Source organism: Streptomyces sp. NPDC058001 (genome assembly GCF_042886315.1).
Taxonomy (GTDB): Bacteria; Actinomycetota; Actinomycetes; order Streptomycetales; family Streptomycetaceae; genus Streptomyces.
Map to the genome: position 1 here is coordinate 201195 of NZ_JBHVQT010000014.1, position 56023 is coordinate 257217.

The following is a 56023-nucleotide window of genomic DNA, read 5'->3' on the forward strand; positions in this document are numbered from 1 at the left end:
GGGCCGGGGACATCCCCGCGTCCTTATCGTGGGGGGCGCTGCCCCCCCGACATTTTTGTGGTTCCGGGGCGGGTGGTGGTGGGGGTGGGGGGGCGGGGGGCGGGGGGCGGGGGCGGCCCCCGGCCGGTGGTGGTCCGGTGCGGTCAGCAGCAGCGGGACTGCGGGTGCCGCTCGTGGTGCTGGGCCCGTATCCGCTGGTACTCCCGGGGTGTCGGTACCGGGGCGAGCGGGTGGTGGCGGCGGTGCCGCTCGCAGTACCGGTCGTACTCCGCCTCCCCGGTCAACTCCCGCAGATACCAACGCAGTCCGCGCAGCGCGCGCACCATGAGCGCCCGGACTCGGTCACCCTCGGCCCGGAGCCGGAGCTGTACGCGTCCGCCCCGGGACCAGGCCGGCACGCGCTCCGCTCGCGCCCGGACGGGCACGGGCTCCGCCGTCGCCGGGCGGCTCGTGTCCGCGCTCACTCGCGTGCCCCCGCGAGTGCCGGGGCCGCCTCGGGGGCCGGTACGTCGAGCGCCGATGCGACATACGGCGTCTCCGTGCTCGCGGGGGGCCGGCCCGCGCGCTGGGCGCGGATCGTCCGTACGCACACCAGGGCCGCGTTCCCGATGACCAGCGCGACCAGGACCAGGAACAGGGCGATCAGGACGCCGTCCACCGTGGAGTTGGTGACCACGGTGTGCATGTCGTCCAGGTTCTTGGCGGGCGGCAGGACCGTGCCGGCGTCGATGGCGTCCGCGAACTTCTCCCGCTGGGCGAAGAAGCCGACCCGGGGGTCCGCGGAGAAGATCTTCTGCCAGCCCGCGGTGAAGGTGATCACCGTGATGAAGGCGAGCGGGATGCCGGTGACCCATGCGTGGCGCAGCTTGCCGGACTTGATCAGGGCGGTCGTGGCGACGGTCAGCGCGACGGCGGCGAGCAACTGGTTGGCGATACCGAACAGCGGGAAGAGTTGGTTGATGCCGCCGAGCGGGTCCGTGGCACCGGAGTACAGGAAGTAGCCCCACGCCCCGACGACCACCGCGCTCGCGGCCCAGATGCCGGGCTTCCAGTTGACCCGGCCCATCGGCTTCCACACATTGCCGAGCATGTCCTGGAGCATGAAGCGCCCGACCCTGGTCCCGGCGTCGACGGTCGTCAGAATGAACAACGCCTCGAACATGATGGCGAAGTGGTACCAGAACGCCTTCATGCCCGCGCCACCGAACACCTCGGAGAAGATCTGCGACATCCCGACGGCGAGCGTCGGCGCGCCCCCGGTACGGGCGACGAGGCTGCTCTCCTCGACGGCCTTGGCCGCCGCCGCCAACTGCTCGGGGCTGATGGTGAATCCGAGTCCAGCCACGGCCTGCGACGCGGAGTCGACGGTCGTACCGAGCAGCCCGGCGGGCGCGTTCATCGCGTAGTACAGGCCCGGGTCGAGGACCGACGCGGCGATCAGTGCCATGACGGCGACGAACGCCTCCATCAGCATCGCCCCGTACCCGATCATCCGGACCTGCGACTCCTTGCGGATCAGCTTCGGGGTGGTGCCGGAGGCCACCAGTGCGTGGAAGCCGGAGAGGGCGCCGCAGGCGATCGTGATGAACAGGAAGGGGAACAGCGACCCCGCGAACACCGGGCCGCTGCCCGACGAGGCGAAGGGGCTGACGGCGTGCGCGCTCAGCTTCGGCGCGGCGAACACCAGGCCGAGCGCCAGCAGGACGATGGTGCCGATCTTCATAAAGGTCGACAGATAGTCACGCGGGGCGAGCAGCATCCACACCGGCAGCACGGACGCGACGAAGCCGTAGCCGACCAGACAGAACACCAGCGTGGTGGGGCTGAGTGTGAATGTGTCGGCGAGCGCGGAGTGTTCGATCCAGCCGCCGCCCACGATGGCGAGCAGCAGCAGCGCGACCCCGATGACACTGGTCTCCACGACCCGGCCCGGCCGCAGGACATGCAGATAGAAGCCCATGAACAGGGCGATCGGGATGGTCATCGCGACGGAGAAGGTGCCCCAGGGCGAGTGCGCCAGGGCGTTGACGACGACGAGGGCCAGCACACCGAGCAGGATGATCATGATGGCGAAGACGGCGATGAGCGCGGCGGCCCCGCCCACCTTGCCGATCTCGTCCCGGGCCATCTGGCCGAGGCTCCTGCCGTCCCGGCGCATCGACAGGAACAGCACCACCATGTCCTGCACCGCCCCGGCGAAGATGACGCCCGCGACGATCCAGATGGTGCCCGGCAGATAGCCCATCTGCACGGCGAGTACGGGTCCGACCAGCGGGCCCGCTCCGGCGATGGCGGCGAAGTGGTGACCGAGCAGGACGCGTTTGTCGGTCGGCTGGTAGTCGACCCCGTCCTCAAGGCGTTCCGCCGGAGTGGCCCGCGTGTCGTCGAGCCGCAGCACACGGTCCGCGAGGTACTTCGAGTAGAAGCGGTAGGCGATGGCGAAGGAGCCCAGCGCGGCGGCCACCAGCCAGATCGCGGAGATCTCCTCACCGCGGGAGAGCGCGAGGACCCCCCAGGCGACCGCGCCGACCAGGGCGACCAGGGACCACACGAGGATCGATTTGGGTTGCAGCCGGGTCACCGGCAGAACGGATCTGGGCACGCTGAATCCTTCTGTTCGCAGGGGAGTTCACGACCATGGGTCGCGGGATGGCGCACACGGCGGCGGGAACCGCGGCCTGAGCGGACGGGCGCCGGTGGGGGACGGGCCCGGTGTCGGAGCGGCCCGAGGCCGGCTGTCGGGGCGGCCCGGGGTCAGGTGTCCCGTGCGCCGCGCGTCAGCAGATACGCGGCGAGCAGTCCGATGCTGCACCCCGGTACCCACACCAACTGGTACCAGTAGAAGAACGGCACCCCGGCCAGCTCGGGCCGCTCCCCCGCGTACCAGGGCACCCAGGTCAGACCGACTACGGGCGCGAGAAGACAGATTCCGGCCATCACACGGCGGGCCTTGGTGCGGCCCTCGCGCTGCGCCTCTTGTTCCTGTGCCACGGGATCCTCCGCGGTCCTGTGCTCCCGTACCCGACCGGTCTGTGGAAGAGTTGCCGGCACCCCCCGTTCGGTTGACAGCGGATTTCAGATGGATTTCCGGCGTTTTTCTGTCATCGGAACGGGGCGTTCACGCAACTGGTCAGACGACAGGCGCGTTGCGGGGCGCGCACCGGCCCGCGCCACGGACGGTGGACGATGATCGAAGGCGGCACGCTCGCGGCGTTTCTCGCGGTCGTCGGTGCTGCCTCGCTGCTGGCGTTGACCGCCCGGCGGTTCCACGCCACCGACGCGCTGCCGAGTCTCGACGGCTGGGCGCTCGCGGACCGCAGCCTGGGCACCGGCTGGTCCTGGCTGCTGCTCGGCGGCACGATCTTCACCGCGTACACCTTCACCGCGATCCCGGGGCTCGCCTACGGCAGTGGCGCACCCGCCTTCTTCGCCGTGCCCTACACGGTGATCGTCTGCCCGCTCGGCTTCCTTCTGCTGCCCCGGCTGTGGACCGTGGCCCACCGCAACGGATATGTCACCGCCGCCGACTTCGTCCGGGGCCGCTACGGTTCCCCGCCGCTCGCCCTCGCCGTGGCGCTCACCGGCATCCTCGCGACGATGCCGTATCTGGCACTGCAACTCCTCGGCATCCGGGCCGTGTTGGCCGCCGGTGGGGTCGACACCCGGCATGTGCTGGTGGCCGACCTCGCCATGGTCGCGCTGTTCGCCGGGCTCGCCGTGGCGACCTACCGCTACGGATTGCGGGCCCCGACCGTCATCGCGGGCTTCAAGGGTGTCGCGGTGTTCGGCTCGGTCGCGGCGGCCGTGTGGCTGGTCCTCGACCGGCTCGGCGGCCCCGGCGCGATGTTCGACAAGGCCGCGCTCAACCTGGCCGGCACGGGCGCGGGCGGTGGTTCCCTCGTACTGGCCCCGAACCAGCAGCCCGCGTTCGCGACCCTGGCCCTGGGCTCCGCGTTGGCGCTGCTGATGTACCCGCATGTGCTGACGGCCGGATTCGCCGCGTCGGGACCCGCCGTGCTGCGCCGCGTCTTTGTCGCGCTGCCCGCCTGGACACTGCTGCTCGCCCTGTTCGGGCTGCTGGGCATCGCCGCCGTCGCGGCCGGGGTACGTACCTCGGCGGGCGGCGCCGAGGCCGCCGTACCGATGCTCATGGACCGGCTGATGCCCGCGCCGCTGGCCGGACTGGTCTTCGGCGCCCTCACCGTGGGCGCCCTGGTCCCGGCCGCCGTGATGTCGGTCGCGGCGGGCACCTCCTTCGTACGGAATGTGTACGTGGAGTACGTCCAGCCCGGCGCGACGCCCAAGCGGCAGGTGCGGATCGCCAGGGCGGTCTCGCTGATCGCGAAGCTCGGTGCCGTCGCCTTCGTCTTCGGGCTGCGCGACCAGGCCGCGATCAACCTCCAACTCCTGGGCGGCGTCTGGATTCTCCAGATCTTCCCGGCGGTCGCCGTCGGGCTGTACACCCGCTGGCTGCACCATCGCGCCCTGCTCGCGGGCTGGGCCGTCGGGATGGCCGCCGGGACGGTCATGGTCGTCCGGCAGGGTTTCTCGCCGGTCGTCCCGCTCGGACCGGGCGCGCACACCCCGGAGATCTACGCGGGGCTCGCGGCCCTGCTGCTGAATCTGACGGTCGCCGTCGTGACCACCGTGGTCCTCCAGCGCACGGCGGTCGCCCGTGGCCCGGACACCACCGCACTTCCGCCCCGCCTGGTCCTCAGGCGCCGCCCAGACACGGGAGCGAGCAGCACATGAGACGGATGAGCCATCGCACGAGTCCGGTGCACCTCACCGCGTACGGTCCCGTGCCGAGCCCCGCCGACGCGGGCGCGGTGGCCGCGGTACCCCCGGCCGGTGGTGTGCCCCGGACCGTGACGGAACCGTTCGACCGGGAGCGGGACCTCGCCCTGGCGAACCTGTTCGAGGCCCACTACACGTCGATGCTGCGCCTCGCCACCCTGCTCGGCGCCGACGACCCGGAGAACATCGTCGCCGAGGCGTACTACCAGCTCTACCGGAAGTGGCGCAGACTCCGGGACGAGGACCGCGCCGAGTCCTATCTGCGCTCCGTGGTCTGCAATCTGACCCGGATGCGGATCCGCCATCTCCAGACCGTGCGCAAACACGCCGAGTCCCCCGTGACCGAGCCCGTCGCGTCGGCGGAGCACGCCGCGCTGCTCCACGACGACCAGCAGGCGCTGGTGGCCGCGTTGCGCGAACTGCCGACGCGGCAGCGCGAGGCGCTGGTGCTGCGGCACTGGATGGGCCTGAAGGAGACGGAGATAGCCGACGCCATGGCCATCTCCCCCGGATCCGTCAAAACGCACACCTCGCGCGGTATCGCCGCCCTGACCAAGGCGATGGAGGCCCGTCGATGAGCGCTCCCGACACCGAACGGCGCCTGCGCGAGGCGCTGGAGGCCCTCGCGGAGGAGGTGCGTCCCGCCCCTGACGCCTATCGCACCGCCCGTGGCGAGTGGCTGCGCCGCGAACGCAGACGGCGCCTGGTGCTCGCCGTCCTGGTGACCGTCGTCTTCGCGCTGGCCACCCTGGCCGGACTGTGGGTCCTCAACCACGCCCCGTCCGAGCCCGGCGTCATCTTCGACAACGACCGCACCCCCGCACCGAGCGCCCCGGCGGCACCGGGAAGTTGAGGTCCACGGCAAAGGGCCGGTTTCGCTTGCGGCCAGCGGCCGGCAGCGTTGTCGAGCATCGCGGTCTGGGCCAGGGCGATGGCGAGTCGAGCGCGCTCGCAGCGGCGCCGCAAGTGCGGTACCCGGCGGCGCAGTGCATCCCCCATCGGCTTTTCGATCCCCCAGGCCAGCCCGAGGGGTGTCGGTGGCAGCAACGGCAGGATAGTCGTCCGGGCCCGCGCGACGGCACCGCCGGCTTCGGACGTGTCTGCCGGCGCCGCTTCGGCAGACACGTCGTCGCTCCACCAGGCCAGCGGGCCGGGCAATCCGATCCGGCCCTCGACATCGCGTTCGAGCAGCAGCTCGAGCGCTCTGTCCCGCAGGTCGCCGCGTCCGACGGACCAGGCTGCGCGCATGGCCAGCGTGCCCAGTTCCAGCACTGTGCCCGGTTCCGAGATTCGCTTCATGTCGGTGGTCAAGTAGTGATGCGCCACTTCGGGCATGCCTCGGGCGAACTCGATGATCCCCCGCAGACCCCGGCTCCGCCGGGCGACGTGAGCACCAGGGGCCAGCCGTTCCGCGTCATCGAGCAAGCGCTCCGCCGTGGCCGCCCACCCAGCGTCCCAGGAAGCCCTGGCCGCCTCGGCAAGGCGTTGTGACGCGTCGATCGGTGCGGCCGAGAGTTCGGCGGCCCGCCATAACGCCCGTGCCGCCGTCTCCGTGGCACCGCGGAGCCGTGAGCGAACCGCGGTTCGTTCGAGGAGCCGCGCGACGCTCTCATCACGGTCATGGGCCATGGCGGCAAGGTGCCACGCGCGCTCCTCCGCCTCATCCGGCATCGTGGCGGCCAAGGCGCGGTGAGCCCGTCGCCTCGTCGCGGCACCACAGCCCTCGTAGACGGCTCTGCTCACGACGGGGTGCCGAAAACCGACACGGTTGCCCACTACGTGGAGCAGGCCCGCGTTGGCCACTTCCTCCCAGGCGGCGTCGTCGGCCCCCCACGCACAGCCGGCACGCTGCACCGTGAGCCGGTCGCCGTGCTCTTCGGCCGCCGCGAGTACGACCAGCAGCTGCGCCGGAGGGCTCAGGGCCTCAATCCCGGCACGGAAGGCCCGCTGCAGGCGCGGCCCGACGGGCGGTCGTCCTCTCTTCCGGCGATGCTCGGCGTCGTCGAGGTCACCCCCGAGCGCGGCCAATTCGTGCAGCGCCAAGGGGTTTCCTCCAGCCTCCCGGACCAGGTTCCGCGTCGTCGCCCGGTCGGTGAGCGGGACCACGGTCGCCAGAAGCTGCCACGCGCTCTCGTCGGTGAGGCTCTCGACCCGCACGTCGGCCAAACCTTCCCACGCTCGGGCGCCCGGACCGCTGTGATCGGCGAGCACGACCACCACGGGATGCGACCGTACGCGTCGAGCAACGATTCCCAGACACAGCGCGGTGGCCTCGTCGAGCCACTGCCCGTCATCCACCACGACCAGCACAGGCTGCCGCTCGGCGAGCCCGCAGAGCAGCGACAGCACGGCTGATCCGACCAACAGTCGGTCCGCCGGCTCACCGCTCAACCCGAACGCGGCACGCAAAGCAGCGGCCTGGGCCGTCGCCAGCGACTCGACACGACCGGCCAGCGGCCCTAGCAGCCCGTGCAGCCCCGCGAACGCGAGATCCGACTCGGGCCGAGCCGCGTAGTAGCTCAGTCGGACGAAGTCCGCCGCCTGGTCGTGTACGTAGCGAAGCAGAGCTGACTTGCCGATACCCGGCTCGCCCCACAGCACGAGCGCGCCACCGGTCCCGTCGCGGGCCTGCGAGAGAAGCTCGTCGAGAACCGCAGTCTCCTCGTGGCGTCCGAACAACTTCGCCCGCGCTGCGACTGTCGGGGCTCCGAAACCGTGCTGACCACGGGCAACCCGCGTCACGCCGCGCGTTCGGACTGGACGAGTGCGCGGGCGCGCGGCGCGACCTCGTGACCGAAGAGGTTGAGATCAGCAGGCTCGTCCGAGGCGAGGATGAAACCGGACACGCCGTACTGCAGGGCGAGGTCGGCGATCTGTTCAGCCCAGTCGCCGGGAGTCCCCTCGAACAGCCCTCCACTGCCGCCGGTCGTGAATCGGCCGCTCAGGTTGAGCAAGCGGCTGACCGCTGCGGGCTCGCGACCGGCGGCGGAGGCAGCCTCGTCGATTTGCTCGTTCATCGCGGCGAGCGACGCGGGACCGTCGGGCAGGTATCCGAGGGAGGGCAGCCAACCATCGGCGATCCGGCCGGTCAGGCGGAGCATGCGCGGCTTGTAGGCACCGATGCGGATCGGAATGCGATGGGCGGGTGCCGGCCCTCGCTTCGCGCCGGTCACGGTGTAGAACTCGCCCTTGATCCGGAGGGGGCCGGTCTCGTCGGTGGCCCACAGCCCCCGGATCACGTCCACGGCTTCCTCCACCGCCCGCACGGCCTGGGCCGGCTCAAGCCGGCGGCCTCCCATCGCGACGATGCCGTCCCAGAACGCACCCGCGCCGATACCCAGTTCGACCCGACCGCCGGTGAGCCGGTCCAGGCTCGCGGCGGCGCGGGCCAGCACGGCCGGGGGACGCAGCGGAAGACTCAGCACATTGCCGCTGATCCGGATCTTTTCGGTGCGTGCCGCGACGTACGACATCAGGGTCCAGGTGTCCTGGAACGCCGCCTGATAGGGGTGGTCCTGGAAGCTGACCAGGTCGAGTCCGGCCTGCTCGGACGTCAGGGCCAGCTCGACCGGCGCCTGAGGCGGGCGGGCGGTGGGGGTGACGAAGCTGCCGAACCACAGTTCGTGGCCGTAGTCGGTCATGGGTTGCTTCCTCCGGGGTCGTTCGTGGAGGGCGTGAGTGCGAAGTTGTCGCCGAACACACCCTCCGGGTCGTAGACGGTTTTCAGTTCACGCAGACGGGAGAGGGTCTGTGGAGGCCATGCCTCGGCGATACGCTCGGGTCGGAGGCTGGACTCGAAGCTGATGTAGAGGCCATCGAAAAAGGGGCTCAGCTGGGCCCATGCCTTGTCGACCACCTCGTCGGCAGCGCCCATCACCACGAGTGAGAAGTTCGCGTCGCGGTGGGCGTAGGCCGTGGCGTCCGAGGGAACATCGGCGACGGCGCCGCCGACCGAGCGGAGCTGGAACCATCCGATCGCACCGCCGCGGATCACGCGAGCGGCCGCCGCGGCGAACTGCGGGGTCACATGCCGGAGCAGACCGCTGCGTGAGACCGGTTCACCGAGGGAGACCGGTGCGTCGTCGCTCGCGTTGTCCATCACGGCGGCGTAGGACGTGATGACGATGTCCTGGGCGTACATCGGAGAGATCGCGGCCAGTGGCTCCAGCATGGCGCGCACGGTCTCCGGGTCCGAGGAGTCGACCATGGTGCGACTCACCGCCAGCGCCGGCCGCCCGCCCCGCGGGGGCGGCACGATGACGAAGCTGGTGAGGTCCCGCGGTGAGTCCTCCACCACCCGGCCCCACTCGACGAGGTAGCGCTCGAGGTCGCTCGCGTCCTGGGTGAGCTGAGCGAATGCCACTGCACCTACGTCGTCGACTTCGAACTCGAAGGCAGTGACGATCCCGAAGTTCGCGCCCGCCCCCCGAACTGCCCAGAAGAGAGCAGGGTTCTCCGAATCGCCGGCCCGGACGACGGAGCCGTCCGCGAGCACCATCTCCACGGCCCGCAAGCGGTCGATGGTCAGTCCGTGCCCGCGCGCAAGGTACCCGATGCCCCCCGCCGTGGCGAGGCCGCCCACTCCAACGCCCCCGTAGTCGCCCGAGCTCAACGCCCAGCCGTAGGGCTCCAGTGCGGCCGCCACCTCGGCCCAGCGCGCACCCGGTCCGATGCGCACCCGGCGTGTCCTCTTGTCGAGCAGCTCGATCGCGTTCATCAGTGATACGTCGATGACGATCCCGCCGTCGTTGGTGGAGCGTCCGGAGACCCCGTGCCCGGCGCTTCGGCGAGACAGGGCCACGCCGTGATGTCGGCGGGCGAACGCGAGCGCCTGTGTCACCTGCTCGTTCGTCGCCGCCCGCAAGATGATCCCGGGGGCGCCGCCACGCAGGTATCCGGACCGCAGGCGCGCGTAGGCCAGATCACCGGGCTCAACGACCTCGGCCATCCCCGACGGAGCGCCCTCGTAGTCAATCCCCGGCCGGCGCCTGGCGAGCACGGCGGACCGCCGGACCCGTGCGCTCGACCAGCCGCGAGGAAGCGCCGCGTCCACGGCCACCCGCAGGGCCGGTGCGACCTCGCTCGCGAAGCCTGCCGCGACGTCTCGCTCGTCCGTGTTGAGCACGATGGTGCCCACCCCGTGATTGACGACAAGTGGCAACAGGTCGTTCACCCAGTCCACGGCGGTCCCGGTGAACCTGCCTGTCCGCTCGCCCAAGCCCCCGTGGATCGTGACCCGCCTGCGGATCTCGCGGGGATCGCGGCCTGCCCCTCGCGCCGCCTCGTCTACTGCGCGGTTGCCCTGTGTCAGGGCGGCGGCGCAGCAGCCCGTCGACCATTCGTCAGCCTGCTGGCCGACCAGCCGGAGCAGGTCTGGGCTCTGGCCGTCCACGGCGATCGGCACGTCGTGCGCGGGCGCGGCCTTCTGCGCTCCCGCGAGACGGTAGAAGCGGCCGGTGAACCGTCCGAGGCCACGGTCGAGGACATTCCACAGCTCGCGAACCACTGCGATCACTTCGCCAAGTGCCGCGATCGAATCGGCTGCCCCGGATCCGGCGGCGGCCGGGCCCGCTTGGAGAGCCAGTTCGACCCTGCCTTCGGTGAGCTGATCCAGACTTGCTACGGCTCGCGCGAGCATCGCCGGATGGAGGTTGGTGGAATGCACCTCCGCCACCAGTCCGAGCGAGACCGTCGCCCCGGCGATCCAGGACGAAACAGTCGACGGTTCGAGGTCGTCGCCAGCGGTTCCGGCCGGGATGACCAGCAAGTCCAGTCCCCACTGCTCGGCCAGACCCGCCACTTCGACCAACTGGCGGGGTCCACAGTCGGCGTCAACAGGTAGGCGCAGCCCGAACCTCAGCGCATGCCCGTAGTTCATCGCGCGTCGTGACGGGTCGAGTGTGAGTTCATGGCCCAAGGCTGCACGGCGGTGATCACAGGCAACAAATGAGACATGACCAGGTCATCAAAAGTGACTCGCTCAACTATAGTGACCACATGACCGGCCCTCGACAGCCCGATGAGTCCTCCGCCACCGCAGGCCAGAACCGCCCGGAAGTCGGCTACGAGCACATCGACGACGATGTGTGCCGCAGCTTCCAGCGCTCGGTCGAGATCGTGGGCAAAAAGTGGAGCGCTGCGGTGCTCCTGGCGGCGATGCGGGGCGCCCGCCGATTCGTCGAGTACCGAGCGCGGATCCCCGGAATCTCGAACCACCTGCTGTCCCAGCGCTTGCGCGAGCTCGAAGGCCACCAACTGATCGAGCGGATCGTGCTACCGACGACGCCGGTCCAGATCACGTACCGGCCCACCGAACAAGGCGCCAGCCTGATGCATGTTCTGCACCCGCTCGTCGAATGGAGCGTCAAGAACGAGGAATAAGAGTGCTGGGGCGGCACGGCTGAACAGCCCGACCGGACCATCGACTTCTCCCGCCACCTCCCGGCCGCCGTGCTCCAGGACCTCACCTACGAACTCGCCCTCACCCACTCCGCACCCACGACGCAGGCACCGAACCCGCGCCACGGGCACGAAACCATCCGCACCGCGACACCCGCCGCAGCACCAACCCCGCCGGCGCCCGGCCACCTCGCCCGGAGCATGTACACCCAGCCCGGACGACAGCCCACCGCCGCACCCGAGGGCCTGCGATGCACGGTGGGCAGCACTGAGCCTTCGCCAACTTGAAGTCGCAGGTCAAAGGGCTGGTGTGACCGGCTCTGGGGGTGCTCACGCTGGTCGTGGGCGGCAGTCCGCAGAGTAGATCGTTCGTCAGGAGCCGCTCTCGTAAGAGGAGGCACGGACGGCGGAGTAAAGGATAGCAGGCGGCGTACGCCGGCGTCGTTCCCCAGACGTGTTTGGATGCCATGACGGTGGAAGGTGATGCCAGGCAACGGCGGCAGTGGTTGTCTCAACCCGGACGAAAGTCACGAGATCTTGTGGCGCTCGGTGACCGTGGCCCGGTGGGGTGGATCTGCTTCGGGCCGTGTCGAAGTGAGGTGCCCGGTCTAAGACGGGTCGGTGAGGTCTACGCCCTGTACATCTCGCCGGATCTGATTGGCCAGGGCATCGGCCGGATCCTCCTGAGTGAGGCTCATGCTCAGATGAAGGGCCAGGGCTTCGAGGCGTCAGCTTTGTGGGTTCTGTGTGACAACCAACGAGCCCAGCGCTTCTACGAACGGGCCGGCTATCAGGCTGACGGTGCGGCTCAGGACGACGTCTACGACGGGATCACCCTCACGGAGCTCCGCTACCAGCGCGTGCTTTGAGTCGAGCGACGCTGGGCGCATCTTTGTCGGTTTGAGTGGGCGTTAAGTCCGATCTTTCTCGGTTCGCGATCGCTCGATCGTGTGACTGATCGCCGTGGGGATCGGGTGCTGGGCATGGACATGCCGAGGTGTCGGGCATGGGCAGAGAGCCGTATCCGAGCGACTTATCGGACGAGCAATGGGCCTTGACCGAGCCGATGATCACGGGCTGGAAGCAGGACCGGGTGGCACGGTCGGCGACCGGGGACCCGGGGGTCCTGCGAGCTCCAGGAGGTCGTGAACGCGATCTTCTACCAGAACCGGACGGGCTGTCATCGCGCCAGGCGGCAAGCTGACCAGCGACGCAACACACCTGACACCCCATCAGAACGAGCGTCAAATGAGCGTCACGAGCGTCATTTCAGCGTCAAGATATCGCCTGTAACGCCCACACCGCACATAATGCGCACGGGAAAATCCGCAGGTCAGGAGCTCTTCCCGGCCGGTTCGAGGATCGCCACGCACTCCACATGATGCGTCGACCACGGACCGGGCGGCACGGGTGAACCGGTCGCGGCCCTGCTCAGGCCGCGGCCGACCACATCACCGCCGCCGGCACGGGGCCCCGTTGTTGCCGTCGTTCGCTGCTCGTCCGCAGGGCGGCGGGACGGCTCCTTGTGATGAGCGGGCCGTGTTCACGGCTGTGGTGTACGTGCTGACCAGCGGTTGCGCCTGGCGGCATCTGCCGCCGGCGTTCGGTACGTCTCCCGCGACGGCGCATCGCCGGTTCACGGTCTGGACCGAGGCGGGCCTGTGGCGCCGGCTGCACCGGGCGGTGCTGGACGAACTCGGCGCCAGGGGCGAGGTTGACTGGACCTCGGCGATCGTTGACGCGGCCTCTGTCCGGGCGAAAAGGGGGGCACCCTGACCGGGCCGAACCCGGTTGATCGCGGCAAGAAGGGCAGCAAACTGCATGTCCTGTCCGATGCCCAGGGCATCCCGCTGGCCGTTGCGGTGTCCGGGGCGAACCTGCATGACAGCCAGGCGTTCAAGCCGCTGATCCTGGCGATACCTGCCGTCCGCTCCAGGCGGGGACCGCGCCGGCGTCGACCGGGTGGATGGGTGCTGGTCGGGCGTGACCGGTACGACGTTTCCGCCGTTCGTGAGGTGTGGGGAATCGGCCGTGGATCGTGGAGGATGAACTGTGGGAGCTGATCGAGCCGTTGCTGCCGCCGTGGACGCTGCACGGCATCCTGCTCGCCGAGTTGCACGCGGCCGACGCCCTGGACTGGACCCGGGCCTGCGTGGATGCCTCCCACATCCGCGCGAAAAAGGGGGCGAGGCCACCGGCCCGTCACCGGTCGACCGCAGGAAGACGGGCAGTAAACACCATCTGATCTGCGACGGGAAGGGCACCCCGTTCAAGGTCATCACCACCGCGGCCAACGGACCGCCTTCCGGCCTCGCGTAAAAGAAGAGCTGCTCGCCCGGCGGCATCTTGAAGCGGTCGGGAGATCCGTTCAGCCGATGGTGAAGCGCTGGTTCTGGGCGCCTCGGTCGCAGCGGGCAGTGCGGTAGTAGCCGTTGTCCTGCTGGTAGAGGCAGCGGCCCGTGCCGACGCTTTGGAGCATGATGGCGCTGCGGGCGGCGGGCTGGACGGTGCGCCACTTCTGGTATGAGCCGCCGTTACAGCGCAGGGGGTAGACGTCGCCCCGGTCATTGCTGTCGAGGCAGCGGCCCCAGAAGTTGTTCTTAAGAGTGGTGCTGGTGTTGAGGCGGCCGTTCCACTGCCACAGGAGGCTGCCGCGTCCGGTGGCGCAGCGGTCGCCCTTGAGGCCGGTTTCGGAGGTCTCGCGCAGGCAGTCACCGTAGCGGTAGTTCGCGAAGCGGCTGGTGGCGGTGGCAGCCGAGGCGGGTGTGGGGGTGAGGAGGGGGAGGGCGAGGCCGGCTGCGGCGATGAGGGCGGCGAAGGCTTTCCGGGTCGGGCGGCGCACTGGGGTCTCCTTACAGTGGTTTTCAGAGGTACCTCAACAGGATCCCCGAACACCACCGCCTACGCCTGAAAAATGAGGAAAACCCGCTGACGACTCCTGAAGGTCCGAGAGGAGGCGGTTTCCGGCGGGACGGAGGACCTTCCGTGACGCGGAGGCCGACGGGGAGCGTAGCAGTGCCACTGACACTGCCTCTGACCTGGTGATACTGCCCTGCACAGGGGGCACGCGTGCGTTCACGGGGCCAGGCAGGACTTTCTGAGCGAAACGGACATTAAGAACTCGTAACGCGATCTTGTGGATGGGTGCTGGTCGGGCGTGACCGGTACGACGATTCCGCCGTTCGTGAGGTGTGGGGAATCGGCCGTGGATCGTGGAGGATGAACTGTGGGAGCTGATCGAGCCGTTGCTGCCGCCGTGGACGCGGAAGGCTCCCGTCCCGAGGCCGGTGGATGACCGGCGGTGCCTGCAGGGCATCCTGTACGTGCTCTACAACGACGTCAGTTGGCAACTGCTGCCGCTGGAGCTGGGGTTCGGCTCCGGACAGACGTGCTGGCGTCGGCTAGGTCGGTGGCATGAGGCCGGCGTCTTCGAGACGCTGCACGGCATCCTGCTCGCCGAGTTGCACGCGGCCGACGCCCTGGACTGGACCCGGGCCTGCGTGGATGCCTCCCACATCCGCGCGAAAAAGGGGGCGAGGCCACCGGCCCGTCACCGGTCGACCGCAGGAAGACGGGCAGTAAACACCATCTGATCTGCGACGGGAAGGGCACCCCGTTCAAGGTCATCACCACCGCGGCCAACGTCAACGACGTCACTCAGACCCTGGCGCTGGTCGACGGCATCCCGCCCGTGGCCGGAAAGCCCGGCTGGCCGCGTAGGCGCCCCGACGCGCTTCTGGGCGACAAGGGCTACGACAGCAACCCCAACCGGCGCGAGCTGCGCAAGCGCCGGATCCTGCCGGTGATCTCCTGCAAGGGCGCCCCCAACATCAAGGGCCTGGGCAAGCTCCGCTACGTCGTCGAGCAGACCTTCTCGCTCCTGCACCACTTCAAGCGCCTGGCTGTCCGCTGGGAACGGCGCCTCGACCTGCGCGACGCACCCGTCTCCCTCGCCTGCGGCCTCATCTGCTGGAGACGCCTCAAGAAGGTCCGCAGCAGATCAGAAGGGCAGCGGCTCGGAGCTGAGTGACTCGGTATATCCCAGGGACCACCGCCGCAAGGCCGACACCGACTACGCCTCCCTGGTCAATATCGTCCGACACCTCGCCCACGACTTCTGGGCCGGCATCGAAGAGATCAACCCCGAGCAAGCCGATCTGAGCATCCCGGCTGACCTATACAGCGCCTGGCGCAAGAAGATCGGTATTCGCAAGGACGGCAAGCCCCGCATCGGCGTCGACGCCATCGTCATCGCCGTCCGCAGTTTCTACTACGACCTGCACACCTGGGCCGCCGATGAACCTGAACGCTGGGCCCCCTGGGTCGTCTCGTGTCGGGTCTCGCCCAGCGAACTGCGCGGACTGGCAATGCGCCGCCGCCGGATCAACGAGCGGTCCGCCGACCGAACCCGACAGCGCCAGCCGCTCCTGCCACTTCTCGTCCGACACGTCGAGGAGCGCTACGACCACACCCGCACTCTCCTGGAACAGGCATCAGCATCAGCCAGCAACGCGCCCTTCACCCACGTCGGCCGCACCTACCGCCGTGTCCTGACCGAGCAAGATCTCACGCTCGCCCGCGGCGGCCACCGCACGCCCGTCCGCGTCCGGGACGACGCCGGGCAGCTAATCGTGATCGAAGCGGAGGAGGAGACAGCCTTCTGGGACTGGGCCGCAGTCGAAACCTCGCGCCACTCGGGCGTCCGCATCGAGGAGATGTGCGAGGTCAGTCACCTCAGCATCCGTCACTACCAGCGCAATAGCGGCGAGATGGTCGCCCTCCTGGTCGTCAGCCCGTCCAAGACCGACCGTGAGCGTGTCATCCCCATGTCCGCCGAGCTGTTCCACGTCATCGCCTCCGTCATCCGACGACACACTCGCGACGGAAACCCCGTCCCACTCCTGCGGCGCTTCGACCCGCACGACAAGGTCTGGAGCCCTCCGATGCCGTTCCTGTTCCAACGAAAGATCGGCGCCACCCGCAGCGTGATCAGCCCCGTAACCGTCCTGAGCATGCTCGAACGACGCGGCAAGGACCTCGCTGAACACCATCCCGCGTTCCGTTCAGTCAAGTTCACCCCGCATGACTTCCGCCGCACCTTCACCACCGAGCTCGTCAACAGCGGACTCCCCGTCCACATCGGCGCCGCCCTGCTCGGCCACCTCAACATCCAGACAACACGTGGCTACGTCGCCGTCTTCGATGAAGACGTCGTCCGCCACTACCTCACCCACCTCAACGAACGTCGTCAGCTCCGCTCTGACGACGAATACCGCGACGTCACCAGCGACGAGTGGGACGAGTTCGAGGAGCACTTCGACAAGCGCAAGGTCGAACTCGGCGCATGCGGACGCCCTTATGGCACCCCCTGCCAGCACGAACACGCCTGTATCCGATGTCCCATGCTCCAGGTCAGCCCGAAGATGATCAACCGACTTGACGACCTCATCACCCGCCGAGCCCGCGCCAAAACCGAGGGCTGGGCCGGTGAGATCGAAGGGCTCGACCTCACTCTCCAACTTCTCCGCGCCAAACGTGACGACACCCATCGTCGCACCCAACGCCCCGCCGTCGACCTCGGCATCCCCACCCCACGAACAACAGGAGCCCCATGACAGCACCGATACACGCTCATCCCACGGCGGCGCCGGTGAGCGCGGGCCGCGCGCATAGCGCAGCGCCGACCACACCCGCCGTCAACCGCTGCTGCCCGCGCTAGTCGAGCACGCCGAGTCCCGATACGACCACACACGCCAACTGCTGGGGCGCCGAGCAGGCGGTCGAGGGCGAGACGCTGGCTATGCGGACACGGACGTAACTCACCTCAGACACTTTCCGCTTATGCGATCATCCGCCGGGCAGTCGCCCGCATGAAGGCGCAAGGTCGGATAGATGCCGCACCCCACCCTGAGCGAAGTATTCGCTTGTCATATGCATTTTGGGAGGTTTGACGAATCCTGTAGTCAGGAAGCTCAGAATGATGGCAAGCTGAACTGCTATGCAGCGCCTTGACCCGCGGATCATGACGTGCGCCATGCATCAGGCATGGTTTGAGATCGCTTCTAATATGAAGTTTCCATGGAGCCGCAAAGAGCAGGCATACCCATGGCATGGCACGAATCGGCAAATCCGTGTCGAAGATGGATCCTTCTATCCGGAGTCTGTCCCCTTGGGTGCACTAGTCGCTGCAGTCGATGGGCAAGGGCAAGTTCAATTGCCAGGCCCGAAAGGGAGGTCACTCACCCCCCGGATGCCAATACTGATCGCTGCATTTCGGAATTTTGAGGCTTCCCACCTTACCTGCGAACTCGCGTTGAGTAACGGGGAATCCTGCCTCGCTAAACCCACCTCCTCCGTCGAGACATGGGGAGTTCCGCAATTCTCGGCGCCATGTGGACACGATTGCGGAACTGCCCAGATAGCGGCCAATCTCGTCAGCATTCTCATGGATATTCGTAGCGGGCAGGATGCTCGAATTCCCCCAGGTGCCTTTGAAATTACTGGGCCTGGAGAGCTAAATTTCTGGGCCAATCGCAACGACGGTGCTCCCGTCGATGCGTACTCGCAGGCTTGGAACGTTGCAGCCTCATGGCGACTGATCGCATTCTCACATACGAGAGGGGATCTCGGGCTGAGTCGCGCAGGAACCGTATGGCTGAATGCAGAATTTCGGTACGCCAGGTCAGAAGAGCTCGACCCACGGACAGCAAGACAGAGGAGCAAGGTGACGAACAACAACGCCTCGGGCGGGAGTCTGATCAACACCGGAAGTATGAACGGCGTCGCGTTTGGGACAAACGCAAGCGCCAAAGGCGGATCGGGTTCCAACTCCAGCCCTGTCTCGGAAATGACGGATACGGAAGTTCTCCAGATGGTCCGTGACATTATCCTGCAACATCTGTATGAGATTCCGGAGCAATACACCAACACTCTAAATTCTGCACAAGCGGAACTAGGCGAAGCCATCGACAACGATGAACCTCGTTCACCGGGCGCACAGCGCGCCCTCGGCGCTCTCGCGAATATCGCCGGAGGAATCATCACGACAGTCGGCGGCTCTGTGCTGCTAGAACGAATTCAAGAGATCACTGGGGCGGGTTAACCTTCATTATCTGGAAGGTGGCTCCTTCTCCCTGCAAGCCCTTAGTACTCCAGCTTTAGATCGTGATCTTCATGCCTGGGAGGCGGCTTGTTGCTGGTAATGGCTGGTGCGGGACCGGGCTTGATGGCGGCGTCGCCAGTCGGACCAGCCGAGCCGGTGGGCTGCGTCGTGGACCGGATGGACGACGAGCGTGATGAACAGACGCTGGATCTCGTTGCACGACAGCGGGACCAGGTCGGTTGGTCCGGGACGGCGGGCGTGTTCGTCGGCACGGACGATCGCGAGGAAGGCGTGGGCGAGCATGGCGAGGGTGACCCAACGGGCCCAGGAGGGGTAGCGGCGGACCTGGTGCTCATCGAGTCCGGCCAGCCCCTTCTCGGTCTGGAAGGTCTCTTCCACCCGCCACCTGGATCCGGCGACCCGCACCAGCTCGGTCAGCGGCACCGGCTGGGGTGAGAAGCAGCGGTAGTAGGCGAGTTCGCCGGTGGTGCGGCCACGACGGGTCAGCAGCTGGTGGTGACCCGGGCCGGGGTGGGCCAGTTCGACGACCGCCCAGTCGTAGAAGCGGTGCCCCTTGGCTCCCGCCCCAGCGGACACCTTCTGCCAGGCCCGCTTCGACAGCCGCTTGACCAGGCGGTCAGCGCGGAACTTGCCACCTCGGGTGGAGGCTTCGGCCGAGCAGGCCACCGCGAGGACGTAGCCGATGCCGCGCTCTTCCAGAGCCGTGCGCAGTGTCGGGTTGCCGCCGTAGACCTCATCCCCGGTGACCCAGCCCACGTGGTGTCCGGCGTCCAGGAACCGTTCGATCATCGTGCGGGCCAGTTCCGGCTTGGTTGCGAAGACGGTGTCCCCGCTGAGCCCTGCTGCCCGGCAGCGATCCGGGTCGCACGTCCAGGACCGCGGGATGTACAGCTCCCGGTCCACCGCCGCGTGTCCCCGCTCGCCCGCGTAGACGAGGTAGACCGCGACCTGGGAGTTCTCGATCCTGCCGGCGGTACCGGTGTACTGGCGCTGGACGGCGACGGTGTGAATGCCCTTTTTCACGTCGCCGGTCTCGTCGACGACCAGCACCGCGGCCTCGTCGTGGAGGTGCTCGACGACGTATTCGCGCACGTCATCACTGACGGCGTCGGCGTCCCAGGCGGCCCGGGACAGCAGATGCTGCATGCCGTGCGGGCTGGTCTCCCCGGCCCACTCGGCGATGGTCCAGCAGTTCTTGCGCGGCAGGTCCGACAGCAGACCCAGTACCAACCGCCCGGCCCGCAGGCGGGGTTCGTACCAGGCGAACCGGCCCGCGATCCGGCCCATGGCCACCTCGAACGCCTGCCGCCACCGCCCATCGTCGAGGAGATCCGCCCCCTCATCGCTCAGCGCATCCTGTCCGCAGGCCCCAATCCCGACGCCCGCCTGTTCACCGGCCCGCGCGGCGGACGCATCTCCACCGCCGTCCTGCGCGACGCCACACACTGGGACGACGTGGTCACCAAGCTCGGCTACGAGCACCTGCGCCGCCACGACCTCCGGCACACCGGACTGACCTGGTTCGCCGACGCCGGAGTCCAAGTGCACGTCCTACGCAGGATCGCCGGCCACGGATCGCTAACCACCACCCAGCGCTACCTGCACCCGGACGTACGCAAGGTCACGGCCGCTGGGGCCGCGCTCTCCGCACACTTCAGCGCGCTGCGCGCACCGCGCTCGCTGCCGAGTCCGATCGTCGTGACCCGCTGACGCCGGTCAAGGACGACGGTCCCCAACTGGTCCCCAAGAATGATCAAGGGCCGGTTTCGGATATCCCCGAAACCGGCCCTGATCTGCGACTCTTTCAAGTCGGGACGACAGGATTTGAACCTGCGACCCCTTGACCCCCAGTCAAGTGCGCTACCAAGCTGCGCCACGTCCCGTCGTGATCGGTGCGGTGTTCCGCGTGATCACGCGAGCAGAACTTTACCGCACCCGAGCGGATGCCCGAGCCGGTGCGGGACAATCACCGTATGAAGGACACAGCAGGCGCGGCCCGGGACCGTGACGGCGAGGGGCGGGCGCGGAACGCACGCCCACGCGACGGCCTCGGCCGCCCCCTGCCCTACGGCACCGAGGGCGTGGCCCGGCAGCCCGAAGGCGTGACCCGCACACCGGAGGCGACGCTCACCGAGGCACAGCGGCTGCTCGACGAGGGCAAGCCGTTCCACGCGCACGAGGTCTTCGAGGACGCCTGGAAGAGCGGCCCCGCCGACGAGCGGCAACTGTGGAAGGGCCTGGCCCAACTCGCGGTCGGCCTCACCCACGCGGCACGCGGCAACGCGAGGGGCGGCGCGAGACTGCTACGACGCGGCGCGAGTGCGGTGGAGGAGTGGTGCGGAGGGCCGGGGACGGCACGTCCGTACGGGATCGACGACGCCGGACTCGCCTTCTGGGCACGGGAGTTGGCCGAAGCAGTGGACCGAGACGGATCACCGGTGGACCCCATCGCAGCGGCGCCCCAACTGCGCTCTGCCGGAACGCCCCGGTAGGAGGTGCCCCGTCAGGGGCGCGGGGCTGTGACATTGTGCTGCTCCGCCGCGCGGGCGCAACCAGCCACAACCAACCCGCACCCGACCACCACCCCCAACCCCCCATACGGAAAGCTCACCCCGTGCGAAAGATCCAAGTAATCGGCATCGGCGCAGGCGACCCGGACCACCTCACCCTGCAAGCCCTAAAAGCCCTGCGCAGCAGCACCGTGTTCTTCCTGCTCGACAAGGGCGAGGAAAAATCCGACCTGGTCCGACTGCGCCGCGACATCCTGGAAACGCATCTGCCGGACCCGGCCACGTACCGGCTGGTCGAGGCGCGGGACCCGGACCGTGACCGGAGGGCGGACGGTGCCGCGTACTCCCCCGCCGTCGGAGACTGGCGCAGCCGCCGTGCCGATCTGTACGAGCGGCTGATCGCGGACGAACTCGGCGACGACGAGTCCGGTGCCTTCCTGGTGTGGGGCGACCCGGCGCTGTACGACAGCACGGTCGGCATCCTGGACGAGGTCCTGGACCGGGGCGCGGTCACCTTCACGTACGACGTGGTGCCCGGGATCAGCAGTGTGTCGGCGCTCGTGGCACGGCACCGTACGGGTCTGAACCGGGTGGCGCGGCCGGTGCAGATCACCACCGGGCGGCGGCTCGCCGAAGGCTTCCCCGAGGGTGTGGACGACGTCGTCGTGATGCTGGACGCGCACCAGGCGTTCCGGCACCACACCGACGAGGACCTGTACATCTACTGGGGCGCCTACATCGGTACGCCCGACGAGATCCTGGTCTCCGGACCGCTCGCCGAGGCCGGACCCCGTATCGAACAGGTGCGCGCGGAGGCCCGGGAGCGGAAGGGCTGGATCATGGACACATATCTGCTGCGCAGGCATCCCGGGGAGTAGAACCCGGCGCGGACGGCGCGACCGGCCACCGACGGCCGGCAGCCTCCGCACCGGTCTTCCGGCGGAGCGCCCCCGCATGCGGGTGACCGCCGGTGGTGTGAAGGTGTGGGATGTGACCACCACCGCTGACGCGGCTCCGGCCGCCACCGGGAACGCCGCGACCGCGCCGCCGGTCCTGGACCACCGCCGCCGCAATGTCGTCTTCGTGACGATCATGCTGGGCATGCTGCTCGCCGCGCTCGACCAGACCATCGTCGGTACGGCGCTGCCGACGATCGTGTCGGACCTCGGCGGGGCCGCCCATATGTCCTGGGTGGTGACGTCGTATCTGCTGGCTGAGACCGTCGCGACGGTGCTCGTGGGCAAGTTCGGTGACCTGTTCGGCCGCAAGGTGATCTTCCAGATCTCGGCGATCGTCTTCATCACCGGGTCGTTCCTGTGCGGTCTGGCGACGAACATGACGCTGCTCATCTCCTGGCGGGCGATGCAGGGCATCGGCGCGGGCGGTCTGATGGTGACCGCGATGGCGCTGATCGCGGATGTGATCCCGCTGCGCGAGCGCGGTAAGTACCAGGGCGCGATCGGGGCCGTGTTCGGTGTGGCCACCGTGATCGGGCCTCTGCTCGGCGGGGTGTTCACGGACCATCTGACGTGGCGCTGGGCGTTCTACGTCAATGTGCCCATCGCGATCCTGGTGGTCATCGCGGCGGCCCGCACCATCCCGGTGGTGAAGTCGGCGGTACGGCCCGTCATCGACTATCTGGGTATCGCGCTGGTCGCGGTCGGCGCGAGCGCGCTGATCCTGGCGACGAGCTGGGGCGGCAACCAGTACGCGTGGGGCTCCGGCGTCATCATCGGGCTGTTCGTGGGCGGTGTCGTCGCGCTCGGCCTGTTCTGTGTCGTGGAGACCCGCGCGGCCCAGCCGATGCTGCCGATGCGGCTGTTCTCGAACCCGGTGTTCACGGTCTGCTCGGTCCTCAGCTTCATCGTCGGCTTCGCGATGCTCGGCGCGATGACGTTCCTGCCGACGTTCCTCCAGTACGTCGACGGGGACTCGGCGACCATCTCCGGCGTCCGTACGTTGCCGATGGTCATCGGGCTGCTCATCGCGTCGGTGTTCAGCGGCAATGTGGTCAGCAGGACGGGCGCCTACCGGATGTTCCCGATCGTCGGGGCGCTGGTGACGGCGGCCGGCCTGTATCTGCTGTCCCTGATGGGTCCCGGCACGAGCACCTGGCTGTCGTCGCTGTACATGTTCGTGCTCGGTACCGGCATCGGCCTGTGCATGCAGGTGCTGACCATCGCCGTGCAGAACACCGTGGAGTACGCGGATCTGGGCACCGCCACCTCGGGGGTCACCTTCTTCCGGACCCTGGGCAGTTCGTTCGGCACGGCCGTGTTCGGCACCATCTACACCAACACGCTGAAGCCGAATCTCGGTGACGGGGTGGCGTCGGCGGTCCGCACGGGAGCCGCGGATCCGGCGGTGATCGCCAAGGCGTCGCAGAGTCCGGAGGGGCTGCACCGGCTGCCGTCGAACGCGTCGGCCCCGATCATCAACGCGTACGCGGACACGCTCCAGACCGTGTTCCTGTGGACGGTGCCCGTCGCGCTGGTCGGTTTCGTGGTGGCCCTGTTCCTGAAGCAGGTGCCGCTGAGGGACAGTGCCCGGATGGGCTCGACGGACATGGGCGAGGGCTTCGCGCAGCCGTCGTCAGGCGATTCGCAGAAGGTCCTGGAAGGCTCCGTCGCCAATATCCTGCACAGCGCGGGACCGGACACCGCCCGCCGCATCCTCGCAGAGTCGGACACCCGCCTCGACACGGCGGGGGCGTGGGCCGTGATGCAGGTCGAGCTGTTCACACGCATGGTGGGGCACGCGAGTCTCGGGCTGATCGCGGCCCGCCGTCAGATGCCGCCCGAGGTCCTGGTGCCCGTCTTCGACCGGATGGTGCGGGAGGGGTATCTCACCCGCGACGGCTCGCTGTTCTCGCACACGACGGCGGGCGAGCGGGAGGCGCGGGTCATCACGGAGGCATGGGGGCACTGGCTGGACGGCCGTCTGGAGCAGGACAGGGGCCGCCCGGTCGGCACCGATCTGCGGGCGGCGGTGGACACCATCGCCAAGCGGCTCCTCGCGGAGGAACTGGCCGCGTCCCTGCCGGCAGGGCGGCGGGCGGCCACCGCGACGGCGTGAGCCCGGCGTCCCGGTTCAGTCCGTCAGGCCCCTGTCAGGCCGCGCTCCCTGAGCAGCGCGAGAACCTGGGGCACGTCCTCGATGACGGTCGCCCCGGCGGGTGGCGGTGGCCTCCGTACGACGAGGACGGGCACGCCGAGCGTGCGCGCGGCGGTGAGTTTCGCCGCCGTGGCGGTGCCGCCGCTGTCCTTGGTGACGAGCACGTCGATACGCCGGTCCCGCAGCAGCTCCGTCTCACCCTCGACGGTGAACGGGCCCCGCGCCAGGAGGACTTCGCAGTGCCGGGGCAGCGGAGGTCCGGGCGGCTCGACGGAACGTACGAGGAAGTGCGGGCCGTCCAGTGCGGCGAAGGCGGCGAGTCCGAGCCGCCCGGTGGTGAGGAAGACGCGGCTGCCGAGCGCAGGGAGCCGACGGGCCGCGTCGTCCAGGGAGGCGGCGTCGTGCCAGCGGTCGCCGGGGCCGGGCCGCCACCCCGGCCTGCGGAGCAGTACGGCGGGGACACCGGTGGCGTGGGCGGCGCGTACGGCGTGCTCGCTGATGGTCGCGGCGAAGGGGTGCGTGGCGTCCACCAGGGCGCTCACCCGGTGCTCGCGCAGCCACGCGGCCAGCCCTTCCGGGCCGCCGAACCCTCCGACGCGTACCTCGCCGGGCAGCCCACCGGGCCGGGACACACGGCCCGCGAGCGAGGTGGTGACCCGTACGCCGGGTGTGCCGGAGAGCGCGGTGGCGAGCCGGCGGGCCTCCGTGGTGCCGCCGAGCACGAGGATGTGCGCCGGGGGGTTCATCGGACCAGCAACTGGACGCCGCCGAGGACCGTCGCGCCGATCACCAGCCGTTCGAACAGCCGCTGATTGATGCGGTTCACGCACAGCTTGCCGACGAGCGCGCCGGGCAGGACGAACAGGACGAGGGCCGCGTCCAGGAGCAGTGAGCGGGCGTCGATCAGACCGAGTCCCACGCTGAAGGGGACCTTGGAGGTGTTGACGATGAGGAAGAACCACGCCGAGGTGCCCAGGAAACCGAGCTTGCGGAAGCCCGCCGAGAGGAGATACATCGACATGACGGGTCCGCCGGCGTTCGCGACCATCGTGGTGAACCCGCCCAGCACCCCGTACGAGCGGGCCTTGACGCGACCCGCGCGCGAGCCGACCGGATCCGGATCCTGGTCGGCGTCCGCCGCCCGCCGCCGCCACACCGTGACCCCGGCCATCAGCAGCAGGATCGCCCCGATCGACGTGCGCACCTGGGCGTCGTCGGCCCACACCAGGAACACGGTGCCGACGAGCACGCCCACGCCGACCGCGGGGAACAGCCGCCACAGGGTGGGCCAGTGGGCGTGCCGGCGGTAGGTGAGGACGGCGAGCACGTCTCCGAAGAGGAGGACGGGGAGCAGGACTCCGGTGGACTCGCGGGCGGGCAGGACGGCGGCGAAGACGGCGAGGCTCACGGTGTTGGCGCCGCTGACGGCGGTCTTGGAGAAACCGACGACGGCGGCGGCAGCGGCGAGCGCGGCGAATTCGAGTGGCGTGATGGCGTACATGCGGGGACCGATGGTATGCCCATTCAACTGAACGGCGTAAGGGCCCTTCTCAGCACCCGGTCACCGCCCACACAGACCCTCGTCACCGCCGCCCCTCGGCCGTACGTCAACCGGCATCCGGGACGAGGACCACCTTGCCCGTCGTCGCCCGTGCCACAAGCGCCGCGTGTGCCGCGCCGGCCGCCGACAGAGGGAAGGTCTGCACCGCGGGCACCATCGTCCCGTCCGCCGCCGCGGCCAGCGCCCGGACCTCGTCGGCGGACGAGAACCATCCTCCGACCTCAACTTTGGTTCCGGTCAACTCCGCACATCCATGAGCACTCGTCGGTCCTCCCGCTGCTCGGGCCCGCGCAGCTTGGCGCCCTCGATGTCCAGGTCGGGCAGCAGTCGGTCGAGCGGGCGTGGCAGCCACCAGGCACCCCTGCCGACCAGCGCCAGGACGGCCGGGACCAGCGTCATCCGGACCAGGAACGCGTCGACCACGATGCCGACCGCGAGGCCGAAGGCGATCGGCTTGAGCGTGAGGTCATCGGCGGTCACGAAGCTCGCGAACACCGCGAACATGATCAGCGCGGCGGCCGTGACGACCCTTGAGGCGTGCCGCGATCCGGCGATCACCGACTCGTAGGGCTTGCCCGTGTGGACGAAGTCCTCCCGCATCCGGGACACGAGGAAGACCTCGTAGTCCATGGCCAGTCCGAACAGGACGGCGATCAGGACGATCGGCATGAAGCTGAACACCGGCCCGGTGGTCGGCACACCGATCAGGTCGGCGAGCCAGCCCCACTGGAACACGGCGACGACCGCGCCGAACGCGGCGCCCACGGAGAGCAGGAATCCGAAGGCCGCCTTGAGCGGGACCACGATCGAGCGGAAGACCAGAAGCAGGAGGAGCAGCGCCAGTCCGACCACGATCGACGCGAAAGGGAGCAGGGAGGCGCTGAGCTTGTCGGAGACGTCGATGGCCGCCGCGGTGGAGCCGGTGACCAGGATCTCGGCGTCCGATTCAGCGGCCAGCTCCGGTGTCTCGGCGCGGATGTCCCTGACCAGTTTCTCCGTACGCTCGTCACGCGGCCCGGCCTTCGGGACCACGGTCAGGATCGCCGTACTGCCGTCCTCGCTGACCTGGGGCGCGCTGACGGAGACGACCTCGGGCAGATCGAGCCGCTCCAGGCCGGTCGCCACCTCGGTGGCGGCGGGCGCCGGGTCGCCGTCCGCGCTCCGGACGAGGACGAGCAGCCGGCCGTTGCGCCCGGGGCCGAAGGCGTCGGAGATCAGGTCGTACGCCTTGCGCTGGGTCGACTCGGGCGCGGCGGTGCCGTTGTCGGGCATGGCCAGGGCGAGTTGGGATGCCGGGAGCGCGACCGCGCCGAGCCCGATGACCACGGTGGCGAGCGGCCTGCGGGTGACAAGACGGGCCCAGCGCTCGCCGCCGGACCGCCGCCGCCCGTGGCGCGCTCGCGGCGCTCGGCCCGCGAGCCGGGCTTCGGCCGCAGCCGCGTCCCGGCGAAGCCGAACAGGGCGGGCAGCAGAGTGATCGCCACGGCGACCGCCATCAGTACGGTGCCGGCGGCGGCCAGCCCCATGACGCTCAGGAAGGGGATGCCGACGACGGACAGCCCGGAGAGCGCGATGATCACGGTGAGTCCGGCGAAGACCACGGCACCCCCCGCGGTTCCGGTGGCCCGGCCCGCCGACTCCTCCGGGTCCATGCCGCCCGCGAGTTGGGTGCGGTGCCGGGAGAGGATGAGCAGGGCGTAGTCGATGCCGACGGCGAGTCCGACCATCAGCGCGAGGCTCGGCGCGGTGGAGGAGACGGTGGCGATGTGGGACACCAGCAGCAGTCCCAGGAGCCCGATCGCCAGCCCGATCAGGGCGGTGAGCAGTGGCAGTCCGGCGGCCAGCAGGGAGCCGAAGGTGAGGATGAGCACGATGATCGCCACGCCGAGGCCGATCACCTCGCCGATGCCCACGGCGAGACCGGCGGTGCTGTAGATCGTGCCGCCGACCTCGGCCCGGAGCCCGTCGGTCCGCGCCGAACCGGCGATCTTCTCCAGTGCGGTGACGCTGGAGTCCTCCAGCGCGTCCCGCTTGATCGGGTAGAGCACCTGCGCGAGCGCCGTACGCCGGTCGGCGGAGACGGACTTCGCATCGAAGGGGTCGACGGCGGTCTCGACCTGGGGCGCCTTGGCGGCATCGCGCACGGTGCGCTGGATGACGGCGCGGAAGGCGGGGTCGTCCACGGTCGACCCCTCGGGGGCGACGAAGACGAGTTGCGCCGTGACGCCGGTGGCGGCGGGCTGCGACTTCTCCAGTACGTCGATGCCTTGCTGCGACTGGGAGCCGGGGATGGTGGCCTCGCTGTCGAGATGCGAGCCGAAGGTGGCGAGACCGCCGACCGTCAGCGCGATCAGGAGCAACCAGCCGATGAGGAAGCCGCCGCGGTGCCGGAACGCCGTCCGGCCGAGCGAGTAGAGCACGGTAGCCATCGAGAGCTTCCTTCAGCTGTCAGAACGGTCGGAGGAGTCGGAGGAGTCGGTCGGGGAGGGTGGATCTGGATCCTCGGAAGGATCGGTAGGCGCGGAAGGATCGGCAGGCGCGGCCGATGGGGCGTGCGGGTCCATCAGTGCGGTGAGGACCGCCGCCAGCGCCTCTTCCACCAGGTCGGCGCCGATCCCCTCCGGATCGGCGATGCACTCGTTCGACAGGCCGTTGCACAGGCAGTGCAGGATCAGCGCGGCCAGTTCGGGCCGTACGGCCGGTCGGACGCCGGTGCGTTCGACAACGGTCTCGATCGAGTGGGCCGCGGCGGCGCGCTGGGCCCGGCGCAGCGGGGTGAGGATGGCCCTGGTCCGCTCGTCGCGGGCGGCGCGGGCCGCGAACTCCAGTCCGAGCTGGCCGCGTTCGGCGTCGCCCACGATGCGGCGCGCGACGGTGCGGGCGGCCCGTCCGACCGCGTCGGCCGGTTCGTCGGCCTCGCCGATCTCGGCCATGACGGTGGTGAACTCGCTGTCGGCGCCGTCCCCGAGGATGGCGCCGAACAGCTCCTGCTTACCGGCGAAGTTCGAGTAGACGGCGCCTTTGGTGAAGCCCGCGGCGTTGGCGATGTCCTCCAACCGGCTGTCCGCGTAACCGTGTTCGGCGAAGGAGCGCGCGGCGGCCGTCAGGAGCCGGCGTCGGACCTCGTCACGCGGCACGCGCGGGACCGGACCCTCGTACTCGATGGGGTCCTGCGGATCGGGATACCCGGGGTACTCGATACCCGAAGTACCGTGCTGCGGCGGGACTCCGCCTGCCGAGGAGTGCATGGTGAACTTCCCTGCTGTGAGGGGCGGTTGGGTGTCCACACGACGCTACGGAGTGATCCACGCCCCTTCGATCCGGTGCGCCCCCTGGTTGCCCGGGGGTTAACCCCCTGCCCACGGTGGGGCCCGCCCCCACCTCCCCTGACGGCGGTCCCAGCTCCCCGACAGCGCGTAGGAGCCCGGACGGGGAGGGGTATCCCGTCCGGGCTCCTACGTACATAAATGGTTCGGTGGTCGCGTCACGCCCCGCGCTGGACCAGCAGCGCCGTGCCCTGGCCGACGCCGACGCACATAGTGGCGAGGCCGCGCTCCGCGCCGGTGCGGCGCATCCGGTGCAGGAGCGTGGTGAGGATCCGGGCGCCGGAGCAGCCCAGCGGATGGCCGAGTGCGATGGCGCCGCCGGTGGCGTTGACCCGCTCCGGGTCGATGCCAAGCCGGTCCACGCAGGCCAGTGCCTGTGCGGCGAACGCCTCGTTGAACTCGGCCTCCTCGATCTCGCGGATCCCCCACCCGCTGCGGTCGAGCACCTTCCGTGTGGCGGGCACGGGACCGATACCCATCACATCGGGATGCACCCCGGCGGACGCCCCGGCGACATACCGCCCTAGGGATTCGAGGTTCAGTTCGCGCAGGGCGTCCTCGCTGACGAGGAGAAGCCCTGCGGCGCCGTCGTTCATCGGGGACGCGTTGCCCGCGGTGACGGTGCCGTCCGCGCGGAACACCGGCTTCAGCCGCGCGAGTTTCTCGTACGAGGTGTCCTCGCGGACGCACTCGTCGGTGTCGACGACGACTCCGTCCGGGCGGGTCACCGCGATGAGTTCGGCGTCGAAGTGGCCGTTCTTCCGGGCGTCGGCGGCGCGTTGGTGGCTGCGTAGCGCGAACTCGTCCTGCCGCTGACGCCCGATCCCGTACCGCGCGGCGACCTCCTCGGCGGTCTCGCCCATCGGCAGCAGACCGTGCAGGTCCTTCATCGCGGGGTTGACAAGGCGCCAGCCGAGCCGGGTGTCGACGGTCTCCATGCGGTGCGGCAGGGCCTCGTCGGGGCGGGGCAGTACGAAGGGGGCGCGGCTCATGGACTCGGAGCCGCCCGCGAGGACGATGTCGGCCTCGCCCGCCGCGATGGTGCGGGCCGCGGTGGTGACGGCCTCCAGGCCCGAGGCGCACAGCCGGTTCACGGTCGCGCCGGGCACCGAATCGGGCAGCCCGGCGAGCAGCGCCGCCATCCGCGCGACATTGCGGTTGTCCTCTCCTGCCTGGTTGGCGGCGCCCCAGTAGATGTCGTCGATCCGGGCCGGATCGAGGGCGGGGGCGTCGCCCAGCAGGCCGCGGATCACCGTGGCGGCGAGGTCGTCGGGGCGGACGGAGGAGAGGGCTCCGCGCAGCTTGCCGATGGGGGTGCGGCGGGCAGCCGCGAAGTGGACGGGACGCACGACAGGGCTCCTCGGGGCGGGACCGGTTCGATCAGCGCCGCCAGCTCTTAATTAGCGCTGCTAGTTTTGGACTATAGCCCCCGGACCGCCCTGGGGAAAGCGACGCCCGCTTTGTCATCTGCGGCTGCGGGCCGGCACCCGCCGTGCGTGAACGGGTCGGTCACTCGAAGGCGCAGCCGGGGTTGGGCACGTCCTCGGAGAGGGGCGCGCCGTGCGGCAGGACGTACAGCACCTCCAGGACGAGGGGTTCCGTGCCGAGGTTGCGGCCGATGTGGACGTGTTCGGGGCCGGGGGGTTCGGTGAGCGAGGTGCCGGCCGGGTTGACGCCGTTCGGGGCGCAGGCGGCGTCGAAGTGGCTGAGGGTGCCCTGCCGTACGAAGGCGTAGAGCGTTCCGTCGTGGTAGTGCCAGCCGGTGGCCTGGCCGGGCGGGATGGTGATTTCCCTCAGGACGTAGTCGGTGTCGCCCACGGTGGTTCGGGAGATCACGGTGCCGACGACACCCGGACCCGGCGGGGTCGCGTGGGCGGTCCCGGCGGCCGATGTCAGCCCGACCAGGGCGGCGGCTGTGGCGGTGGCCGTGGCGGTCAGTCGGGTACGGAGCTTCGTACGGAGTGTCCGGTGCATCGGGCGAGCCGTCCTTCCCTCGCTGTCTCCTTCCGTCCCACCCTGGCGGACCGCCCGCTACACCCAACCCCGGCGCGCCGCCTGCCAGGCGAGTTGCATCCGGGTCGCTGCGCCGGCGAACGTCATCAGGTGCTGGATATGGCGCTGGACCGTGCGCCGGCTGAGGCCCATCTGCGAGGCGATCGCCTTGTCCGTGACACCGGCGACCAGCAGGGACAGCAGCCGTCGGTCCGTTGAGGAAAGAGGGTCGGCGCCAGCCGCTCCGTCGGTGCCGGTGACGGCTCCGGAGTCGTCCACGTGCAGGGGTACGGCGTCGTCCCAGTACCGCTCGAAGAGGGCGACGAGGGCCGCGAGGAGACTGCTGTCGCGGAGCAGCGCCGCGGTGGGTTCCTCGGGGCTGCCGTGCGGGCCGCCCGGTACGAGCGGGCAGATGGCGATGGCGCGGTCGGCTATGGCGAGCCGCAGCGGCAGATGGGCGACCGCGCGGGCGACCTCACCGGCGCGCACTCCCTCGATGACGTTGTCCACCGCGCCCTCGTCGTCGAAGAACGCCTTCTCGTAGAGGACCCGGTACCGCACGCCCCGCGCCAACGCGTCGAACTCCGCGCTGTTGCTGCCCGACGGCATGGCCACGTACTGGGCCTTGCAGAACCACAGCATCTCGTCGCGGGTGTCCGCCTGGATCCGGCGCAGATGCTGACGCAGCGCGTCAGCGCCGGTGATCACCTCGATGAGCTGCCCGGCGTCGCGCCTGCGCATGGTGTCCTGGTAGATCTCCAGCAGATCGGTGGCCGTGGCGCGGGCGACGTCGAGGGCGTCGGCGTTCTGCTTGAGCCGGGGCATGAGGGCCACGTCGGGCGGTGTCGCCCGGTACCGTCTCGGTGTTCCGTCGCTGTGGCTGGCCAGGCCCTTCACCGTCAGCGCCGTGAGGGTCTGTTCGGCCTCCTTCGGGGTGACCCGGGCACGGGACGCGAAGTCGTGCGCGGACGCCCGCTCCATCGTCACGAGGATCCGGTACGCGGCCTCCTCGGCATCGCTCACCCCCGCTGCCTCCAGCGTCACGGCACACCCCCCTGATACCGCCCGACCCGCCGGCTGACCACCGTACTGCAACGGTCGAGGGGCACAGCGGACAGCGGGGACGGCCCCGGTCGGTACGCCGACCGGGGCCGTCCCGTCACCCGCCGGGCCTACCCCCGGTGCAGGTAGGCGCGTTCCACGGTCTGCCGGACGCTGTTGCCCAGGCCGTCCCGCGCGGTGACCCGCAGGGTCACATACCGGTCACCGTGACCGGACGGCCGTGCCACGGTCGCCGTGAACCCGCGGCTCCCCCGGTCCTTCACCACCGCGCCGCTCCAGTGCTTTCCGTCGTCGTAGGACGCCTCCACGCGTACGGAGACCCCGCGCGGCGCGGGCAGTCCGTTCTGTGCGCGGACGGAGAGCCCGATGGTGTGTGAGCGCCCGGCGCGCACCGCGTTGTCCGCGCCGACCGGTACGTCGTAGTCGAGTTGGAGCAGCGGCAGCGGTGCGGCCTTGTCCGTGGTGCCGGACCGGAACGACCAGGACGTGTCGGTGCGGGGACCGAACGCCCACTCGTCGGGCTGCCGCGAGGTCGTCACGTCGAGCCGGTAGTCGGCCGTGCCGGGACGCACCTCGAAGTCGGCCCAGGCGCCTTCGGATTCACCGGCCTTCACTCCGTCGCGGTAGAGCACCGCGGCGGCCGTGTCACCGTCGTCCCCGAGGTAGCGGGACCGGTGGCCCGGGGTGGAGTCGGTGAACTCCGGTATCCGCAGGGCGAGTACGTCCCCGTTGCGCACCGAAGGGGTCGCGGTGTCCTTCGGGATCGAGGGCCGGATCACGGCCCCCTGCCACGTCTCGTCCAACCGCTCGCCGGGCCGGTAGGTGCGGGGCGCGTCGTTCATGCCGACGACCAGCGGCCAGTCGATGTCGAACGTGGTCCGGTGGTGCACCCGGTGCTGCCACTCCGTGCCGTTCGCGCTGATGTACTCGGTGCGGGCGAACCCGGTCGGCACGAACCGGGTGTACTGGAGCCAGGCCGCTTCCTGGTAGGGGCGCCGGCCGAACCGCTGCTCGGCCGCCCACGGCAGACCGCCGTTGTCGGCGTACGTGGACCGTACGACGGCACTGTTCTTCGCCGACACGGTGTGCACCACGCGCTCCGGAATCCGCTGCTCGGACACCTGCATCACGTCGTAGAGGTACGGGCTGCGGGCCGTGCCGGTGAACCGGACAGTGGTGGGGCGCTTGCGCAGCCGGTCGAGCAGCGCGTCACCCGCCTTCGTGCCGGTCCGGACGAGGGGCAGGGCGGTACGGTCACCGTCGGGCCGCCAGCGGGTCCAGGCGATGTCCCCGAAGTGGATCAGCAGCAGACCCTTCGCGCCCGCCGCTGCCGCCTTGCGCGCCAACTCGTCCTCGACGACTCCGTCTTCCTCGCGGACGACCGCCAGCTTGCCGCGTACCCCGCGGAAGTCGGGCTTGGCCCCGCCGCCCGCGTCCACGGCGGTCAGGGTGACGCCCCTCTCGTCGAACATCGGCGAGTACCCCGTGTAGTACGGGTTGAGGTCGAGGTCGGTGCCCGAGACCTTCGCCTCGATCATCTGGGCGACGAGCTGCCAGCGCGACGCGAACTCGAAGGTGCCGTCGGTGACTTTCGCGGTCGGACTCACGTACAGCCGCTTGGCGACGTCGAAGTACATCGTGCCTTCGGTCAGGCCGTGTCCGTCGATCCGGCGGTATGTCTGGTAGTTGATGATGCCGCGCTGCTCCGCGGGCTTCGGGGTCCGGATGTCGACCAGGGTGGTCTTGCGCGCGTCGAGGGTCACGTCGGTGTCCTTGGTGACCTTCACCTCCGGCAGGACGACATGGCGCAACTCCTGACCGTCGTCGGCGTCGTCGATGCTGGAGTAGTCCACCTGGTAGGTGCCCTCCTCGACCTCGGCGACCGCCGGCGAGGTGCCGGTGTACTGGACGAAACCGTCGGGGCCCCAGATGATCGGCAGCGCGTCGACCCGCTTGCCCTTGTGGTCGAGGGTGGTGACGGTGAGCCGGTGTACGGGTCCGTGCACGACGAGGCTCACGGTGGTGTGCACCTTGACGGCGCTGTCCGCCGACACGGCGGTGACATACCCGTAGTAGTCGCCCCGGCCCGCACGGGACGGGTCCGCCGTCAGCGGTACGTCCACGGTGGCGCCGGCGGCGATCCGCACCGAGGCGGAGCCGAGCCGCAGGGCGCCGTCCGGAAGGTTCCGGCCGCCGGTGGTGGCGAGGCGGGCGGTGAGGGCGAGACTGATCTCCTGGTCGGAGGTGTTGGTGTAGCGGACGGTGGCGGTGCGTCCTGCGCCGCCGCTGTCGTCACCGGTCTGGAACGGGCCGAGTGCCACGGTGCCGGTCGCGGTGACCCGGCCGAGTGCCGCCGCCGCGACGTCGATCCGGCCGCCGCCCTGCTCGGTCGGCTGCTGCCCTTCGACGGTGCGGGCCGAGCTGATCAGCGCGTCCTTGATCCGCTGGGCGTCCCAGGTCGGATGGGCCTGGGCGACCAGCGCCGCGGCGCCCGCGACATGCGGGGTCGCCATCGACGTACCGGAGGCCGCTACGTAGTACGGGTCCACCGGGTCGCCCATGGTGGTGCCGGCCGCGCGGGCCGCCACGATGCCCACGCCCGGAGCGGTGACATCGGGTTTGACGGCCCGGTCGCCGTCGCGCGGGCCCCTGCTGGAGAACGGGGCGAGCGTGTCGTCGCGGTCCACGGCTCCGACGGTGAGTGCCGCGTCGGCGGCGCCGGGTGAGCCGACGGTTCCCGGACCCTGCTCGCCGTTGTTCCCGGCGGCCACCACGAACAACGCGCCGCTGCTGCGGGTGAGTTCGTTGAGGGCGAGGCTCATCGGGTCGGTTCCGTCGGTGCGGATGTCCGCGCCGAGGCTCATGTTGACGACCTTGGCGCCCTCGGCGGCGGCCCACTCCATGCCGTCGATCACCTGGGACTCGCTGCCGTAGCCGTCGTCGCCGAGCACCTTGCCGATCAGCAGGTCGGCGGCCGGGGCCACGCCCTTGCGGCTGCCGCCGGAGGCCGCGCCGCTGCCGCCCACCGTGGCGGCGACATGGGTGCCGTGCCCGAAGGCGTCATTGGTGCCCGAACTGCCGGAGAAATCCTTGGCCTTGCCGATCCGGTGGGCGAGGTCCGGGTGGCTCTGGTCGGCGCCGGTGTCCAGGACGGCGACCTTGACGGCCTTGCCGTCGTATCCGGCCTTCCACAGGGCGGGCGCGTTGATCTGTCCGGTGCTGCGGTCCAGGGCGGCGTCCACCCTGCCGTCCAGCCAGATCTTGGGGGTCACGGCCGTACGGGCGATGTCCAACGGCTTGGTGGAGGGGACGAGTTGCTTCCAGAACCGGCCCAGGTCGCCCGAGGGGACCCGGACCGCCTGGGCGTCGATGCTGTCCAGACGGCGGGCGGGCGCGTCGTCGTCGGTCAGCGCCGTGAGCCTGTTCACCGCCGAGGCCGACGCGCCGTCCGACTGCCCGATGATCAACGGCAGGGTGTCGCCGTGCGCTTCGTCGTAGCCCTGCTCGATGAGCGCCGTCACATTGAAGAGCTGGCGGTCGAGGCGCCCGGTGGAGACCAGGTCGAGGGCGTCGGAGGGCAGCACCGACAGGTCGCCGTCCTGTTCCATGGTCCGGAACAGGACGCCGCGCCGGCCGCTGCCGGGCTCGACGGAGGCGACGCGCTTGCCGTCGGCGTCCTTGGTGACGGTGACGCGGTCTCCGGTGACCAGTCGCACGGTGGCGGTGTCCTTGCCCTTGCCGGGCGGGGACGTGGGGGTGGCCGTAACGCCCGTGTCCTGCACGGTCGTTCGCGCGGCGACCGGCGCTACGCCACCGACGGTGAGCGCCAGTCCGACCGATATCACCGCCGCACAGCGGATCCGTCTCATCTGTTCAGCACCTTTCCGTGCGGGCAGGGAGGTGTTCCTGCGCTGCTGCACAGAATCCGGTGGCGCCGGACGCGCTGTCATCGATTCCGGGTGGCGCAGGTGAGACATGTCGCAACGGCGACATCACGGCACCGGGAGCGGGAACCCCGTGTGGCGCCGCCGTGCCGCGTCATCTGCCGGCCGGCGTGACCAGCCCCGTTTCGTAGGCGACGACGACGGCCTGGGCGCGGTCACGGAGTGCGAGTTTGGCGAGGATGCGGGAGACATGGGTCTTGACCGTCGCCTCGGACAGGGTGAGGCGGCGGCGAGTTCGGCGTTGCTCAGGCCGTGCGCCGGCAGACGCAGGACGTCGAGTTCGCGAGGCGTCAGCGAGGCCAGGTCGCGGTGGACCGTGGCCATGTCGGTGTCCCGGCCCGTCACCATGGGCCTGGCCCGCCCCTTCGCGCGCCCCGCCCGGACGTTCTCGATGGTCGCCGCCGTCGTGTTCGGCGCCGCTGCCGTCACCTTCGCCACCGGTCTGGCCTCCTCGCTCGGCGAGATGATGACCGCGCGGGACCACAACGCGGCCGACGTCACCACTGGGGTGGGCGGTCCGCAGGCCGGTTCCGGCGGACCGGCGGGCGGGAAAGTCGGGCCGGTAGGCGAGAACGCCGGGCCGGAGGGCGGGCAGGGCGGCCCGGAGGGTGGGGCGCAGTCCCCGGCCGCCGATCCCGCCAAGGTCACCGCGGCGATCAAGGCCCAGTCGGGGACGGCCAGGTACTACGGCTCCGCCATCACGCAAGCCACCGTCCCCGGGGTCACCGGGTCCAGGAACGTCGTCGCATTCACCGGGGACGCCTCCTGGGGCGGCTACACGATGGTGTCGAGCCGCTGGATCGAGAAGGCGGGCGAGGCAATGGTGCCGACGCCGTTCCTGACGGCCACCGACAGCGGGGTCGGAGACAGCGTCACGCTCCGTGGCCGGTCTGGTCGGCGGCGCCCTGGGCGTACCGCTGGGTGCGGCCCTGCACGACGCGGTGATGCCGGCCATGGGGCGCGGCGCGGGCCTGAACCTGCCGGACTCCGTCATCGACGTCTATCGCGCGCCCGAACTGGCCCTGCTCGGTCTCGGCGGCCTCGTCATCGCCGTCCTGGGCTCGCTGCTGCCGGCCGGCCGGGCGACCAGGACCCGTACGGCGACGGCACTGCGCGCGGAGTAGGCTCTCGCTGGAACGGTACGCGTGGCGTACCATGGCTCACTTGGTGTTGATCCGGGCAACGGGCCCGGTGGGTTTTGGGGGTTGGTGGCATGGTTACTGGTCGTGTGCTGCGGTTCGATTCTGTGCGGGGGTATGGGTTCATCGCTCCCGATCACGGCGGGGAGGATGTCTTCCTGCACGTCAATGATCTACAGATTCCCGAGCATCAACTGCGCTCCGGGCTGGCCGTGGAGTTCGAGATCGAGGAAGGGGACCGCGGCCTCAAGGCGTCGGCCGTGCGACTGGCCGACGGAGCCGACAGCAGGCCCGCGCACACCGGGACGGCGTCCCCCGCGGCGACCAGGCACACGGACGGCGACGACTCGCTGTGCGATGTGCTCACCGGCGACGAGTACGTGCAGGAGGTCACCGAGGTCATGCTGTCCTCGGCTCCCTCGCTGACCGGCGTACAGATCGTGCAACTGCGCGCCGCGCTGCTGCAGTTCAGCAAGAACCACGGGTGGACCGAGGGCTGACACCCTGGCCGGTACGGCCCGTATGACCGAGTCGGCCGTGAGTGTGGTGGTCGGTCGGCAGTGAGCGTGGTGGTCCGTCGGCGTCGGCGAAAGTCGACGGCGGCGGACCACTTGCCGTTGCGGGGGCACCAGGACCAGTGGGCGTGATTCTCCCCAGGGTGCTCAGAGTGCGGCGCAGGTGTCGCCGATTGCCTGGTCCAGGATCGTCAGGCCGAGCGACAGTTCCTCCTCGGTGGCCGTCAGGGGTGGTGCGATCCGGAAGACGCCGCCCATACCGGGGAGTTGGACGATGTTCATGTGCAGACCGAGTTCGAGACAGCGCCGGGTGACCCGCGCGCCCAGTTCGTCCGAGGTCCGCTTCGTCTCGCGGTCGACGACGAGTTCGAGCCCGGCCAGCAGACCTCGCCCCCGGATGTCGCCGACGACCTGGTGACGCCCGGCGATGTCCTCCAGGCCATGGCGAAGGAACTCGCCGAGCACCCGGGCGCGTTGGTCGAGTTTGTCGCCGATCAGGACATCGAGGACGGTGTTGCCGACGGCGGCCACCAACGGGTCGGCGGCGTGCGTGGTGAAGAACAGGAACCCGCGCTCATGCGCCTCCTGTTCGATCTCGGCGCTGGTGATCACGGCCGCGAGAGGCAGTCCGGCGCCCAGTGTCTTGGACAGCGTGAGGATGTCGGGGACGACGCCGTCGCGCTCGAACGCGTACCAGGTCCCGGTGCGGCACAGGCCGGTCTGGGCCTCGTCGAGGATCAACAGCATGCCGCGTTCCCGACACTTCTCCTTCAGCGCCGCGAAGTACCCGGGCGGCGGCTCGATGATCCCGCCCGAGCTGAGGATCGGCTCGACCAGGCACGCGGCCAGGCTGCCGGTCGACTGCGCGTCGATCAGATCGAAGGCGAAGTCCAGTTGGCGGCCCCAGTCCAGCGAGCCGTCGGCGTCGGTGAAGTCGGGCCGGTACGCGTTCGGTACGGGGATGGCGAAGTTGCCGGGCGCGGCCGGACCGTAACCCTTGCGGCCCGCGCTGTAGGTGGCGGACGCGGCGGCCTGTGTCATGCCGTGCCAGGACCGTGCGAACGAGACGATCTCGTGCCGGCCGGTGACGAGTTTGGCCATCCGGATCGCGGCTTCGTTCGACTCGGCACCGGTCGTCAGCAGCAGCGCCTTCTCCAGCGGCGCGGGCAGGGTGCCGGCCAGCCGCCGGGCGAGGTCGACCACCGGGCGGCTGAGCATGCCGCTGTAGAGGTGGTCGAGGGTCGCGATCTGCCGCTGGACGGTCGCGACGATCTCCGGGTGCGAGTGGCCGAGGATCGCGCTCATCTGACCGGAGGTGAAGTCGAGGATCTTCCGGCCGTCCGCCGTGAACACGAAGCTTCCGGCGGCGCGGTCGATGATCTCGCGGGTGAACTCTCCTCCATAGCGCACGAGGTGCCGGTCGGCGTCGGCCCAGAAGGATTCGGCGGAGGGCGACGGGGTGGGCGAGAAAGTGGGCGAGGGCGAGGGCGTGGGCGCGGGCGCGGGAGTGGGTGAAGCAGCCATGTCCTAGACGGTAGGTCGCGCCGGAGCGACACGTCCATCTCACAATTCCGGCTGTCCTGTTCGGCACAACCGCACAACCGCACAACAATGGTCACGTGATGAACCCTTGGAGGCTGCGGCTGCTGAGCCTGCTGGACACACTCGGCACCGTCCGGGCGGTCGCCCACGCCGCCAATCTGAGCCCGTCCAGCGTGTCGCAGCAGCTCGCCGTACTGGAGACCGAGACGGGCACACAACTCCTGGAACGGACGGGACGCCGGGTGCGGTTGACCTCGGCCGGGCTGATCCTCGCGCGACGCGCGCGAGCGATCCTCGATCACATGGACAGCGTCGAGGAGGAGCTGCGCGGTTTCGGCGAGGAACCGGCCGGGCTGGTGCGGTTGGGGGCGTTCCAGAGCGCGATCCACACCATGGCCGTACCGGCGGTCACCCGTCTGGCACGTGAACATCCGCACCTGGACGTCGAGTTGCTGGAGCTGGAGCCGCACGAGAGTGTGCCCGCGCTACGGGTCGGCGAGGCGGACATCGTCATCACGACCACGGACTTCGGGGAGCTGCCGCTGGGGCCCGACCTCGACCTCGTACCGCTGGCCACCGACCCGATCGTGCTGGTGGTGCCGCCCGAGCACCCCGCGGCCGGGCGCGGGACGGTGGACCTCTCGGCGTACGCGGACGAGCCGTGGGCGTTCGACGTGCCGCAGTCGTACATGGCGCATCGCGCGCTACGACTGTGCCGTCAGGCCGGGTTCGAGCCGCGGGTGGTGTGCCGGTTCAGCAACTACATGATGACCCTTCGGCACGTCGAGGCCGGCCTGGCGATCGCGCTGCTGCCCGGCCTGGCGGTCGACCACCGCTACCACGTCGCCATCAGGGAACTCGCGACGCCGGTGACCCGCACGATCACAGCGGCGATCCGCCGGGCCTCACCGACACGCGCGGCGGTACGCGCCGTACTGGACGCCCTGCGCCACCCTGAGGCCCTGCCACCACAGTGACCGACCCCGGCCGGCGCACGACCGTCCACGATGAACGCGGAAGGAATGGCGAAGCCCGTGTTCTTCACGATGTCGCCGAGCCGACGTGATCGCGGGCGGGGCGGGCCAGGAGACGTAGCGAGAGGTCCCACAGCCGGGAGGCGTTGACGGGGTCGACGGCGCGGTGGCGCGGTGGCGCGGTGGCGCGGTGGCGCCATGATGCCCGCGTTGTTGACGAGGACGTCGAGCGGCCCGTCCCACTGCGCCGCGAACGCCTCGACGCTCTCGACCTTCGCCAGATCGAGGTCGGCGACGTGCACCCGCGCGCCCCCGACGCTCGCGGCGATCTCACGTGCCGCCGCCAGGCCGGATTCCCGTCGGCGCACCCCGAGGGTCACCTCCGCACCAGCGCCGGCGAGCGCCCGCGCGGTTTCGAGTCCGATACCGGAGGAACCGCCGGTGATCACCACCCGCTTGCCCGTCATGTCGATCCCGGCGACGACCTCCTCGGCGGTCGCCGTGGGCGGGAATCCACTGATGATCCTTTCGGCCACGGGATTCTCCTTTCCTTCCGATGCCGTCCATCTCCTCGTCGGTGTCGGACTCGTCACCCATCTCCACCAGCGGCGCCCCACGGCCGGCTCTGGGCCTGTGCCGCGCGACCCGGACGCCGTCGCGATCCATGTCTTCCGGCTGGATCCGACGACGGGCTCGCTGACGCCCCTCCAGCAGATTCCGGGTTCCGGTCCGGCCTGGATCGAGGTCGATCCGTCCCGCCGTTTCCTCTACGCCTGCCATTCGCTCTCGGGCACGGACACACCGCGAGTGGGTGATGTCGTCGCCTACGCGATCGACCCGCGCGACGGCACACTGACTCTCCTGAACCGGGCGTCCCTGGGCGACAGCGGCCCCGCCCACCTGGCGGTCGCGCCCGATGGACGGCATGTCGTGGTGGCCAACTACTTCTACGGCGAGTACGTCGTCCTGCCCATCGGGAAGGACGGGCGGCTCGGGCCCGTCAGCGGCTCCCTGCGCAACACGGGCAGCGGACCGCACCCGCGCCAGGACGCGTCACATCCCCACGCCGTCACCTTCGACCCGTCGGGCCGATTCCTGGGAACCGCCGATCTCGGCATCGACAAGGTGGAGATCCTCCGACTCGCGGACGGCGGGCTCAAGCGGGTCAGCGAGGCGTCGGTCCCGCCCGGGACGGGCCCCCGGCACATCGCCTTCTCGCACGACGCCAGGACCCTCTATGTGCTCGGCGAACTCGACGGGAACATCACGGCCTTCGCCTACGACTCCGCGACCGGAACAGTGGGCCGCACGCTCCAGACCGTCTCCACCGCACCCGCCGACCACACCGGAGGACAGAGCGGTGCCGAGATCGCCGTACATCCGTCCGGGCCGTTCCTCTACGGCTCCAACCGTGGTTCGGGGACCATCGCGGCCTACCGGATCACCGGTCCGGCCGGGCGGCTCTCCCCCCTCGGCTTCGCCACGGAGGGCGTGAACGGTCCGACCAACTTCGCCGTCGATCCGTCGGGCCGGTGGCTCTACGTCAACAGCACCCAGGGCAACAGCGTGGTGCAGTTCGCCGTCGATCCCCGGAACGGTGAGTTGAAGCCCACCGGCAACGCCACTCCCGTACCCGCACCCGGTGTGATCGCCTTCCGCACACCGGACTGACCTGGTCCGCCGACCTGACCGATCCCCAAAAATGATCGAGGGCCGATTTCGGATGACTCCGAAATCGGCCCTCGATTTACGACTCTCACGAGTCGGGACGACAGGATTTGAACCTGCGACCCCTTGACCCCCAGTCAAGTGCGCTACCAAGCTGCGCCACGTCCCGTTGCTCGTCTGACCTGGGGTTTCCCCGGACCGAACGACCACGGAAACAATACCGCACTCCAACCGATGATCGCGCACCCCTTTTGTCCGGTGGCCCGAACAGGGCGTCGAGGACCGCACGACACGCCGTACGGGGAGATCGCTTGACCCCAAGCGTGCTTGAGGTTGCACGCTCCAAGCATGACGACAACAGCGACGCACACATACGGCTACGCGGACCTTCCCCAGCTCATGGGCCTGATGACCGGCGACGAGAAGCACGGCCCGGCGGCGACCTCGACCCTCGACGCCCTCTGGGTGCTGTACGACCGGGTCCTGCGGGTCTCCCCCGGCACGGCCGACGATCCGGAACGTGACCGGTTCCTGCTGTCGAAGGGGCACGGCCCGATGGCGTACTACGCGGTGCTCGCCGCGAAGGGCTTCGTGCCGGAGGGCTGGCTGTCCGGGTTCGGGTCCTACGACTCGCCGCTCGGGCACCATCCGGACCGGGTGCTGGTGCCGGGGGCCGAGATCGGCAGCGGGTCGCTGGGGCACGGGCTGCCGCTGGCGGTCGGCACGGCGCTCGGGCTGCGGGCCCAGGGGCTCGACGGGCCGCGTGTATGGGTGCTGATCGGTGACGCCGAGCTGGACGAGGGCAGCAACCATGAGGCGCTGGCCTTCGCGGGTCCCGCCGGTCTCGACCGGCTGCACACGGTCGTGATCGACAACGCGTCGGCGAGCCACGCCCGGCCCGGCGGTATCGCCGCCCGCTTCGAGGCGGCGGGCTGGTCCACGGCGACGGTCGACGGCCGTGACCACGACGCCCTGTACGCGGCCTTCACCGCACCGCACCCGGGGCGTCCGCACGCCGTCGTCGCCCGGGTCGAGTCCAAGACCGCCGCCTGACCGCCGTCCGACCGCTGCTCGACCGCTGAGAAGGAAGAATCATCATGGACACGATGCGTGACCGTTTCGCCCCCGTCGTCTCCCGGCTGCTCGACGAGGACCCCCGGGTCGCGGTCGTCCTGGCCGAGATCGGCAAGGACGGCTTCGAGGAGGCGATGCACCGCCATCCGGACCGGGTGATCAACGTCGGGATCCGGGAGCAACTACTCGTCGGTGCGGGCGCGGGGATGGCCCTGACCGGGCTGCGGCCGATCGTCCACACCTTCGCGAGCTTCCTCGTGGAGCGGCCGTTCGAACAGGTGAAGCTCGACTTCGGCCATCAGGACGTGGGCGGGGTGCTGGTGAGCGCCGCGGCGTCGTTCGACTGGCCCTCCGGTGGCTTCACGCATATGGCGCCCGGTGACGTGGCCCTGCTCGACACGCTCGACGGCTGGACCGTCCAGGTGCCGGGCCACCCGGACGAGGCCGAGACGCTGCTGCGGCACGCCGTCGCCGCCGACGACGACCGTGTGTACGTCCGCCTCTCGATCCAGTCGAACAAGGAACCGCTGCCGGTGGACGGTGAGCACTTCCTCACCGTCCGCGAGGGCCGCCGTGGCGTGGTCGTCGCGGTGGGCCCACTGCTCGACCAGGTCCTCGCCGCGACCGAGGGCCTCGACGTGACGGTCCTCTACGCGACGACGGTGCGCCCCTTCGACGCGGCCTCGCTGCGCCGGGCCACCGATACGGCGACGGCGGACGTGGTGCTCGTCGAGCCCTACCTCGCGGGCACCTCGACGCCCGCGGTGAGTGACGCCCTCACCGAGGTGCCGCACCGGGTCCTGGCTCTGGGTGTCGGCCGGCGGGAGCTGCGGCGGTACGGCCAGATCGAGGAGCACCTGGCGGCGCACGGCCTGGACGCGGTGTCGCTCCGAGAGCGGATCACAGGGTTCCTCGGCAGGTAGGAGCCCCGGCCGGGCCGTAGTCGCGGCCACGACGTGGATCCGGTAGATCCGAGCGCCCGTTCCTGTCACATCTCTTCGAGCCGATCCGTCAGTGGGGTGTAAGCAACCAGCGACGACAGAGGAAGCTCACCATGGATGCTCGTTTGAACCTCTTCGCCCCGGGCACGGCCAAGGCCCTGAAGCACTTCACCTCGGCGGGCAAGGCCCTTGAGGACTCGACACTGTCGACCGCGACACAGGAACTGGTGAAGCTCCGTGCCAGCCAGATCAACGGCTGCGGCTTCTGCACCGACATGCACACCAAGGAAGCCGCGCACGCCGGGGAGTCCTCGGTACGCCTCAACCTGGTCGCGGCCTGGCGGGAGGCCACCGTCTTCACCGACGCCGAGCGCGCCGCCCTGGAGTTGACGGAGCAGGGCACCCGTATCGCCGACGCGGCCGGTGGCGTCACGGACGAGGCATGGGCGAACGCCGCCAAGCACTACGACGAGGAGCAGCTCGGGGCTCTGGTGTCCCTGATCGCCCTCATCAACGCGTTCAACCGGTTGAACGTCATCGTCCAGCAGCCCGCCGGCGACTACCAGATCGGCCAGTTCGGATAGCCCCTGGGTTTCTCCTAGCCGGCCGGGCCGCCCGAGCCCGAGTCCGCGCGCGGTCTGCCGTCCCTTCCCGAGAGCCGCTGTGCCGGTCCGGGCGGGGACGGTTCGCGTGGCACCGCCAAGTTGGCGCCGGTGCGCGGGAGGCTGGTGTCGGCGCGGACCAGGCCGCGTATCGCCGGGACGGCGAGCAGGGCCGCCGCGACGAGCAGTGTGGTCACACCGGCGGAGAGCAGGACCCGTTCAGCGCCGACCAGTTGGGCCGCCGGACCCGCGAGGGCCTGGCCGACCGGCATCATCGCGAGCGAACCGGCGACGTCATAGGCGTGGATGCGGTTGAGGACGTCCGGCGGGACCTGGGTCTGAACGCTCGTCGCCCACATCACGCCCCAGAACGACATTCCGGCACCGGCGATCGCCGCGCCCGCCGACATCGCCTCCACCCCGAGCTGTGCCCCGACGGAGGCGGGGAAGGCCGCGAACGCGAACAGGGCGATGGCACCGGCACGCAGCATGTGGCGGGGGCGCAGCCGCAGGGCGATCAGCCCGCCGACGACCGTGCCGGCCCCGAGCGCCGAGTTCACCAGTCCGTACGCGCGCGGCCCGTGTTCCTGGATGACGAGGGTCGCCACCAGCGGAACCGTCGGGCCCCATACCGCGATCATGTAGACGCACCAGATCGCGATGACGCCCCAGAGCCAGGTCCGCGATCTGAACTCCCGCCAGCCTTCGACGAGATCGGCCCGGAAGCCGCTGATCCGTGCCTGTGTGCCGGGGGCGGCCGGGGGCAGTTTCAGCAGGATCAGACAGAGGGCGCTGAGCCCGTACGTCGCCGCGTGGGCCGCGAAGACTCCGCCGGGCGACGAGAACGCGACGAGGAGTCCGGCGAGCGCGGGTCCGGCGAGTTGGGCGGCCGACTCGGCGACGCGTATCGCGCCGTTGGCCGCCTGCACATCGGCGGCCAGGCGCGGCACGGTGCTGGCGACACCGGGCTGGAAGATCGCGGACGCGGCGCCGTTGACCGCGCCGATGACGCAGATCTCCCACAGGACGACATGGCCGGAGAAGAAGAAGACCGCGGCGAGGGCCTGGCTGACGAGCCGCACCAGGTCGGCGCCGATCATCAGCAGGCGGGTGCTGAAGCGGTCAGCGAAGACGCCGCCGAAGATGACGAGGCCCGCGAAGCAGGCGACGGACGCGGCCATCGCGAGACCGACGGCCCCCGCGCCGTATCCGTGCTGGAGCAGACCGGCGGCGAGCGCCACCGGCAGCATGGTGTCACCGAGTTTGGCGACGGCACGCGCGGTGAAGAACAGGCCGAAGTCCCGCGACCACATGCGCTGCCGGTCGCCCTCTTCGATCCCGGCCGCCCGCTTGCGTCCTCTTGACGGCGGCCACCATGACGACAACCCGGACCTCACAGTCCGCACCCCTCCCCGCCCCTGTCGGGGCCCCTGTTCCTGTCCGAGGTCCCGCCCGGTGTCCCGTGTGATGATCCAGACGTCCCGCGTGATGATCCAGCGCTTCCCGTGCCCGCCGCCACAGGTTTTCCGACCCCCGGTCCCACCTGCCGGATCAGGTCACGGCGGCACCGAAAGCGGTTTCGTCCGGGGCCCGTTCAGCCCGTCACCGAACGATCAGCCCGTGGCCGGAAGCCCCAGATTCGGGTGGGCCTCCAGGAGGCGGGGCGGCGCGGCCTGGCGCCAGGAGTCGGCGAGGATGTCCGTCAACTCCCCGTCGCCCTCCAGCGCCGACAGCCGTACCCGCACCCACGCGAACTGCGCCTCATGGCCCGCGATCCAGAACTTCCGCGGCTCCGCGAGGACCAGTTCCTCCCGCTCCTCCTTGGGGCAGCGCACCGCTATGGACGACTCGTCCTCGGGCAGGGTCGCGAACATCTTTCCCGCGACCCGGAACGTGGGCATGCTCCAGGCGGTCTTCTCGCTGGTGTCCGGCAGCGAGAGGGCGATACGGCGTACATCGTCGGAGTCCGGCATGACAAGAACCGTAACCAACGCCACTGACAATCACCCCTCCTCGGCCCATAGCCCCTCCCCCGACCGCCCACCGGCGCCCACCGACTCACACCGGCTCACGCGGCGATCGGCACCGTCCGCTTGTAGAACAGGGTCGTGGCATGCGGGATGCCGTACGGATCCGTCGCGTAGTCGGGGATGGTCCCGGCCCACTCCCATCCGGCGGACCGGTACAGGCCCTCGGCCGGGCTGTCGGTCTCGGTGTCCAGGTGGAGCAGGGTGACGCCCGCGTCGGCGGCGCCGTGCTCGGCGGTGGTCAGCAGGGTCCGGCCGAGGCCCTGGCCCCGCGCGCGGCGGTGCACCATGAGCTTGATGATCTCGGCGCGGTGCCTGCCGTTCGGCTTGTCCGCGAACTGGACGCCCACGGTGCCGACGATCCCCTGGGCGTCACGCGCGGCCCACAGGGCGAGCCGGCCGCTCTCGACGGCCGTCGACAGCCCCCGCCACCAGTCGGCGGCGGTGGCGCGGTCGAGCGACTCCATGAAGCCGAGCGAGGAGCCGCCGCGTACGGTGTCGACGAGCAGGTCCCCCAACGCGTCCGCGGAGTTGAGGAGTCGGGCGGCCGTCAGCCGCTTCACGCGCGTCGTCATGGCCGCACCACGACCACGGCGTAGCGTGCCGCGCGCGGACCCGGGCAGTGGAAGCGGGTCGCGCCCCAGAGCCGGAAGCGCAGGCAGTCCCCCGCGTCGAGGACGTGTTCGGTGCCCTGGACGGTGAGGTGCAGGCTTCCGTCGAGGACCCAGATGTGCTGTTCCATCCCCGGTACCGGCGGCCGGTCGTAGGGCACATCGGCGCCGGGTTCCAGGCGGCCTTCGACGACCTCGCCGCGCAGGCCGGGGTGCGGCGGGGACACCGAGCGCCGGACGAAGCCGGACGCCGGGTCCTGCCACACCGTCTGGGCGGCGGCCCGCACGACCTCGGCGGACTCGGTCTCGACCTCGCTGAGCAGATGGGACAGGGTCCGTCCGTACACCGCGCAGAGCCGGTTGAGGAGCGAGGCGGTGGGGCTGATCTCGGCGCGCTCGGCCCGTGACAGGGTCGAGCGGCTGATGCCGCTGCGCTCCGCCAACTCGCCCAGCGACCAGCCGTGTTCGGCCCGCAACTCGGCGAGGCGCACGGCGAGCCGCGCATCGACGGCGTCCACGGCACCGGAGTCGACGGAACTGGAGTCCACGCCGCCGGAGTCCACGGCGGTGGGCGACCCGTCCGGCAAGGCGGCGGCCCCACCCTGCTGCTGCATTCCCATATCCGGGACGCTATCCCATATCCGGCACAAGGGAAACCCTCAGGAGAACTCCGCCGCCCCCGGAAAGTCCCGCACCCCGGCCAGCGCGTCCAGGACCGGCCTGATCAGCGGATGCGCCTCCGTTCCGCGCCGTACCGCCGCGAACACCCTTCGGGTCGGGGCGCTGCCGTCCACCGGGCGGACCACGACCCCGCCGAGGTCCATGTCCCGCAGCGCGGAACGCGGGACCAGAGCGACGCCCGCGTCCGCCGACGCCAGCGCCACGACCGCCCGGAAGTCGTCGGACTGATGCTCAAGACGCGGCTCGAACCCGGCGTGCTCGCAGGCCAGGACCACCACGTCATGGCAGGGGTTGCCGGGATACGGTCCGATCCACGGGTCCTTGGCGAGGCCGGCGAGCGGGATTCGGTCCGCCCCGGCGAGGCGGTGACCGACGGGGACGACGGCGTCGAAGGGCTCGGCGTAGAGCGGGACGCGGGTCAGCCGGGGGTCGTCGGCGCCCGGAGCGCCCCGGTACTCCACGGCGACCGCGACATCGACCTGCCGGTCCAGGACCATCCGCAGGCTGGCGTCGCCCTCCGCGTCCCGGACCCGTACCCGGATACCCGGGGCGGTGCCCGCGAGCCGGGCCAGGGCGGGCGCGACGACCAGGCCGATACCGGTGGCGAAGGCGGCGACCGTGACGGTGCCCGCGTCGCCGGAGCCGTACGCGGCCAACTCCGCCTCGGCGCGCTCCAGTTGGGCGAGCACCTCATGGGTGTGCCGGAGCAGGATCTCGCCCGCCGGGGTGAGCCGTACGCCCCGGGCGCTGCGCTCGACGAGGCGGTGCCCGGTCTCCTGCTCCAGGGCGGTCAGCTGCTGCGAGACGGCGGACGGGGTGAGATACAGCGCGGCGGCAGCGGCGGTGACCGTGCGGTGGTCGGCCACCGCACGGAGGATGTGCAGCCGCCGCGCTTCGATCATGCGACCGATTCTCGCAGGGTTTCGGGGTGCCGTTACGCGGGGGCTTCCCCCTGGCTCTCCGCGCTGAGCTGGGCACGCGCGGCCACGAAGGCGTCCACGGCGCGGTGCACGTCCTCGGTCGAGTGCGCGGCCGACAGCTGTACACGGATACGGGCCCGGCCCTGCGGCACCACGGGGTACGAGAACCCGATGACGTAGATCCCTCGGTCGAGGAGCAGTTCCGCCATGCGCGCGGCGACGGCGGCGTCACCGATCATGACGGGCGCGATGGCGTGGTCGCCGGGAAGTACGTCGAAGCCCTCCTCGGTCATCCGGGACCGGAAGAGGGCGGTGTTGTCGGCGAGCTTGCCGCGCAGGTCACCGGCCGATTCAAGGAGGTCGAGCACGGTGAGTGAGGCGGCGGCGATCACGGGCGCGAGGCTGTTCGAGAAGAGGTAGGGGCGGGAGCGCTGGCGCAGCAGGGCGACGATCTCGGCGCGGGCCGCGACATAGCCGCCGGACGCACCGCCGAGGGCCTTGCCGAGGGTGCCGGTGATGATGTCGACGCGGTCCATCACGCCGTGCAGCTCGGGCGTACCGCGTCCGCCGGGGCCGACGAAGCCGACGGCGTGCGAGTCGTCGACCATGACCATCGCGTCGTACCGGTCGGCCAGGTCGCAGATCTCCCGCAGCGGGGCCACGTAACCGTCCATGGAGAACACGCCGTCGGTGACGACGAGGCGGCGGCGGGCGCCGGACGCCTCCTTGAGCTTCTGCTCCAGGTCGGCGAGGTCACGGTTGGCGTACCGGAAGCGGCGGGCCTTGGAGAGGCGGATGCCGTCGATGATCGAGGCGTGGTTCAGCGCGTCGGAGATGACGGCGTCCTCCTCGCCGAGCAGGGTCTCGAAGACTCCGCCGTTGGCGTCGAAGCAGGAGGAGTAGAGGATCGTGTCCTCCTGCCCGAGGAAGGCCGACAGACGCTGCTCCAGCTCCTTGTGGACCTCCTGCGTACCGCAGATGAAGCGCACCGACGCCATGCCGTAGCCCCAGCGGTCCAGGGCCCGGTGGGCGGCGGCGATCACATCGGGGTGGTCGGCGAGACCGAGGTAGTTGTTCGCGCAGAAGTTGAGGACGGCGCCGGGCCGCCCGCCGGCCGTGACGCCGACGGTCGCGGACTGCGGGGTGCCGATGACGCGCTCGGGCTTGTGGAGTCCGGCGGCGCGGATGTCGTCGAGGGTGGCGCGCAGGTCGTCGCGCACGGAGTCGAACATGGGAAGCTCCTAGAAGTACTTGCGCTGTACGGGGATCGCCTCGCGCGGTACGGGGATCACGCGGTCCAGTCGAGGATGATCTTGCCGCCGCGTCCGCTCGCGGCGTCCGCGAAGGCCGCCTCGTGGTCGCGGAAGTCATAGCGCCCGGTGATCACGGGAGCCAGGTCGAGGCCGCCTTCGATGAGGACGGTCATGGCGTACCAGGTCTCGAACATCTCCCGACCGTAGATGCCCTTGATGGTGATCATCGAGGTGACGATCCGGGCCCAGTCGACCGGGAACTCCTCGGCGGGCAGCCCGAGCATGGCGATCCGGCCACCGTGCGTCATGTTGGCGATCATGTCGCGCAGGGCCTCGCCGCGCCCTGACATCTCAAGGCCGATGTCGAACCCCTCGCGCAGCCCGAGCATGCGCTGTCCGTCGGCGATGGTCGCGTCGGAGACGTTCAGGGCGAGCCCGGCACCGATCTTGCGGGCCAGATCGAGGCGCTCCTCGCTGACATCGGTGACGACGACATTGCGGGCGCCGGCGTGCCGGGCGACCGCGGCGGCCATCAGCCCGATCGGCCCGGCACCGGTGATCAGGACGTCCTCGCCGACCAGCGGGAAGGACAGGGCGGTGTGCACGGCGTTGCCGAACGGGTCGAAGATCGCGGCGACATCGAGGTCGATGGGCACGCGGTGCACCCACACATTGGCGGCGGGCAGCGCCACGTACTCGGCGAACGCCCCGTCGCGGCCGACACCCAGGCCGACCGTGGCGCGGCACAGATGGCGCCGCCCCGCGAGGCAGTTGCGGCACTTTCCGCAGACCAGGTGGCCCTCACCGCTGACCCGGTCGCCGGTGGTGACGTCGGCGACGTCACGGCCGGTGGCGACGACCTCGCCGACGAACTCGTGACCGACGACGAGCGGGGTGCGGATCGCGTTGCGCGCCCAGCCGTCCCAGGCCCGGATGTGCAGATCGGTGCCGCAGATCCCGGTGCGCAGCACCTTGATGAGGACATCGCCGGGACCGATCTCCGGTTCCGGTACGTCCAGCAGCCGGAGTCCCGGCTCCGCTTTCTCCTTGACCAGCGCTTTCAAGGCCACGGCTCCCGTCGTAGACGACGGGCCGTCCCACACGCGCCCGTCGCACCGCACGCTGCCGTACGGCGGGCGCCGTGGTCCATCGAGGATTTCTTAAGCGCGGCCTCAGCTTTCCTTCAGCCCCCGCCGACCCGGGTCTGTCAGCCCCCGGCCACCCGGGTCTGGCCGCGTTCGAAGTAGGCGATCAACTCCGGGTCGAGCGGCGGGATCTCCCGGGGTGTGCCGCCGGCGCGCAGGGACTCGGTCGCGCGGACCCCGGCGGCGACGGCCATCCGGGCCGCGACGGGCGAGGTGTCCGTCCTGCCGCCCTCGCGGACGAACCGTACGAACTCGTCGATCAGCAGCGGGTCGGCGCCGCCGTGGCCGGCGTCGTCCTGCGCGTCGGGCACCGGGTACACCGCGTCGGCGTCGGCCCGGTACCCGGAGCGGCGGGCGTTCCACACCTTGACGTGTCCGCGGGGCCCGTCGCCGAAGTTCTCCAGGCGACCCGCGTCGCCGACGACGGTGTAGTTGCGCCAGTAGTCGGGGGTGAAGTGGCACTGCTGGTAGGCGGCGAGGACCCCGTTGTCGAGGCGCAGATTGACGAGGGACACGTCCTCGACGTCGATGACCGCGTTGAGGGAACGCTGTTCGGCGGGCGGCCAGTGACCGTCCTCGGTGTACCAGTCGGCGGTCTTGGGCTCGCCCGGTGCGCGCCGGTGCGGGCTGTCGCCGTACACCATCAGGTCGCCGAACGCCTGCGCCTGCCGGGTGTATCCGCCGGCCAGCCAGTGCAGGACGTCGATGTCGTGGGCGCCCTTCTGGAGCAACAGCCCTGTGGTGTACCGGCGTTCGGCGTGCCAGTCCTTGAAGTACCAGTCTCCGCCGTACCCGACGAAGTGGCGGACCCAGACGGTCTTGACCTCGCCTATCTCGCCGCGCGTGATGATGTCGCGCATCAGCCGGACCACCGGCATATGGCGCATGTTGTGCCCGACGTAGAGCCGGGTCCCCGTCTCGTACGCGGTGCGCAGGATCTCGTCGCAGCGGTCGATGCCGATGTCGAGGGGCTTCTCCACGAAGACGGGTTTCCCGGCGCGCAGCGCCTCGCACGCCAGCTCGGCGTGGGTGTGGTCGGGGGTGAGGATGACGACGGCGTCGACGTCCGGGTCGGTGAGGACCTTGCCGTGGTCCTCGACGGTCGTCACGCCGCCGAGCCGGTCGGCGGCGCGGGCGCGCATCGCGGGGTCCGGGTCGGCGACGACGCTGACGCGCGCGCCGTTGCCGGGCCGGTGGGCGGTCTCGGCGAGTGAGCCTCGCAGTCCGAATCCGAGGACGCCGATACGCAAGTCGGGTGCGGTCACAGGTGATTGCCCTTCCGGTCGGGCGGCTCGAAGCACCGGGCTCGAAGCCCCAGGCCCGTAGCGGGCCTTCCGGCTCGAAACGGGCCTTCCGGCTCGGAGTGGACCGTCCCGACTCCGAGAGGACCGTCCGACTCAGAGAGGACCGTCCGACTCAGAGCAGGCCGTCCTCCCGCCGGTGGATCTCCTCGACCAGCTCGGCCGCCATGGTCTTGATCGTCTCCAGGCCGGGCCTTCCCCACGGCCGCGGCTCGGTGTCCAGTACACACACCGTACCGAGTGCGATGCCCGTACGGTCGATCAACGGCGCACCCAGATAGGAGCGGACACCGCTCTCGTCCACGAGCGGGTTGCCCGCGAACCGCGGATAGTCGCGGACGTCCTCCAGGACCAGCGCCTTGTGGCGGACGACGACATGCGGGCAGTACCCCCGGTCGCGCGCCAGACAGCGGTCCGGCCCGCCGTCCACGGCGGGGACCGCGCCGAGCGGGACACCGCTGCGGCCCTGCGGGGTACGCAGCCCGGCGAGGAACTGCCGCTTCTCACCGATGAAGTTGACGATCCCGTACGGCGAGCCGGTCACCTCGACCAGCCGGTCGGCGAAGGCGTCGAACACGAGGTCGGGCCCGGCGCCGAGGCCGAGGGCGCGCAGCCGCCGTACCCGCTCGGGTGCCTCCCGGTCGACCGGGGTCAGCAGACCGTGCGCGGGCCGCGCCCTGGGCTCGTATCTCATGTGTGCGCTCCATGGCTCGGCGCGCGCCCCGGCGCGTGCGCGAGCAGATGCTGTACGAGCGTGAGCAGTGTCTGGATGCCGGAGCTGGAGATCCGCGCGTCGCAGCGGATGACCGGCACGCCCGGGTCGAGGTCGATGGCCGCGCGGACCTCCTCGGTGTCGTAGCGGTAGCCGCCGTCGAACTCGTTGACGGCGAGGATGAATCCGAGGCCGCGCTTCTCGAAGAAGTCGACGGCCGCGAAGCAGTCCTGAAGGCGCCGGGTGTCGGCGAGGATCACCGCGCCGAGTGCGCCCTCGGACAACTCGTCCCACATGAACCAGAACCGCTCCTGGCCGGGTGTGCCGAACAGATACAGGACGTGCTCCGGGTCAAGGGTGATCCGGCCGAAGTCCATCGCCACGGTCGTCTCGGTCTTGTTCTCGATGCCCTCCAGACTGTCGGTCCCCGTGCTGACCGTGGTGAGCAGCTCCTCGGTGCTGAGCGGCGCGATCTCGCTGACGGCGCCCACGAAGGTCGTCTTGCCGACACCGAAGCCTCCCGCGATCAGGATCTTGAGCGCTGTCGGGAAGGGGTCAGAGCTGTCGTCGTAGTCCATCGAGCACTGCCTCCAGAAGGGACCGGTCCGTGGGGTTGTGGTGGAAAGCGGGCGGTTTGGTGGTGAGCGCTCCGCAGTCGACGAGGTCGGACAGCAGCACCTTGGTGACGACGGCGGGCAGCCTCAACTGGGCCGCGACCTCCGCCACGGAGACGGGGGCCTCGCACAGCGCGAGCGCGTCGGAGTGTTCCGGCCCGAGATAGCCGAAGGGGGTCGCCCCGGTCGACATCACCTGCGACATCAGATCGAAGGCGGTCGTCGGGCGGGTACGGCCGTTGCTGACCGTGTAGGGACGGACGAGCCGGCCGGCCGCTTCGTCGAGCCAGGGCCCGTCCTTCGGCGTGACCACGCTCAATGCCTCATCGCCGTGGGTTCGACGGCGGCGGAGACCTGGGCGTGGTCGGCGACCGGCGGGGACTGCCGGGGAGCGGTCACGAGGTACGGCCGCACGCTCTTGACCAGCATCGCCATCTCGTAGCCGAGTACGGCGGCATCGGCCTCGCGTCCGGCGAGCACCGCCAGACAGGTGCCGGACCCGGCGGTGGAGACGAACAGCAGGGTGGAGTCCAACTCGACCACCACCTGCCGTACATCGCCGCCGTCGCCGAAGCGGACGCCCGCGCTGCGGCCCAGCGAGTAGAGGCCGGAGGCGAGCGCGGCCATGTGGTCGGCGCCGTCCGGATCGAGACCGTGGACGGACTTCACCAGTCCGTCGGAGGACAGCAGCACCGCGCTGCGGGTGTGCGGCACGCGCTGCACCAGGCCGCTCATCAGCCAGTCGAGATCGGATACCTGGCCGGTCGGCACGTCGCTCGCCATGGTGGATCGACTCCTTGGGGGTACGGGCTTGGGGGTACGGAGGTACGGGGGTCAGCCGGCCGGAGTGCTCCCGTCGAACCGGGTGCCGATGTCGGGGCCGAGGTTGGAAACGGGACCGGGGCCGGGGATCTGGACGGGCTCGGGTGCCGGAGCCGGAGCCGGTGCGGGTGCCGATGCCGGTGGCCGTGCGGGGTCGAGGGCGTTCTGCGCCTCGGCCAGGCCGATACCGCGCTGGAACGCGGCCATCAGGCCCGGGTCGTGACCGACGTGCTGGTCGTCGTCGGACCGGGGTCCTGGCCCTTCGCGCAGTTGTGGCGCTATGTGCTCCTGGGCCCGGCGCTTGGGCAGTTGAGGCCGGCCCATGGTGCCGCGAACCGCGCCGTTCCGGGGGACGAGGGGCGCCACGGGACGGTCGCCGGTGCCTGGTGCCAGGTCGGGGCGCGGACCTGGTGGTGCCTCGGCCGGGTTGGGGCGGGAGGTGTGGCCGCGGACGGGGAGCGGGACATGGCCGTGGGAGGTGGCGGGGGCGCTCGCGTGGGTGGTCGTCGCCGGGCCGGGCGCGGGGCCGGTCGGCCCGGTCGGGTGCCCGTGCTGACGCGGCACACCGCCGCCCGGTGGGCGGTGTCCGGGGGGCGCGGCATCGGCCTGCTGGTGCTGGGCGTGCTGCGGGTCGGTCAGGGTGCCGGCGGTGAGGGCCTCGCGGCGCGGGCGGGCCGCCGGGGGCTGTTCCTCGTCGCCGCCGAGCAGGTCCTGCGGCAGGACGAGTACGGCCTGCACTCCCCCGTAGATATTGGTCTGGAGCCGGACGACGATGCCGTGCCGGTGGGCGAGTTGGGAGACCACGAGCAGCCCGATCCGACCGTCCCGGAGCAGGCTGGCGACATTGACCTGGTCGGGGTCGGCCAGGAGGGCGTTCATCCGCTTCTGCTCGGCGACCGGCATGCCGAGCCCCCGGTCCTCGACCTCGACGGCGAGCCCGGAGGTCACCGGGTTGACGCGCAGCAGGACTTGGGTGTGCGGGGCCGAGAACACCGTGGCGTTCTCCACGAGTTCGGCCATCAGATGCACGACGTCGGCGACGGCGTGGCCGCGTACGGTGCCGTCGATCGGCGGGACAAGGCGGACCCTGGAGTACTGCTCGACCTCGGCGATAGCCGAGCGCAGTACCTCGTGCACGGAGACCGGGTTGCTCCACTGGCGGCGGGAGACGGCGCCGCCGAGCACGGCGAGGTTCTCGGCGTGGCGGCGGATCCGGGTGGCGAGATGGTCGACGTGGAAGAGGCCCTTGAGGAGTTCGGGGTCCTCGACCTCGTTCTCCAACTCGTCCAGGATCGAGATCTCGCGGTGCACCAGGGACTGGAGCCGGCGCGCGAGATTGACGAAGACCTCGACCTTCTGCTCGCTGCCCGCCTGCCCGGAGAGCTGCGCGGCCTGGGTCACGGCGGTCAGGGCCGTGTCGTGGGACTTGGCCAACTCGTGGGCCAGCACATCGAAGTCGTCGCCGTCTGCGGGGGCCGACGCCGGTGCGGGGGCGCGGCGGCGCGGGGGTGTGTCGCCTCGCCGGAGCGCTTCGACCAGGGCCCGTAGATCGGCCTGGTCGCGCGTGCTGCCCCGGCGGAGGGCGGCCAGCCGGTCGGTGACGGCGCGGGCCGCGCGGTTGGCGGCGATGGCGGCGATGACGAGTCCGGCGGCG

The 56023-nt window shown here is 70.3% G+C and carries 51 protein-coding genes, 2 tRNA genes and 6 pseudogenes (1 of these 59 running past the window's edge); 23 read left to right on the forward strand and 36 right to left on the reverse strand.

The genetic code is table 11. The annotated features are described in order from the left end of the window. Positions 1-143 precede the first annotated feature (143 nt). The 3 genes from ACFVT5_RS32525 to ACFVT5_RS32535 form a co-directional block, all read right to left on the reverse strand. On the reverse strand, positions 144-464 hold the full coding sequence (locus tag ACFVT5_RS32525) for a YbdD/YjiX family protein (protein WP_389895391.1): 321 nt from the start codon (positions 462-464) through the stop codon (positions 144-146). Then, a complete protein-coding gene (locus ACFVT5_RS32530; protein WP_389895393.1) occupies positions 461-2602 on the reverse strand; it encodes a carbon starvation CstA family protein in 2142 nt (713 codons plus the stop codon). Before ACFVT5_RS32530 ends, ACFVT5_RS32525 begins: the two co-directional genes overlap by 4 nt. 152 nt (positions 2603-2754) lie before the next feature. Beyond that, positions 2755-2937 carry a DUF3311 domain-containing protein gene (locus ACFVT5_RS32535; RefSeq protein ID WP_389895659.1) on the reverse strand — a complete coding sequence of 61 codons (183 nt, stop codon included), beginning with the start codon at positions 2935-2937 and terminating at the stop codon, positions 2755-2757. Positions 2938-3186: 249 nt separating this feature from the next. Here ACFVT5_RS32535 and ACFVT5_RS32540 point away from each other — a divergent pair, with 249 nt between their 5' ends. Genes ACFVT5_RS32540 through ACFVT5_RS32550 form a run of 3 tightly spaced genes read left to right on the forward strand, consistent with a single transcriptional unit; the run spans position 3187 to position 5650 of the window. Beyond that, positions 3187-4752, forward strand: a complete 1566-nt coding sequence (locus ACFVT5_RS32540) for a sodium:solute symporter (RefSeq protein WP_389895395.1) — start codon at positions 3187-3189, stop codon at positions 4750-4752. Then, positions 4749-5375, forward strand: a complete 627-nt coding sequence (locus tag ACFVT5_RS32545; protein WP_389895397.1) for a SigE family RNA polymerase sigma factor — start codon at positions 4749-4751, stop codon at positions 5373-5375. Before ACFVT5_RS32540 ends, ACFVT5_RS32545 begins: the two co-directional genes overlap by 4 nt. Continuing rightward, positions 5372-5650: a hypothetical protein gene (locus ACFVT5_RS32550; RefSeq protein ID WP_389895399.1), complete on the forward strand. Its 279-nt coding sequence runs from the start codon at positions 5372-5374 to the stop codon at positions 5648-5650. The genes ACFVT5_RS32545 and ACFVT5_RS32550 overlap by 4 nt, the downstream gene beginning before the upstream one ends. 1367 nt (positions 5651-7017) lie before the next feature. On the opposite strand, the pseudogene ACFVT5_RS32555 reads toward ACFVT5_RS32550, so the two are convergent. The 3 genes and pseudogenes from ACFVT5_RS32555 to ACFVT5_RS32565 all read right to left on the reverse strand — a co-directional run. After that, positions 7018-7539: pseudogene (locus tag ACFVT5_RS32555) on the reverse strand (ATP-binding protein); the annotation flags it as partial. Continuing rightward, on the reverse strand, positions 7536-8438 hold the full coding sequence (locus ACFVT5_RS32560) for an LLM class flavin-dependent oxidoreductase (RefSeq protein WP_389895401.1): 903 nt from the start codon (positions 8436-8438) through the stop codon (positions 7536-7538). The gene ACFVT5_RS32560 and the pseudogene ACFVT5_RS32555, both read right to left, overlap by 4 nt. Next, on the reverse strand, positions 8435-10714 hold the full coding sequence (locus ACFVT5_RS32565) for an LLM class flavin-dependent oxidoreductase (RefSeq protein ID WP_389895403.1): 2280 nt from the start codon (positions 10712-10714) through the stop codon (positions 8435-8437). Before ACFVT5_RS32565 ends, ACFVT5_RS32560 begins: the two co-directional genes overlap by 4 nt. An 80-nt stretch (positions 10715-10794) precedes the next feature. Between ACFVT5_RS32565 and ACFVT5_RS32570 the strand changes: the two genes are divergently transcribed. The 6 genes and pseudogenes from ACFVT5_RS32570 to ACFVT5_RS32595 all read left to right on the forward strand — a co-directional run. Then, positions 10795-11178, forward strand: a complete 384-nt coding sequence (locus tag ACFVT5_RS32570; RefSeq protein ID WP_389895405.1) for a winged helix-turn-helix transcriptional regulator — start codon at positions 10795-10797, stop codon at positions 11176-11178. Between the two features lie 485 nt (positions 11179-11663). Next, the gene (locus ACFVT5_RS32575) at positions 11664-12065 is read left to right on the forward strand and encodes a GNAT family N-acetyltransferase (RefSeq protein WP_389895407.1); all 402 of its coding nucleotides are present in this window, start codon (positions 11664-11666) and stop codon (positions 12063-12065) included. Between the two features lie 137 nt (positions 12066-12202). Beyond that, positions 12203-12377 (forward strand): annotated as a pseudogene (locus tag ACFVT5_RS32580) (transposase); the annotation flags it as partial. A gap of 229 nt (positions 12378-12606) precedes the next feature. Then, on the forward strand, positions 12607-12972 hold the full coding sequence (locus ACFVT5_RS32585) for a transposase (RefSeq protein ID WP_389895409.1): 366 nt from the start codon (positions 12607-12609) through the stop codon (positions 12970-12972). Then, positions 12969-13259 carry a transposase gene (locus tag ACFVT5_RS32590; RefSeq protein WP_389895661.1) on the forward strand — a complete coding sequence of 97 codons (291 nt, stop codon included), beginning with the start codon at positions 12969-12971 and terminating at the stop codon, positions 13257-13259. Before ACFVT5_RS32585 ends, ACFVT5_RS32590 begins: the two co-directional genes overlap by 4 nt. Further along, positions 13232-13491: pseudogene (locus ACFVT5_RS32595) on the forward strand (hypothetical protein); the annotation flags it as partial. The gene ACFVT5_RS32590 and the pseudogene ACFVT5_RS32595, both read left to right, overlap by 28 nt. A gap of 73 nt (positions 13492-13564) precedes the next feature. Here ACFVT5_RS32595 and ACFVT5_RS32600 read toward each other — a convergent pair. Further along, on the reverse strand, positions 13565-14038 hold the full coding sequence (locus ACFVT5_RS32600; RefSeq protein WP_389895411.1) for a hypothetical protein: 474 nt from the start codon (positions 14036-14038) through the stop codon (positions 13565-13567). Between the two features lie 349 nt (positions 14039-14387). On the opposite strand from ACFVT5_RS32600, the gene ACFVT5_RS32605 reads away from it, so the two are divergent. From ACFVT5_RS32605 to ACFVT5_RS32615, 3 genes are all read left to right on the forward strand, one after another. Beyond that, a protein-coding gene (locus ACFVT5_RS32605; RefSeq protein ID WP_389895412.1) for an IS5 family transposase occupies positions 14388-15226 on the forward strand; the annotation gives its coding sequence in 2 pieces (ribosomal slippage) (positions 14388-14705 and positions 14708-15226; 837 coding nt in all). A gap of 337 nt (positions 15227-15563) precedes the next feature. Then, the gene (locus tag ACFVT5_RS32610) at positions 15564-16811 is read left to right on the forward strand and encodes a tyrosine-type recombinase/integrase (RefSeq protein WP_389895414.1); all 1248 of its coding nucleotides are present in this window, start codon (positions 15564-15566) and stop codon (positions 16809-16811) included. 1109 nt (positions 16812-17920) lie between these two features. Then, entirely contained in the window at positions 17921-18298 is a 378-nt protein-coding gene (locus tag ACFVT5_RS32615) for a hypothetical protein (protein ID WP_389895416.1), read from the forward strand. A 69-nt stretch (positions 18299-18367) separates the two neighbouring features. Here ACFVT5_RS32615 and ACFVT5_RS32620 read toward each other — a convergent pair whose 3' ends face one another. After that, on the reverse strand, positions 18368-19606 hold the full coding sequence (locus ACFVT5_RS32620) for an IS701 family transposase (RefSeq protein WP_389895418.1): 1239 nt from the start codon (positions 19604-19606) through the stop codon (positions 18368-18370). A 24-nt stretch (positions 19607-19630) separates the two neighbouring features. Here ACFVT5_RS32620 and ACFVT5_RS32625 point away from each other — a divergent pair. Further along, positions 19631-20029, forward strand: a pseudogene (locus ACFVT5_RS32625) (tyrosine-type recombinase/integrase); the annotation flags it as partial. Between the two features lie 99 nt (positions 20030-20128). Here the strand turns inward: ACFVT5_RS32625 and ACFVT5_RS32630 are convergent. Next, positions 20129-20202, reverse strand: a tRNA-Pro gene (locus ACFVT5_RS32630). Between the two features lie 90 nt (positions 20203-20292). On the opposite strand from ACFVT5_RS32630, the gene ACFVT5_RS32635 reads away from it, so the two are divergent. From ACFVT5_RS32635 to ACFVT5_RS32645, 3 genes are all read left to right on the forward strand, one after another. Continuing rightward, complete coding sequence (locus ACFVT5_RS32635; protein ID WP_389895420.1) at positions 20293-20811, forward strand: DUF309 domain-containing protein; 519 nt, start codon at positions 20293-20295, stop codon at positions 20809-20811. Between the two features lie 122 nt (positions 20812-20933). Then, positions 20934-21707 carry a precorrin-6A synthase (deacetylating) gene (gene cobF, locus ACFVT5_RS32640; protein ID WP_389895423.1) on the forward strand — a complete coding sequence of 258 codons (774 nt, stop codon included), beginning with the start codon at positions 20934-20936 and terminating at the stop codon, positions 21705-21707. A gap of 76 nt (positions 21708-21783) precedes the next feature. After that, positions 21784-23904 (forward strand): MDR family MFS transporter, encoded by a 2121-nt coding sequence (locus tag ACFVT5_RS32645; RefSeq protein WP_389895425.1) that lies wholly within the window; start codon positions 21784-21786, stop codon positions 23902-23904. Positions 23905-23927: 23 nt separating this feature from the next. Here ACFVT5_RS32645 and ACFVT5_RS32650 read toward each other — a convergent pair whose 3' ends face one another. The 11 genes and pseudogenes from ACFVT5_RS32650 to ACFVT5_RS32700 all read right to left on the reverse strand — a co-directional run. Next, positions 23928-24689 carry a cobalt-precorrin-6A reductase gene (locus ACFVT5_RS32650; protein ID WP_389895427.1) on the reverse strand — a complete coding sequence of 254 codons (762 nt, stop codon included), beginning with the start codon at positions 24687-24689 and terminating at the stop codon, positions 23928-23930. After that, complete coding sequence (locus tag ACFVT5_RS32655; protein WP_389895429.1) at positions 24686-25444, reverse strand: sulfite exporter TauE/SafE family protein; 759 nt, start codon at positions 25442-25444, stop codon at positions 24686-24688. Before ACFVT5_RS32655 ends, ACFVT5_RS32650 begins: the two co-directional genes overlap by 4 nt. Positions 25445-25550: 106 nt before the next feature. After that, entirely contained in the window at positions 25551-25745 is a 195-nt protein-coding gene (locus ACFVT5_RS32660) for a zinc-binding dehydrogenase (protein ID WP_389895431.1), read from the reverse strand. Beyond that, positions 25742-26776, reverse strand: a complete 1035-nt coding sequence (locus ACFVT5_RS32665; protein WP_389895433.1) for an MMPL family transporter — start codon at positions 26774-26776, stop codon at positions 25742-25744. Before ACFVT5_RS32665 ends, ACFVT5_RS32660 begins: the two co-directional genes overlap by 4 nt. Next, positions 26719-27933: an MMPL family transporter gene (locus ACFVT5_RS32670; RefSeq protein ID WP_389895435.1), complete on the reverse strand. Its 1215-nt coding sequence runs from the start codon at positions 27931-27933 to the stop codon at positions 26719-26721. Before ACFVT5_RS32670 ends, ACFVT5_RS32665 begins: the two co-directional genes overlap by 58 nt. 12 nt (positions 27934-27945) lie before the next feature. Then, entirely contained in the window at positions 27946-28752 is an 807-nt protein-coding gene (locus tag ACFVT5_RS32675) for a TetR/AcrR family transcriptional regulator (RefSeq protein WP_389895436.1), read from the reverse strand. A 236-nt stretch (positions 28753-28988) separates the two neighbouring features. Continuing rightward, positions 28989-30179: a thiolase family protein gene (locus tag ACFVT5_RS32680; protein ID WP_389895438.1), complete on the reverse strand. Its 1191-nt coding sequence runs from the start codon at positions 30177-30179 to the stop codon at positions 28989-28991. 160 nt (positions 30180-30339) lie between these two features. Then, positions 30340-30804 carry a cupin domain-containing protein gene (locus tag ACFVT5_RS32685; RefSeq protein ID WP_389895440.1) on the reverse strand — a complete coding sequence of 155 codons (465 nt, stop codon included), beginning with the start codon at positions 30802-30804 and terminating at the stop codon, positions 30340-30342. Between the two features lie 57 nt (positions 30805-30861). Next, complete coding sequence (locus ACFVT5_RS32690) at positions 30862-31866, reverse strand: helix-turn-helix domain-containing protein (RefSeq protein ID WP_389895442.1); 1005 nt, start codon at positions 31864-31866, stop codon at positions 30862-30864. A gap of 128 nt (positions 31867-31994) precedes the next feature. Continuing rightward, positions 31995-35753: a S8 family serine peptidase gene (locus ACFVT5_RS32695; protein ID WP_389895445.1), complete on the reverse strand. Its 3759-nt coding sequence runs from the start codon at positions 35751-35753 to the stop codon at positions 31995-31997. A gap of 169 nt (positions 35754-35922) precedes the next feature. Next, a pseudogene (locus ACFVT5_RS32700) lies at positions 35923-36143 on the reverse strand (response regulator transcription factor); the annotation flags it as partial. A gap of 566 nt (positions 36144-36709) precedes the next feature. Between ACFVT5_RS32700 and ACFVT5_RS32705 the strand changes: the two are divergent. Together ACFVT5_RS32705 and ACFVT5_RS32710 are read left to right on the forward strand one after the other, a co-directional pair. Further along, entirely contained in the window at positions 36710-36952 is a 243-nt protein-coding gene (locus ACFVT5_RS32705; RefSeq protein ID WP_389895447.1) for a hypothetical protein, read from the forward strand. An 89-nt stretch (positions 36953-37041) separates the two neighbouring features. Beyond that, positions 37042-37467, forward strand: coding sequence for a cold-shock protein (locus tag ACFVT5_RS32710; protein WP_389895449.1), 426 nt, complete (start codon positions 37042-37044; stop codon positions 37465-37467). Between the two features lie 162 nt (positions 37468-37629). Here the strand turns inward: ACFVT5_RS32710 and ACFVT5_RS32715 are convergent, their stop codons facing one another. Next, positions 37630-39006 carry an aspartate aminotransferase family protein gene (locus ACFVT5_RS32715; RefSeq protein ID WP_389895451.1) on the reverse strand — a complete coding sequence of 459 codons (1377 nt, stop codon included), beginning with the start codon at positions 39004-39006 and terminating at the stop codon, positions 37630-37632. Between the two features lie 98 nt (positions 39007-39104). On the opposite strand from ACFVT5_RS32715, the gene ACFVT5_RS32720 reads away from it, so the two are divergent. Continuing rightward, a complete protein-coding gene (locus ACFVT5_RS32720) occupies positions 39105-40001 on the forward strand; it encodes a LysR substrate-binding domain-containing protein (RefSeq protein WP_389895453.1) in 897 nt (298 codons plus the stop codon). Between the two features lie 248 nt (positions 40002-40249). Here the strand turns inward: ACFVT5_RS32720 and ACFVT5_RS32725 are convergent. Then, positions 40250-40465: pseudogene (locus ACFVT5_RS32725) on the reverse strand (SDR family NAD(P)-dependent oxidoreductase); the annotation flags it as partial. A 52-nt stretch (positions 40466-40517) separates the two neighbouring features. Here ACFVT5_RS32725 and ACFVT5_RS32730 point away from each other — a divergent pair. Next, positions 40518-41669: a lactonase family protein gene (locus ACFVT5_RS32730; protein WP_389895455.1), complete on the forward strand. Its 1152-nt coding sequence runs from the start codon at positions 40518-40520 to the stop codon at positions 41667-41669. 92 nt (positions 41670-41761) lie between these two features. On the opposite strand, the gene ACFVT5_RS32735 is transcribed toward ACFVT5_RS32730, so the two are convergent. Continuing rightward, a tRNA-Pro gene (locus tag ACFVT5_RS32735) sits at positions 41762-41835 on the reverse strand. A gap of 179 nt (positions 41836-42014) precedes the next feature. Between ACFVT5_RS32735 and ACFVT5_RS32740 the strand changes: the two genes are divergently transcribed. The 3 genes from ACFVT5_RS32740 to ACFVT5_RS32750 all read left to right on the forward strand — a co-directional run bounded on the left by ACFVT5_RS32740 (position 42015) and on the right by ACFVT5_RS32750 (position 44265). Continuing rightward, entirely contained in the window at positions 42015-42719 is a 705-nt protein-coding gene (locus ACFVT5_RS32740) for a transketolase (protein WP_389895458.1), read from the forward strand. A gap of 44 nt (positions 42720-42763) precedes the next feature. After that, positions 42764-43663, forward strand: coding sequence for a transketolase family protein (locus ACFVT5_RS32745; protein ID WP_389895460.1), 900 nt, complete (start codon positions 42764-42766; stop codon positions 43661-43663). Between the two features lie 131 nt (positions 43664-43794). Then, positions 43795-44265 (forward strand): carboxymuconolactone decarboxylase family protein, encoded by a 471-nt coding sequence (locus tag ACFVT5_RS32750; protein WP_389895462.1) that lies wholly within the window; start codon positions 43795-43797, stop codon positions 44263-44265. 14 nt (positions 44266-44279) lie between these two features. On the opposite strand, the gene ACFVT5_RS32755 is transcribed toward ACFVT5_RS32750, so the two are convergent. The 13 genes from ACFVT5_RS32755 to ACFVT5_RS32815 form a co-directional block, all read right to left on the reverse strand. Further along, positions 44280-45596, reverse strand: coding sequence for an MFS transporter (locus tag ACFVT5_RS32755; RefSeq protein ID WP_389895664.1), 1317 nt, complete (start codon positions 45594-45596; stop codon positions 44280-44282). 300 nt (positions 45597-45896) lie between these two features. Beyond that, positions 45897-46256, reverse strand: a complete 360-nt coding sequence (locus tag ACFVT5_RS32760) for an MmcQ/YjbR family DNA-binding protein (protein WP_389895464.1) — start codon at positions 46254-46256, stop codon at positions 45897-45899. Between the two features lie 95 nt (positions 46257-46351). Then, positions 46352-46885, reverse strand: a complete 534-nt coding sequence (locus ACFVT5_RS32765) for a GNAT family N-acetyltransferase (RefSeq protein ID WP_389895466.1) — start codon at positions 46883-46885, stop codon at positions 46352-46354. Beyond that, on the reverse strand, positions 46882-47541 hold the full coding sequence (locus ACFVT5_RS32770; RefSeq protein WP_389895468.1) for a helix-turn-helix domain-containing protein: 660 nt from the start codon (positions 47539-47541) through the stop codon (positions 46882-46884). Before ACFVT5_RS32770 ends, ACFVT5_RS32765 begins: the two co-directional genes overlap by 4 nt. Positions 47542-47580: 39 nt before the next feature. After that, positions 47581-48504, reverse strand: coding sequence for a LysR family transcriptional regulator (locus tag ACFVT5_RS32775; protein ID WP_389895470.1), 924 nt, complete (start codon positions 48502-48504; stop codon positions 47581-47583). A 32-nt stretch (positions 48505-48536) separates the two neighbouring features. Then, on the reverse strand, positions 48537-49754 hold the full coding sequence (locus tag ACFVT5_RS32780) for a glycine C-acetyltransferase (RefSeq protein WP_389895472.1): 1218 nt from the start codon (positions 49752-49754) through the stop codon (positions 48537-48539). A gap of 56 nt (positions 49755-49810) precedes the next feature. Beyond that, positions 49811-50839 carry an L-threonine 3-dehydrogenase gene (gene tdh, locus ACFVT5_RS32785; RefSeq protein WP_389895666.1) on the reverse strand — a complete coding sequence of 343 codons (1029 nt, stop codon included), beginning with the start codon at positions 50837-50839 and terminating at the stop codon, positions 49811-49813. A gap of 143 nt (positions 50840-50982) precedes the next feature. Beyond that, the gene (locus ACFVT5_RS32790) at positions 50983-52185 is read right to left on the reverse strand and encodes a Gfo/Idh/MocA family protein (RefSeq protein ID WP_389895474.1); all 1203 of its coding nucleotides are present in this window, start codon (positions 52183-52185) and stop codon (positions 50983-50985) included. Positions 52186-52336: 151 nt separating this feature from the next. Next, positions 52337-52915, reverse strand: coding sequence for a GAF domain-containing protein (locus tag ACFVT5_RS32795; protein WP_389895476.1), 579 nt, complete (start codon positions 52913-52915; stop codon positions 52337-52339). Then, the gene (locus ACFVT5_RS32800; protein WP_389895478.1) at positions 52912-53511 is read right to left on the reverse strand and encodes an ATP/GTP-binding protein; all 600 of its coding nucleotides are present in this window, start codon (positions 53509-53511) and stop codon (positions 52912-52914) included. The genes ACFVT5_RS32795 and ACFVT5_RS32800 overlap by 4 nt, the downstream gene beginning before the upstream one ends. After that, the gene (locus tag ACFVT5_RS32805) at positions 53489-53860 is read right to left on the reverse strand and encodes a DUF742 domain-containing protein (protein WP_389895480.1); all 372 of its coding nucleotides are present in this window, start codon (positions 53858-53860) and stop codon (positions 53489-53491) included. Before ACFVT5_RS32805 ends, ACFVT5_RS32800 begins: the two co-directional genes overlap by 23 nt. A 2-nt stretch (positions 53861-53862) precedes the next feature. Next, positions 53863-54330 (reverse strand): roadblock/LC7 domain-containing protein, encoded by a 468-nt coding sequence (locus ACFVT5_RS32810; protein ID WP_389895482.1) that lies wholly within the window; start codon positions 54328-54330, stop codon positions 53863-53865. 51 nt (positions 54331-54381) lie between these two features. Next, positions 54382-56023: the 3' portion of an ATP-binding protein gene (locus tag ACFVT5_RS32815; protein WP_389895485.1), read on the reverse strand. Its footprint extends 254 nt past the window's final position; 1642 of the gene's 1896 nt are visible here — the last part of the coding sequence; its start codon lies beyond the right edge, outside the window — the gene reads right to left on this strand; it ends in the stop codon at positions 54382-54384.

Excerpts from the sequence above, each read along its gene's own strand:
- ACFVT5_RS32775 (WP_389895470.1), bottom strand. The coding sequence starts at position 48,504 with ATGATCGAAGCGCGGCGGCTGCACATCCTCCGTGCGGTGGCCGACCAC.
- ACFVT5_RS32645 (WP_389895425.1), top strand. The coding sequence starts at position 21,784 with ATGCGGGTGACCGCCGGTGGTGTGAAGGTGTGGGATGTGACCACCACC.
- ACFVT5_RS32650 (WP_389895427.1), bottom strand. The coding sequence starts at position 24,689 with ATGAACCCCCCGGCGCACATCCTCGTGCTCGGCGGCACCACGGAGGCC.
- ACFVT5_RS32610 (WP_389895414.1), top strand. The coding sequence starts at position 15,564 with ATGCGCCGCCGCCGGATCAACGAGCGGTCCGCCGACCGAACCCGACAG.
- ACFVT5_RS32665 (WP_389895433.1), bottom strand. The coding sequence starts at position 26,776 with ATGCCCGACAACGGCACCGCCGCGCCCGAGTCGACCCAGCGCAAGGCG.
- ACFVT5_RS32715 (WP_389895451.1), bottom strand. The coding sequence starts at position 39,006 with ATGGCTGCTTCACCCACTCCCGCGCCCGCGCCCACGCCCTCGCCCTCG.
- ACFVT5_RS32800 (WP_389895478.1), bottom strand. The coding sequence starts at position 53,511 with ATGGACTACGACGACAGCTCTGACCCCTTCCCGACAGCGCTCAAGATC.
- ACFVT5_RS32770 (WP_389895468.1), bottom strand. The coding sequence starts at position 47,541 with ATGGGAATGCAGCAGCAGGGTGGGGCCGCCGCCTTGCCGGACGGGTCG.
- ACFVT5_RS32755 (WP_389895664.1), bottom strand. The coding sequence starts at position 45,596 with ATGTGGTCGCGGGACTTCGGCCTGTTCTTCACCGCGCGTGCCGTCGCC.
- ACFVT5_RS32540 (WP_389895395.1), top strand. The coding sequence starts at position 3,187 with ATGATCGAAGGCGGCACGCTCGCGGCGTTTCTCGCGGTCGTCGGTGCT.
- ACFVT5_RS32655 (WP_389895429.1), bottom strand. The coding sequence starts at position 25,444 with ATGTACGCCATCACGCCACTCGAATTCGCCGCGCTCGCCGCTGCCGCC.
- ACFVT5_RS32760 (WP_389895464.1), bottom strand. The coding sequence starts at position 46,256 with ATGCCGGACTCCGACGATGTACGCCGTATCGCCCTCTCGCTGCCGGAC.
- ACFVT5_RS32795 (WP_389895476.1), bottom strand. The coding sequence starts at position 52,915 with ATGAGATACGAGCCCAGGGCGCGGCCCGCGCACGGTCTGCTGACCCCG.
- ACFVT5_RS32765 (WP_389895466.1), bottom strand. The coding sequence starts at position 46,885 with ATGACGACGCGCGTGAAGCGGCTGACGGCCGCCCGACTCCTCAACTCC.
- ACFVT5_RS32710 (WP_389895449.1), top strand. The coding sequence starts at position 37,042 with ATGGTTACTGGTCGTGTGCTGCGGTTCGATTCTGTGCGGGGGTATGGG.
- ACFVT5_RS32685 (WP_389895440.1), bottom strand. The coding sequence starts at position 30,804 with ATGCACCGGACACTCCGTACGAAGCTCCGTACCCGACTGACCGCCACG.
- ACFVT5_RS32740 (WP_389895458.1), top strand. The coding sequence starts at position 42,015 with ATGACGACAACAGCGACGCACACATACGGCTACGCGGACCTTCCCCAG.
- ACFVT5_RS32545 (WP_389895397.1), top strand. The coding sequence starts at position 4,749 with ATGAGACGGATGAGCCATCGCACGAGTCCGGTGCACCTCACCGCGTAC.
- ACFVT5_RS32575 (WP_389895407.1), top strand. The coding sequence starts at position 11,664 with ATGACGGTGGAAGGTGATGCCAGGCAACGGCGGCAGTGGTTGTCTCAA.
- ACFVT5_RS32560 (WP_389895401.1), bottom strand. The coding sequence starts at position 8,438 with ATGACCGACTACGGCCACGAACTGTGGTTCGGCAGCTTCGTCACCCCC.
- ACFVT5_RS32745 (WP_389895460.1), top strand. The coding sequence starts at position 42,764 with ATGGACACGATGCGTGACCGTTTCGCCCCCGTCGTCTCCCGGCTGCTC.
- ACFVT5_RS32535 (WP_389895659.1), bottom strand. The coding sequence starts at position 2,937 with ATGGCCGGAATCTGTCTTCTCGCGCCCGTAGTCGGTCTGACCTGGGTG.
- ACFVT5_RS32780 (WP_389895472.1), bottom strand. The coding sequence starts at position 49,754 with ATGTTCGACTCCGTGCGCGACGACCTGCGCGCCACCCTCGACGACATC.
- ACFVT5_RS32675 (WP_389895436.1), bottom strand. The coding sequence starts at position 28,752 with ATGCACTCCTCGGCAGGCGGAGTCCCGCCGCAGCACGGTACTTCGGGT.
- ACFVT5_RS32550 (WP_389895399.1), top strand. The coding sequence starts at position 5,372 with ATGAGCGCTCCCGACACCGAACGGCGCCTGCGCGAGGCGCTGGAGGCC.
- ACFVT5_RS32810 (WP_389895482.1), bottom strand. The coding sequence starts at position 54,330 with ATGGCGAGCGACGTGCCGACCGGCCAGGTATCCGATCTCGACTGGCTG.
- ACFVT5_RS32620 (WP_389895418.1), bottom strand. The coding sequence starts at position 19,606 with ATGGGCCGGATCGCGGGCCGGTTCGCCTGGTACGAACCCCGCCTGCGG.
- ACFVT5_RS32670 (WP_389895435.1), bottom strand. The coding sequence starts at position 27,933 with ATGGCTACCGTGCTCTACTCGCTCGGCCGGACGGCGTTCCGGCACCGC.
- ACFVT5_RS32750 (WP_389895462.1), top strand. The coding sequence starts at position 43,795 with ATGGATGCTCGTTTGAACCTCTTCGCCCCGGGCACGGCCAAGGCCCTG.
- ACFVT5_RS32720 (WP_389895453.1), top strand. The coding sequence starts at position 39,105 with ATGAACCCTTGGAGGCTGCGGCTGCTGAGCCTGCTGGACACACTCGGC.
- ACFVT5_RS32635 (WP_389895420.1), top strand. The coding sequence starts at position 20,293 with ATGAAGGACACAGCAGGCGCGGCCCGGGACCGTGACGGCGAGGGGCGG.
- ACFVT5_RS32730 (WP_389895455.1), top strand. The coding sequence starts at position 40,518 with ATGATCCTTTCGGCCACGGGATTCTCCTTTCCTTCCGATGCCGTCCAT.
- ACFVT5_RS32570 (WP_389895405.1), top strand. The coding sequence starts at position 10,795 with ATGACCGGCCCTCGACAGCCCGATGAGTCCTCCGCCACCGCAGGCCAG.
- ACFVT5_RS32695 (WP_389895445.1), bottom strand. The coding sequence starts at position 35,753 with ATGAGACGGATCCGCTGTGCGGCGGTGATATCGGTCGGACTGGCGCTC.